The 57,671-nt window shown below is 63.6% G+C and carries 35 protein-coding genes (2 of these 35 only partly in view); 13 read left to right on the top strand and 22 right to left on the bottom strand.

Features of this window, described 5'->3' with window-relative positions:
• The 5 genes from AC56PL_RS01985 to menD all read right to left on the bottom strand — a co-directional run.
• Window positions 1-49 carry the 5' portion of a DEAD/DEAH box helicase gene (locus tag AC56PL_RS01985; protein ID WP_497152867.1) on the bottom strand. 3,290 nt of this gene lie to the left of the window's left edge, so the window shows 49 of its 3,339 coding nt (coding positions 1-49); its start codon is at window positions 47-49; its stop codon lies off the left edge, out of view.
• 155 nt (window positions 50-204) lie between these two features.
• On the bottom strand, window positions 205-894 hold the full coding sequence (locus AC56PL_RS01980) for a demethylmenaquinone methyltransferase (protein ID WP_495514753.1): 690 nt from the start codon (window positions 892-894) through the stop codon (window positions 205-207).
• Window positions 895-991: 97 nt separating this feature from the next.
• A complete protein-coding gene (locus AC56PL_RS01975) occupies window positions 992-2,152 on the bottom strand; it encodes a glycosyltransferase (protein WP_495514752.1) in 1,161 nt (386 codons plus the stop codon).
• Between the two features lie 25 nt (window positions 2,153-2,177).
• Window positions 2,178-2,648, bottom strand: a complete 471-nt coding sequence (locus AC56PL_RS01970; RefSeq protein WP_495514751.1) for a hypothetical protein — start codon at window positions 2,646-2,648, stop codon at window positions 2,178-2,180.
• A 61-nt stretch (window positions 2,649-2,709) separates the two neighbouring features.
• Window positions 2,710-4,347, bottom strand: coding sequence for a 2-succinyl-5-enolpyruvyl-6-hydroxy-3-cyclohexene-1-carboxylic-acid synthase (gene menD, locus AC56PL_RS01965; RefSeq protein ID WP_497152866.1), 1,638 nt, complete (start codon window positions 4,345-4,347; stop codon window positions 2,710-2,712).
• A 141-nt stretch (window positions 4,348-4,488) separates the two neighbouring features.
• On the opposite strand from menD, the gene AC56PL_RS01960 reads away from it, so the two are divergent.
• From AC56PL_RS01960 to AC56PL_RS01950, 3 genes are all read left to right on the top strand, one after another.
• Window positions 4,489-5,235, top strand: coding sequence for an HAD family hydrolase (locus AC56PL_RS01960; RefSeq protein WP_497152865.1), 747 nt, complete (start codon window positions 4,489-4,491; stop codon window positions 5,233-5,235).
• Window positions 5,235-7,586, top strand: coding sequence for a glycoside hydrolase family 65 protein (locus AC56PL_RS01955; RefSeq protein ID WP_497152864.1), 2,352 nt, complete (start codon window positions 5,235-5,237; stop codon window positions 7,584-7,586). Before AC56PL_RS01960 ends, AC56PL_RS01955 begins: the two co-directional genes overlap by 1 nt.
• Window positions 7,587-7,677: 91 nt before the next feature.
• A complete protein-coding gene (locus tag AC56PL_RS01950; protein WP_497152863.1) occupies window positions 7,678-8,928 on the top strand; it encodes a saccharopine dehydrogenase family protein in 1,251 nt (416 codons plus the stop codon).
• A 96-nt stretch (window positions 8,929-9,024) separates the two neighbouring features.
• Here AC56PL_RS01950 and AC56PL_RS01945 read toward each other — a convergent pair whose 3' ends face one another.
• Window positions 9,025-11,133: an Rv1355c family protein gene (locus tag AC56PL_RS01945; RefSeq protein ID WP_497152862.1), complete on the bottom strand. Its 2,109-nt coding sequence runs from the start codon at window positions 11,131-11,133 to the stop codon at window positions 9,025-9,027.
• Between the two features lie 356 nt (window positions 11,134-11,489).
• Between AC56PL_RS01945 and AC56PL_RS01940 the strand changes: the two genes are divergently transcribed.
• Window positions 11,490-12,245, top strand: a complete 756-nt coding sequence (locus AC56PL_RS01940) for a hypothetical protein (protein WP_495514745.1) — start codon at window positions 11,490-11,492, stop codon at window positions 12,243-12,245.
• On the opposite strand, the gene AC56PL_RS01935 is transcribed toward AC56PL_RS01940, so the two are convergent.
• A complete protein-coding gene (locus AC56PL_RS01935) occupies window positions 12,206-13,390 on the bottom strand; it encodes a diguanylate cyclase (protein ID WP_495514744.1) in 1,185 nt (394 codons plus the stop codon). The genes AC56PL_RS01940 and AC56PL_RS01935 overlap by 40 nt on opposite strands.
• A gap of 279 nt (window positions 13,391-13,669) precedes the next feature.
• On the opposite strand from AC56PL_RS01935, the gene AC56PL_RS01930 reads away from it, so the two are divergent.
• On the top strand, window positions 13,670-14,923 hold the full coding sequence (locus AC56PL_RS01930; protein ID WP_495514743.1) for an EAL domain-containing protein: 1,254 nt from the start codon (window positions 13,670-13,672) through the stop codon (window positions 14,921-14,923).
• A 29-nt stretch (window positions 14,924-14,952) separates the two neighbouring features.
• A complete protein-coding gene (locus tag AC56PL_RS01925) occupies window positions 14,953-16,578 on the top strand; it encodes a NosD domain-containing protein (RefSeq protein WP_497152861.1) in 1,626 nt (541 codons plus the stop codon).
• On the opposite strand, the gene AC56PL_RS01920 is transcribed toward AC56PL_RS01925, so the two are convergent.
• Together AC56PL_RS01920 and AC56PL_RS01915 are read right to left on the bottom strand one after the other, a co-directional pair.
• Window positions 16,575-18,023, bottom strand: coding sequence for a tyrosine-protein kinase domain-containing protein (locus AC56PL_RS01920; RefSeq protein WP_497152860.1), 1,449 nt, complete (start codon window positions 18,021-18,023; stop codon window positions 16,575-16,577). The two genes, AC56PL_RS01925 and AC56PL_RS01920, sit on opposite strands and share 4 nt — an antisense overlap.
• Window positions 18,020-19,168, bottom strand: coding sequence for a hypothetical protein (locus tag AC56PL_RS01915; protein ID WP_497152859.1), 1,149 nt, complete (start codon window positions 19,166-19,168; stop codon window positions 18,020-18,022). Before AC56PL_RS01915 ends, AC56PL_RS01920 begins: the two co-directional genes overlap by 4 nt.
• A 234-nt stretch (window positions 19,169-19,402) precedes the next feature.
• Here AC56PL_RS01915 and AC56PL_RS01910 point away from each other — a divergent pair, with 234 nt between their 5' ends.
• From AC56PL_RS01910 to AC56PL_RS01880, 7 genes are read left to right on the top strand one after another with little or no spacing between them, the layout of a single operon-like run.
• Window positions 19,403-20,419, top strand: a complete 1,017-nt coding sequence (locus AC56PL_RS01910) for an NAD-dependent epimerase/dehydratase family protein (protein ID WP_497152858.1) — start codon at window positions 19,403-19,405, stop codon at window positions 20,417-20,419.
• Window positions 20,416-21,600 (top strand): DegT/DnrJ/EryC1/StrS family aminotransferase, encoded by a 1,185-nt coding sequence (locus tag AC56PL_RS01905; RefSeq protein WP_497152857.1) that lies wholly within the window; start codon window positions 20,416-20,418, stop codon window positions 21,598-21,600. The genes AC56PL_RS01910 and AC56PL_RS01905 overlap by 4 nt, the downstream gene beginning before the upstream one ends.
• The gene (gene rfbF / locus AC56PL_RS01900) at window positions 21,597-22,370 is read left to right on the top strand and encodes a glucose-1-phosphate cytidylyltransferase (RefSeq protein ID WP_495514737.1); all 774 of its coding nucleotides are present in this window, start codon (window positions 21,597-21,599) and stop codon (window positions 22,368-22,370) included. The genes AC56PL_RS01905 and rfbF overlap by 4 nt, the downstream gene beginning before the upstream one ends.
• Window positions 22,371-22,389: 19 nt before the next feature.
• On the top strand, window positions 22,390-23,472 hold the full coding sequence (locus AC56PL_RS01895) for a glycosyltransferase (protein ID WP_497152856.1): 1,083 nt from the start codon (window positions 22,390-22,392) through the stop codon (window positions 23,470-23,472).
• 51 nt (window positions 23,473-23,523) lie between these two features.
• Window positions 23,524-24,627 (top strand): glycosyltransferase, encoded by a 1,104-nt coding sequence (locus AC56PL_RS01890; RefSeq protein WP_497152855.1) that lies wholly within the window; start codon window positions 23,524-23,526, stop codon window positions 24,625-24,627.
• Window positions 24,624-25,997 (top strand): sugar transferase, encoded by a 1,374-nt coding sequence (locus AC56PL_RS01885; RefSeq protein ID WP_497152854.1) that lies wholly within the window; start codon window positions 24,624-24,626, stop codon window positions 25,995-25,997. Before AC56PL_RS01890 ends, AC56PL_RS01885 begins: the two co-directional genes overlap by 4 nt.
• Before the next feature lie 8 nt (window positions 25,998-26,005).
• A complete protein-coding gene (locus AC56PL_RS01880) occupies window positions 26,006-27,532 on the top strand; it encodes a hypothetical protein (protein ID WP_497152853.1) in 1,527 nt (508 codons plus the stop codon).
• A 33-nt stretch (window positions 27,533-27,565) separates the two neighbouring features.
• Here the strand turns inward: AC56PL_RS01880 and AC56PL_RS01875 are convergent, their stop codons facing one another.
• The 13 genes from AC56PL_RS01875 to AC56PL_RS01815 form a co-directional block, all read right to left on the bottom strand.
• Window positions 27,566-28,534: a diguanylate cyclase domain-containing protein gene (locus AC56PL_RS01875; RefSeq protein ID WP_495514732.1), complete on the bottom strand. Its 969-nt coding sequence runs from the start codon at window positions 28,532-28,534 to the stop codon at window positions 27,566-27,568.
• A 127-nt stretch (window positions 28,535-28,661) separates the two neighbouring features.
• The gene (locus AC56PL_RS01870) at window positions 28,662-28,817 is read right to left on the bottom strand and encodes a hypothetical protein (RefSeq protein ID WP_495514731.1); all 156 of its coding nucleotides are present in this window, start codon (window positions 28,815-28,817) and stop codon (window positions 28,662-28,664) included.
• A gap of 117 nt (window positions 28,818-28,934) precedes the next feature.
• Window positions 28,935-29,723: an ABC transporter permease gene (locus AC56PL_RS01865; RefSeq protein WP_497152852.1), complete on the bottom strand. Its 789-nt coding sequence runs from the start codon at window positions 29,721-29,723 to the stop codon at window positions 28,935-28,937.
• Window positions 29,724-29,845: 122 nt separating this feature from the next.
• Window positions 29,846-30,781, bottom strand: coding sequence for an ATP-binding cassette domain-containing protein (locus AC56PL_RS01860; protein ID WP_497152851.1), 936 nt, complete (start codon window positions 30,779-30,781; stop codon window positions 29,846-29,848).
• Window positions 30,774-32,561 carry a DUF4012 domain-containing protein gene (locus tag AC56PL_RS01855; RefSeq protein WP_497152850.1) on the bottom strand — a complete coding sequence of 596 codons (1,788 nt, stop codon included), beginning with the start codon at window positions 32,559-32,561 and terminating at the stop codon, window positions 30,774-30,776. Before AC56PL_RS01855 ends, AC56PL_RS01860 begins: the two co-directional genes overlap by 8 nt.
• The gene (locus AC56PL_RS01850; protein ID WP_497153547.1) at window positions 32,558-50,404 is read right to left on the bottom strand and encodes an amino acid adenylation domain-containing protein; all 17,847 of its coding nucleotides are present in this window, start codon (window positions 50,402-50,404) and stop codon (window positions 32,558-32,560) included. The genes AC56PL_RS01855 and AC56PL_RS01850 overlap by 4 nt, the downstream gene beginning before the upstream one ends.
• 38 nt (window positions 50,405-50,442) lie before the next feature.
• Complete coding sequence (locus AC56PL_RS01845) at window positions 50,443-51,936, bottom strand: tyrosine-protein kinase domain-containing protein (RefSeq protein ID WP_497152849.1); 1,494 nt, start codon at window positions 51,934-51,936, stop codon at window positions 50,443-50,445.
• 226 nt (window positions 51,937-52,162) lie between these two features.
• Complete coding sequence (locus AC56PL_RS01840) at window positions 52,163-53,131, bottom strand: GDP-L-fucose synthase family protein (protein ID WP_497152848.1); 969 nt, start codon at window positions 53,129-53,131, stop codon at window positions 52,163-52,165.
• Window positions 53,121-54,170: a GDP-mannose 4,6-dehydratase gene (gmd, locus tag AC56PL_RS01835; protein ID WP_497152847.1), complete on the bottom strand. Its 1,050-nt coding sequence runs from the start codon at window positions 54,168-54,170 to the stop codon at window positions 53,121-53,123. Before gmd ends, AC56PL_RS01840 begins: the two co-directional genes overlap by 11 nt.
• A gap of 93 nt (window positions 54,171-54,263) precedes the next feature.
• Window positions 54,264-55,328: a polysaccharide pyruvyl transferase family protein gene (locus AC56PL_RS01830; protein ID WP_497152846.1), complete on the bottom strand. Its 1,065-nt coding sequence runs from the start codon at window positions 55,326-55,328 to the stop codon at window positions 54,264-54,266.
• Between the two features lie 11 nt (window positions 55,329-55,339).
• A complete protein-coding gene (locus tag AC56PL_RS01825; RefSeq protein ID WP_497152845.1) occupies window positions 55,340-56,575 on the bottom strand; it encodes a lipopolysaccharide biosynthesis protein in 1,236 nt (411 codons plus the stop codon).
• A 208-nt stretch (window positions 56,576-56,783) separates the two neighbouring features.
• Entirely contained in the window at window positions 56,784-57,242 is a 459-nt protein-coding gene (locus tag AC56PL_RS01820) for a DapH/DapD/GlmU-related protein (RefSeq protein WP_497153546.1), read from the bottom strand.
• Between the two features lie 88 nt (window positions 57,243-57,330).
• A protein-coding gene (locus AC56PL_RS01815; protein ID WP_497152844.1) for a glycosyltransferase crosses the window boundary here: on the bottom strand, window positions 57,331-57,671 show its final stretch. It continues 937 nt past the right edge of the window; only the last 341 of its 1,278 coding nucleotides appear in the window; its start codon lies beyond the right edge, outside the window; it ends in the stop codon at window positions 57,331-57,333.

The raw sequence follows: 57,671 nt of genomic DNA, 5'->3' as shown, positions 1-57,671 counted from the left end.
CGCCGGCAAGCGACGCCGGGGTGATCAGGTGCGCCCAGTCGGTAGTCATTGATTGCAGGTTAGCGAGGGATCGAGACAGCACCGGGAACGAATGACACTCACCACACCGTCATCCACAGTCCCAACCTCCGTCCCCACCCGAAAGTGTGCTGTTTTGGCGAACAAAAGCCCAGGTGAGCACCGCCAAAAGGCCACATCATCGGGTTAGGCAGGCTTGACACCCCGATGCAGCGCGGTGATACCGAAGGTGAGGTTGCGCCAGCGGACGTCCTCGAACCCGGCGTCACGCATCTGCTGCGCCAGCTCCGGCTGATTCGGCCATTCGCGGATCGACTCCGCGAGGTAGACGTACGCCTCCGGGTTACTCGACACCTTGGTCGCCACCGCGGGAAGCGCCTTCATCAGGTACTCCATGTAGACCACCCGCATCGGCTCGAAGACCGGGGTGGAGAACTCGCAGATCACAACGCGGCCACCGGGTTTCAGAACCCGGAACAGCTCGGCGAAGGCGACATCGACGTCGTTGACGTTGCGGAGACCGAACGAGATGGTCGCGGCGTCGAAGGTGTTGTCGCCGAACGGCAGATGCAACGCGTCGGCGGCCACCTTCGGCACCGGACGCTTGGCCCCTGCCTTGAGCATGCCCAGAGAAAAGTCGGCCGCGACGCAGAACGCACCGGACCGCGCGAGCTCGACGGTGGACACCGCGGTTCCGGCCGCGAGATCGAGGACAACGTCGCCGGACCCGAGCGCCAGCGCCTTGCGGGTGGCAACGCGCCAGCCACGATCCTGACCGAACGACAGGACGGTGTTGGTGAGGTCGTAGCGTCCCGCGACACCGTCGAACATGGCCGCGACGTCTTTTGGATTCTTGGCCAGCGATGCACGTGACATGACCGCAACCGTACCGGCTGCGTCATCACACATATTGTCGAGCTCCGCCTCCGGCTTCGTCTCAGACATATTGTCGAGCTCCGCCTCCGGCTACGTCTCAGGCCGCTCTTCGTCGCATGGTCCGGTTCCGTCCGAGGACCGCGTCGTAGTGCCCGAGGAGCTGGTCGGTGATCGCCGACCAGGTCCGGCCCTGCACACTCCGGTGCGCTGCGGCGCCGAACTCGGTGCGCACCCGATCGTCCCCGAGTGTGGTGATCGCGTCGCTGAGACGCCCGGAGAAGTCGTCGAGGCCGAGCAGATATCCGGTTCGGCAGTGATTGATGAGGTCCCGCGGCCCGCCGGCGTCGGGTGCGATCGCCGGGACACCGCTGGCCAGGGCTTCCTGAACCGCCTGGCAGAACGTCTCGTGCTCCCCGGCGTGGACGAACACGTCCAGGCTCGCATAGGCCCGTGCGAGTTCGAGGCCACCGAGCTCACCGGTGAAGACCGCATCGGGCATCAACCGTTCGAGCATCGAGCGTTGCGGCCCGTCCCCGACGATCACCAGCTGCACGTCCTCGCGGCCCGACAGGACTGCCAGCCGCTCCACATGCTTTTCCGGTGCCAGGCGACCGACGAACCCGACGATGAGCTTGCCGCCCGGGCTCCAGCGGGCGCGCATCGCGTCGTCGCGGCGCGAGGGATGAAAGCGGGTCTCGTCCACCCCGCGACCCCAGTGGTGGACGCGCGGAACGCCCCGGTCGCGAAGGGCTTTGACCGAGACCGTGGACGGGGCCAGGGTGCGGTCGCAGGCGCTGTGCAGTTTTCGGGTCCACGCCCAGGCGGCCCAGGTGCCGGGTTTCATTCCGTAGCTGGCGGCGAATCCGGCGACGTCGGTCTGGAACACCGCGACGGTCGGGACATCGAGCCGCCGCGCGCAGGCGACACCCGCCGCACCCACGACAAACGGCGACGCGAGGTGGACGATGTCCGGGCGAAAGTCGGCCAGCGCTCGATACATCGACAGCGCGGGTACGCCGACCGGCATCGAGCTGACCTTGGGAACCATCATCGACGGGATGTACTTCACCGGTGCACCGGACACCACGGCCGGGCCCGGCTTCGATCGGCCCGACCGCTTCGCCGACCGAGGGACGCCGGGGGCGATGATCAGGACCTCATGTCCGCGACGTTCAAGGTTCTCGGTCACCCGAAGGACCGAGTTGACGACGCCGTTCATGTTCGGCAGGAAGCTCTCCGCGACAATTGCCACTCGCACACGTCCAGTGTCGGACGTGAAGTTGTCAGGCGGTGTTCGACGCCGTGACGGGGACCGGAACCGTAGATGAACGTCCGCCGGTGCGACGCCGGTTGATCTCGGCGAGGAGCACCATGACGCCGCCGATGACCAGCCACGAGTACACCAGCACCGACAATGCCGGCAGGATCGCCAGGCTCGCGTCACGCCCGGTGACCCGGACGAGTTCGGGATCCGACTTCGAGTAGTCGACGCTGATGCGCTGACCCTTCGCCAGTCCACCGGGATAGAAGACGCCCAGGCGTGGGCTGTGGAACATGCCGTCGGGTGTGGAGAACGAGACCGACGCCTTGGTCGGACCGGCACTGACCACCTCGGCAACCGTGGTGGCCTTGTCGGAATCGATCAACGTGTCGTTCCGGTAGGCCCCGGCGACCATGGTCGCCATCATGATCGTGATGATGATCCCGACACTGAGCAGCCCGATCTGAACACGGCGCAGCACGGTCGGAGACATGCCGCCACCATAGTCAATCGGTCCCGACGACCCAATTCCGTCGCCGCTCCCCATCGACCGTTCAGAGGCGGATTTTGATGGACGCGTGCACGGACCTCAGCGTCGACCGGTCCGTCCGGACCTCGATCACCTCGATGCCTGAACCGGATTCATTGAGCGCCCCTGGCAGCTCGTCGAGTGTCACGAGCCGGTGCGGGGTTCCGAATCCGGCGCAGACCGATGCCAGGTCGGTCTGGTGCGGTGTGCCGAACACCCGCTCGTAGGCGCCGAGGTAGTCGGGCCCCGAGAACCGGGGGTCGCCCTGTTCGAGCAGGCCGAAGATGCCGCCGCCGTCGTCATTGGCCACGACGATCGTCAGCCGGTTCGGTCGGGGTTCGGCCGGACCGATCAGCAGTCCGGTGGCGTCGTGCACAAATGTCAGATCTCCCATCAGCGCGACCGTTCGCCTACCGGTCGCCAGCGCCGCACCGATGGCGGTGGAGACGTTTCCGTCGATCCCCGCGACACCTCGGTTCGACAAAACCCGCACGTCAGGTCCGACCCGCCCGGCCAATGCGACGTCGCGGATGGGGTTGGACGCCCCGACCACCAGTTGTTCACCGGGAGCCATCGCCGCGCTGACGACCTTCGCGACGTGCAGTCCGGTGACGGCCTCGGTGGCATCGAGTTCCAGGTCGACGGCATTGACCGCGCGTTGGTGTGCTGCCGCGCAGGTCTTGAGCCAGTCTTCGTCGGCTTCCCCGACAACCTCGGCGCGCGAACCGGTGGCCAGCACGTTGCCGGAGACGTCGGGCCAGCGCGGCCCGGTGGTCAGCGCGTAGACGCGGACATTCGGATCGGCGAGCAGCGTGGAGACCTCACGGTGCAGGGTCGGACGACCACAGATGATGGCCTGGGTGGGACGCAGCGCCGACAATGCCAGCGGATGCAGCGGGTTCTCGGGGGCCGGGGCGGTCGGCTCGGCCACGGTCGGCAGCGCGGCGAGCTCGGGTCGATGTCCGGCGCCGTGCCCGGAGACCACGACGGTCGGTTCGCTGATGTCGATGTCGACGGGGACGTCCAGCTTCCCGACGGAGGTCACCGTCCAGGGGGCGCCGTCGGGTCGGCCTGCGAAGACACCGAGGTCGTCGCTGGGCGCGGCGCCCGGATCCGGAACCAGCGGTTCGCGCAATGGAATGTCGAACTGCACCGGTCCGGCATTGCCGGTGCGGGCGCCGCGGGCCGCGGCGAGCACGCGCCCGACGGCCGAACGCCACTGACTGTTGGTGTCGAGGTCCTGCTCGGCCAGCCCGAGGCTGATTGCCGCGCGCACCTGGGTGCCGAAGATCCCGAACTGTTCGATGGTCTGATTCGCGCCCGACCCCAGGAGTTCGTAGGGACGGTTGGCGCTGATCACGACCAGCGGCAGCCGTGCGTAGTTGGCCTCGAAGACCGCCGGACTCATGTTCGCCACCGCGGTACCGCTGGTCATCACGATGGGCACCGGCTGCCCGGACGCCGCAGCCAGGCCCAGCGCCAGATAGCCGGCCGTGCGCTCGTCGACCCGCACGTGCAGTCGCAGGAGTCCGGCCGCATCGGCGGCATGCAACGCGAACGCGAAGGGCGCATTGCGTGAGCCGGGGCACAACACGGCTTCGGCCACGCCTCCGCGGATCATCTCGTCGACGATCACGCGCGCCTGCAGGGTCGAAGGATTCATTACTTCAGGCTAGCGGCGCCGCCTGCATGCCCATCGCGTCGACCGGTGTGACGACGCGGACAATCGGCCGCACCGCTCGATCACAAAGCGCGGGGTCCGACTTCGGACGCGAATCGAGTCCCACCGGGTACGGTCGCAAGGGTGATCGGCTTACCGGCATCGGTGACGGCACTGCTCTTTGATCTCGACGGAGTTCTGACCGATACGGCAACGGTTCACCGTCGGGCCTGGAAGCAGGCATTCGACACCTTCCTCGCGTCATACTCCGCGGCTGATCCCGAGCAGCGTCGGCCGTTCACCGACGACGACTATCTCCAGTACGTCGATGGCCGGTCCCGGAATGACGGGATCGTGACATTCCTGGCGTCCCGCAGCATCACGCTTGCGCCGGGTGACACCGGCGATACCGCGGTCGACGCCACGGTCAGCGGTATCGGCGACACCAAGAACGGATTGTTTCTCGACGAACTGAAAACAACTGGCGCGCAACCATATCCCGATGCGGTGGCGTATCTGAAGGCAGCGCGGCATGCGCAGTTGGCGATCGCCGTGGTGACCAGTTCCAAGAACGGCGCACCCATCCTGGAGGCAACAGGTCTGGCGGAGTATGCCTCGGCCCGGGTCGACGGACTCACGATCGCGCAGCGTGGCCTCGCCGGAAAACCCGCTCCGGATGCATTTCTCGCCGGTGCGCAGGCCCTTGGCGTACCACCCGAGCAGGCCGCGGTGTTCGAGGACGCCGTGGCGGGTGTGGCGTCCGGGCACGCCGGTCGTTTCGGCTACGTCGTGGGCGTCGACCGCTCCGGTGGCGGAACACACGGTGACGACCTACGCCGAGCCGGTGCTGACCGCGTGGTCACCGCCCTGACCGAACTGCTGGAGGACTGATGGCCCAGGACCCCGGGATGGAGGTGGCGCCCTGGGACCTGACCTGGCGTGGCACCGATCAGGATTCACTCGGTCGGATCGAATCGATCTTCGCGCTGTCCAACGGCCACATCGGGTTGCGTGCCAACGTCGAGGAAGCCGAGCCGGTCTTCAACCCCGGGACCTATCTCAACGGCTTCTACGAACGTCGTGAGTTGCCGTACGCGGAAGGCGGTTACGGATATCCCGAGGACGGGCAGACGGTTGTCAACGTCACGAACGGCAAGATCATCCGCCTGCTCGTCGAGGACGAACCGATGGACCTGCGCTACGGGACCACCCAGCTTCACGAGTGGAAACTCGACTTTCGTTCGGGAACCCTGCTGCGCACCACCGAGTGGACCTCACCGGTCGGCCGGCGGGTCCGGATCACATCGGAACGGCTGGTGTCGTTCACCGAACGGGCCATCGCCCTCATCCGCTACGAGGTCGAACCGCTCGACGAAGACACCGAGATCGTCCTGCAGTCCGACCTGCTGGCCAATGAAGAGGTGGCCACGCCTCCGGGCAAGGACCCCCGGCTCGCAGCTGCACTCCACCGCCCGCTGGTCGGCGATTTCGCCGAGGCACATGGCCACCGGGCCGTACTCGGCCATCACACCAGAGAATCCGGTCTGCGCATCGCCGCCGGGATGGACCACGAGCTCGAGGCACCCAACTCGGTGTCTTGCGAGATCCTCAGCGAGGACCTCGCACGCTTGACCGTGACCGCCAAAGTCCCTGCCGGACAACGGGTGGCGATCACCAAGTATTTGTCGTACGGATGGTCGAGTCAGCGCTCACCTTCGGCTCTGCAGGCCCAGGTCGACGCCGCACTGGCGTCGGCCCGCGACAACGGCTGGGATGAATTGAAGGCCCGCCAGCGCCGATATCTCGACGACTTCTGGGATACCGCCGACGTCATCCTCGACGGCGACCCGGAGCTGCAGCAGGCCGTCCGTTTCGCACTGTTCCACGTCTTGCAGGCCGGTGCCCGCGGCGAGAATCGCGCGCTGCCTGCCAAGGGCCTCACCGGACCCGGGTATGACGGCCACGCCTTCTGGGATACCGAGACCTTTGTGCTGCCGGTGCTGACGTACACCGTGCCGGATGCGACCGCGAATGCGCTGGGCTGGCGTCACGCCACGCTCGACATGGCCAAGAACCGGGCCAAGGAGTTGAGCCAGACCGGTGCGATGTTCCCGTGGCGCTCGATCAACGGCCAGGAGTGTTCGAGCTACTGGCCTGCGGGCAGTGCAGCAGTCCACATCAACGCCGACATCGCCGCAGCGGTCTCGCAGTACGTCGCCGCAACCGGTGACGAGCAGTTCGAGGTCGACCGCGGGCTCGAGCTCCTGATCGAGACGGCGCGATCGTGGGCCTCGCTGGGTCATCACGACCTGCGCGGAGATTTCCGCATCGACGGCGTGACCGGACCGGACGAGTACTCGTCGATCGCCAACAACAATATTTATACGAATCTCATGGCGCAGCGGAACTTTCGTGATGCCGTCGCGGCGTGCAAGCGACATCCCCCGGTGGCGGCCCGATTCGGTGTCGACGACGAGGAGACCGCGTATTGGCAGGACTGCGCGGCCCGGATGACACTGCCCTACGACCCCGAATTGGGTGTCCATCAACAGGCCGAATCGTTCACCCGCCAGGCCCGATGGGATTTTGCAGGCACACCGCCCGAGAATTATCCGCTGCTCCTGCACTACCCGTATCAGGATCTCTACCGCAAACAGGTGGTCAAACAGGCCGATCTGGTGCTCGCGATGTATCTGCGCGGCGATGCGTTCACCGCGGAACAGAAGCGGCGCAACTTCGACTACTACGAGCCACTGACCGTGCGGGACTCGTCGTTGTCGGCCTGTGGGCAATCGATCGTCGCGGCGGAGGTCGGACACCTCGACCTCTCGTACGACTACTTCGTCGAGACCGCACTGACCGATCTGCACGACCTGCACCACAATTCGTCGGGTGGTCTGCACATCGCCGCGCTCGCAGGCACCTGGTTGTGCTGTGTCGCAGGCTTCGGCGGGATGCGGGATCACGCCGGGGTCGTCACCTTTGCGCCGCGACTTCCCCTCCGGCTGGACCGCATGGTCTTCCGGATGACACTGCGGCGCAGTTACATCGAGGTCGAAGTGCATCACAGCGAGGCGATCTATCGGCTGATCGGCGGCGACCACCAGCAGTTGTCGCACCACGGCGAGCTATTCGTGCTCGGTGATCGACCGGTGACGCTGCAGATCGACGAACTGCGCCCGGATTCGACGCCGGAGCAACCGCCGGGTCGCGAGCCGTATCGACGTGTCACATCGTATTGACGCCGGACCACACGTTCGATTTCGTCCTGCTCACCAGGGCGGCGGGAGCAAACCAAAAGCCGACAACGCGTGTGTTCAGTAGGGTCGGGGCATGACTGATCGCGAGTTCGACATTGTTGTCTTCGGAGCCACCAGTTTTGTCGGCGCACTGACAGCCGAGTACCTGGCCGAACATGCGCCCGCCGGAACCAAGATCGCCCTGGCCGGCCGCAGCGAGCACAAACTCTCGCAGATGCGGTTCGATCTGCCCGAGCCCGCCAACGCCTGGCCTCTGATCATCGCGGACGTCGACTCACCGGCCTCGCTCGACGCGATGACCGCCCGCACCCGGGTGTTGTGCACCACCGTCGGTCCCTACCTGAAGTACGGGGAGGCGGTCCTGGCGTCGACCGTCAACAGCGGCACCGACTACGTCGACCTCACCGGCGAAGTACCTTTTGTCCGGATGTCGATCGACAAGTTCGGCGATCAGGCGAAGTCCAATGGCGCCCGAATCGTCCATTCGTGTGGATTCGATTCTGTCCCTTCTGATCTCGGCGCCTATCTCCTGTATGAGAAGATCAGCGCGGACGGCGAGGGCACGATGGGTGAGACGACCATGGTGCTGCGCAGTTTCCGCGGAGGCATCAGCGGGGGAACGGTTGATTCGATGCGCGTGATCGCCAAAGAAGCCGCCAACGCCGAGACGCGGCGCACCCTGCTCGATCCCCATGCCCTGTCCACCGGGCCAGGCGAATACGCGGGCATCGAACGCAGCGCCGAACCCAGCGATATGGCACTGGTGAGCGCGTCGAAGGTTGATCCGAGCCTCAAAGGCACGCTCGCCCCGTTCTTCATGGCCAGCTACAACACGCGCATCGTGCGCCGGTCGAACGCCCTGCTCGACAACGCCTATGGAGAGAACTTCCGCTACGGCGAGACCATGTACGTAGGCAGTACCCCGATCGTCTCGACCGCAATGTCCGCAGCGGTCGCAGCCGGAACCGCGGCTTTCCTCGGCGCGATGTCGATCGGCCCGATCCGCAAGGTACTGGATCGCGTGCTCCCCAAGCCCGGTGAGGGGCCGAGCAAAAAGGTTAGGGAGGCTGGGCATTTCACCACCGAGACCTACACGACCACCACCACCGGCAAGCGCTATCGGTCCCGCATCGTGGCCAAGGGCGACCCCGGATACAAGGCCACGGCGGTGATGTTGTCGGAGTGTGCGTTGTCGCTGGCGTTGAACCGCGACGAATTGCCGCCACTGTCAGGCATCCTGACCCCGGCCGCCGCCATCGGCGATGTCCTCATCGAACGTCTTCGCGCCGCCGGTTTCAAACTCGAAGCCGAGCAGCTGACCTAGCCTCCACCCACTCCCCGCAGACGATCCGGAAATACGAAGACGAGCCACATATTTGTGGCTCGTCTTCGTACTACCGGATCGTCTGGGGGAAGGCGGTCAGCTCACCGGTCGCCGTCTGCTCACCGACGGAACGAAGGGCGTCCGCGACAACCGGAGTACCGCGGCGACCACCTGATCGATCCCCACATCGAACAGCTCGTTGAACTGCGTTGCCAGGGTGGACAACTCGTCGCTCTTCTTGGGCGAGATCGCATCGAACTCCTGCGACCCATCGGCATAGAGAAAGGCCGGGGTGATCGGATGGACGGCCAGGCCCAGCGCCTGCGCGCGGATCCACAGTTCCTGCATCGCCACCCCACCGCGCACATACGCGTCGGCACTTCGCCCGTCGACCGTCACCACGGCAAGCGCCGACGTGGTCATGATCCGCCCCTGCGCGTCCGCGCCCAACGTGGAACCCGCACCCCAGGCATCGAGGTGCGCCATCACATCGGGACGCCGCAGCAACGCCAGCAACGGAGCCTGCTGCGGCATGAGTGCCATGTCACCGACCTCGATCCCGGTGTCGGAGGCGACCTCTGACGCGGCGACGATCTCTGCCATCATCTCGGACTGCAGGTCCGGATCCAGATACCGCAGACGTTCGGCCGCTCCGGCGATCACTCCGAATGCGGCGAGGGTTTCCTGATCGGTGACCAGCCGGGTCTGCGCCCCTTCGGGCAGTTGCTTCGACAGCGCTTCGACGACGTCGTCGCCGAGTTCGCTGCGATCACCGAATCCCCGGTTGGTCCGGCGATCGAGCATCGCCCGTAGCGGCGCGGTGCCATCGGCATCCACGGCGCCATCGAAATCGAATCGAACCTGCAGTTGCGCACCCGCCCCGGTGATGGCGGTCTTTCCGGCCACCCCCACTGCCGAAGCCGCGACCGTCATGTTGTGCAGCACCGCACCGAGTGCGACCGCCGACGCCCGTCCGCCGACATCCAGCCTGGACGACGAGGGATTCGATCGAACCGTCACCCCCGTGCTGTCCGAATCGAATTTCCAGGGTTGTGCGTTGCCGAGTGAGGGCGCCCGAGAACCGGCGTACACCACCGCATCTCGAGCCTCGAGCGCCGCGAACTCGGCATGCACATCAACGTCGATCCGAGGCGCGGGCGGCGCCGCCAAGGCCGGTTCCGTCAGACCATCGAGGATCGAGTCGAGGTCGACCCGGATGCGACCGGACGGCAGCGGTTCTCCCCGGACGATGCGCCGTACGGCTGCGGCGACGGTCGCACCACCGAGTGCGACATCCCCACCGAGTTGCGGCCACGCAGACAGGGTTCGGCCCATTTCGAATACCGAGGCCGCCATTCGGGATGTCAGTCGGTCACCGTCGAGAATCTGAAGCGCAAACGGCACTTTCTCGGCCGCCGATAACCCCGACAATGAAGCCGCGCTGAAATCGCCGAGCAAACCGTGGAACAACGGCCGATCGGGCTCGAGATCAAATCGTTCGACGTCGAGAACACCGCCGTCACTTGTTTCCATGATCACCGGAATCCCCAGTGCCCGCGCCCTGTCCCGGACCAATACTTTGGCGTCGAACGAATCGCATTCTTCGATGACGATATCGAGGCCTGCCAAGAACTCATCGATGGTTGATTCCTGAACACCTTGTTGATGTACCCGGACATCGAGATAGGGATCGATCTCGGCAATGCGCCGGGCCGCGACCACGGCCTTGTTGAGGCCGATGTCAAAAACCGAACCAGGCACACGGTTCAGATTCGACAATTCGATATCGTCGAAATCCGTGAGCCGCAACTGGCCGCAGAGGCCTTCGAGTGCCAACGTATGTGCGACTGCATGTCCGACACTCAGACCGACGACACCGACCCTCAACACACCGGCCCGGTCCTGCTCATCGACCGTCAACTTGTTCCGGTTCCGGTCCAGCCGTAGTCGTCGATATCCGGCGGGACCGAGCAGTCGAATGGCTTTCTTTCGCCAGGGATAGTAGATCCAGCGCGCCGGCTCATCGAGAATCTGATTCTCCAGCGGTGGGATCAATTCACCTGCCGCCGACAACTGCTGGGCCACCGAATCATGGAAGTCAATTCCTGATGTGGCGCGCAGTTCCTCGAGTCGGCTGCGTCCCTCCGGATTGCCGTCGTCCATAACCTCAACGGTGGCCATGGATTCATTAGCCTGATCGTTCACTACACCATCCTGTTTATATTCTCAACGCGGCGCCGCGATTGAAACCTGTTCCCTCGACGGTATACGGGAGGCTCACATCCCACATCCCATGGGACCAAGCGACATTCGGACATCTGAATTGGACATTCGATCAGAAGACTGTCCAAGCCCGAGCGCAAGACAAACCGGATGGGCCGATTTCGGCGAGGGAGATTGACACACAGTGACATAACGACCACAAACAAGCAACAATGAGCGAGGGGCAACAAAATCTCGAGAAATATTTGCTACCTGCAAGACCATCATGAATCCCACACCAACTATCCACAATGGTGAGATAGCAATAGTGCGCACACGTGTGCAGGCCAGGAGACACAATGACCACCGCATTCGCCTACGATCGCCGGACCGCACAGATCAGCTCCGGAGCCCGTGATTTCACCGCGCAGGTGATCGACGAGCAGACCGGGACGACACTGATCGTCGGCACGCCACAGTCGGTTCCGGACGTGTGGATCGACTATCTCGACGGCGCTCGCGAAAGCTACGCCAAGTACGGCGCCGAAATGGCCCTCGAGTACGACGACGTCGTCCGCGGCAACTGCACAACCCTGTTCTACGCAGCCCTGGATCGCTCGGGAACGGTCATCGGGGGCGTGCGCGCCAAGGGGCCGTACAGCAACGCCCACCAATCCCACGCATTGCTCGAATGGGCTGGCCAGCCGGGCCTGGAGATGGTCATCGACGCGATCGATTCACGACTCGAACATGGCGTTGTGGAGATGAAGACCGCCTGGGCCGCCGAAGGACCCGCCGCGGCGACCGTTGCCGGGATGCTTGCCCGCGTCGCACTTCCCACGATGACCCTGACCGGTGCCCGCTACATCATGGCCACCGCTGCGGACCACGTGCTGCGTCGCTGGGAATCCTCGGGCGGCCGGGTCGCCGAAGACATCCAGGCCTCGCCGTACCCCGATGCCCGCTACCAGACCAGCCTGATGTGGTGGGACCGCGACCGGATCGCGCTCGATGCCAAGCCGAAGGTGCTCGCACACATGGTCCAGGACACCTCGATCCTCGCGGCCGGTTCCCCTCACAACGTCTGGTCGTCGACAAATGGCGTCGCGGCCTGAGAACGGGCGTCAGCGGCCCGCCGCCTGCGGACCAGGTCGAGATTCCCCACGCGGCGCTCGTCCGCGACAAACTCGATCTGAGGCTCGCTCGGAGGGCCGGGTACCCACACGATCGGCGCACATGTGCGCGAGATCACTTTGTTACGCCCGGCGTCTTTTGCTGCATACATGCATCGATCCGCCTGCCTGGTGAGGAAGTCGATCACGTCGTCGATATTGGGGCGACCGGTCGTCGATCGGATCAACGGCGCGTAGATTGCTCCGATACTGATCGTGACGCCGCACTCGGTGTCGATTCGGTGACGGACCTCCTCGGCGAGTTCGACGAGTTCCGCGGGGCTTGCGGACTCGGTCATCACCACGAACTCCTCGCCGCCGAATCGGCTGACCATCGACCGGCTGGGCACGGTCTTCTCGATGACAGCTGCCGCCGCCACGAGCACGGAATCCCCGGCGGCATGGCCATGGCTGTCGTTGACGATCTTGAAGTTGTCGAAGTCCATCATCATGAACCCGATCGACTGACGGGTTCTCACGATGCGCTCGAGGAGATCGCTGTTTCGGCTCAGCAGTCCCCGACGGTTGAGTACCCCGGTCAGCGGGTCGGTATCACCCAGCTTGGCGACCTTGAGGAGCACCGAACCCAGTGACTTCCGGAGTGCGGCGACCATGAACACCGGCACAAAAACCGTGGTGACCGCGGCGCCGGTGGCGACGATGAGTGCCACCCCGGAGGTGGCGTTGATGGATGACAGTGCCACCGCCAGCACCATTGCGAGCACTGTGAACGAGATCGTCACCCGCCGCGAAGAGCCCATGGCCGCGATCGCCGGGATGGCGGCCAACAGTGCCACAATCGCTCGGGCCGCCGCCGGGTCCGTCACCAGATAGGCCGACCAGGCCACACCCAACATTCCGCCGAATCCGAGTATTGCGAATTGCGTGTCGGACAACCGGCCGATATATAGCGTGACGGCGAAAGAGAATGTGCTGAAAAGCCAGACCAGGACGAGGTATTTCATACCGCCGTCGATAATGAATTCCGGCTGTATGAACGCGAACAAAGGCAACGCGAAAGCGCCCGCCGTACTTATCAGTACCGCAGTCGATCGTGCGTCGAAACGCTCCGACAACTTGTTACTCACGCGATCAGCTATCCGAATCCCCAGCACAGTGGCGACGCCTCCGGGCAGGTACGCGAGACCCTGACCGGACCGACGACGATGGTGAAACCTTCGAGGCGTGAAATTTCACTCAACGCCGGTTCCCGATTGGGAACAACCATCGTCAGTCTAGACACGGGTTCGACATCCGGCCATCTTAGGATGAAATCTGCGCGGCGCGGTAGTCTCAACGATTGAACGAGCGCGAGGTGTGCATTTGTTGGGATGTCGCTGCGCTGGACTGATCATCGGGAGTTGTGCATGTCAGCGTCAACCCCGCCACTGGAGCCAACGGTGGCAACCCGCGATGCCATTCGCACCCTCATCTCTGATATCGAATACCCCTCCCTCGGGGTCGTCCTCGTGTCCATGGACCCGACCTGCCTGCTCGCGGCCGCGCTGGGCTGGCGTTTGGCCAGCAAACTCCGACCGGCGGTAGCCACTGAACTGAGCGCGTTGTTCGGTGGTCATCCGGCTGTCTGGGAGGGTCCGTATGACCATCTGATCCTGGTGTTCTTCAATGCCGACGATGTCGATACCGAGACTGTCGAACGTCGACTCGCCGAGCGCATGTCACGTCAGGTGATGGTCGAGGGACAAGCGGTCTTCGTCCCGACCTGCCTGGGAATAGCGATTGCCTCCGAGGTGCCCACCGCGCGCGACGCCCCGGATCTGGTCCAAGCCGCAAGTGCTGCTGTCCACCACGCCATCCGCACCTCGTCGACGTCGATCCGCGCCACGTCGCAGACGGTGGAATTGCTCAAGCACGAAGTGGCGGCGACCACCGAGTTGGCCAAGGCGATCGGCAGCGACTTCACCCTGCACTACCAACCGATCGTCGACCTGGCATCGAGGAATCGTGTCGGGTTCGAGTCCCTGTTGAGATGGCAGGTGGGTGATGAACTCCGACTCCCCGCCGACTTTCTCGACGCGGCTGAGGCCACGTCGTTGATCGTCCCGATCGGCAGGTGGGGCGTAACGGTCGCACTTGGCCAACTGGCGCAGTGGCAGCGGGAGTCAGACGACACGACCCTGTTCATGTCGGTCAACTTCTCGGCTCGCCAGCTCATCGACCGCGGGTTGGTGCAGCATGTCGCCGACACGATTGCGGCCACGGGCGTGCCTGCCGAGTCGGTGTGGGTGGAGGTGACCGAACGTAACCTCATCGAGGTCGGATCCCCGGCTGCGCAAACGCTTCTGGAACTCGACGCGCTCGGATGCACTGTCTGCGTCGATGACCTCGGGACCGGTTTCGCGGCACTGCGATACATGGTGGAACAGCCGGTGAAGGTGGTGAAGATCGACCGATCCCTCGTGTCCAAGGTCGGCATCGTCGAGCCGCTGCGCAGCTTGGTGGGAGCGGTGTGCACATTGTCGGCCTCCCTCGGCATCCTCACCGTTGCCGAAGGTGTTGAGAGCGAAGACGAAGTACGCAAACTCCGCGACCTCGGTTTCACCCACGCGCAGGGGTTCCTGTTCGGCAAACCCGAAGCCGCAGGCGACATCCGCTTGTAATCGCCCGAGCCGTTACGATCGGCGTAGACATGAGCGCCAACGAAACCGGCCCGGTGCCGATCCCCCGCCCGACCGCCCTGACCCGGCGTCGTTTCCTGATCGCAGGTCCCGCCGCGGCCGCGCTGCTGATCTCCGCATGTTCACCGACCGACGCCGGAACACCGACCAGCAGCGACGACGACGACCTCAGCGTTCCATCGACGTATGTGGTCTCGGACGCTGATGCGGACCTGACCGGTTCGGACGATGCGACCGCAGCTCTACAGTCGATACTCGACACCACTCCGGTCGGTTGCGAGATCGTGATCCCCGACGGGGCGGTGCTCCGATGTACCGCCGGCCTCGAACTCCCTGGCGGAAAACACCTTTCCGGCCCGGGCGAGCTGAAGTTCACCGATGGGATCGCGCAGGCATCGGGACTCACCGTGACCGGGTCGGGATCCCGGATCCATCGACTGCGCATGACAAATCCCGACCTGCTCGGGGCTCGATCGCAGACTGGCGAAAACCCGTTTGCCATCACGATCAAGGCCGACAACGTCGAGGTCTCCGAGTGCTTCATCGAGTCGTTCCAGAGCGGGATCGGCGTCGACCCGTACGGCGAGTGGTACTACACCCGAATCCTGAACAACCGCATCAAAGATGTCCTCGGTGCCGGCGACGGCCCGGACGATCTGGAGTCGACGCTGGGCGAGGACCGGGGTGACGGGATCGTCACCTGGGGTGCCGCCGCGACCATCATCGGCAACGAGGTCGACTGCCGGGCCGGATCCGACGCACGGATCGGAATCCACTGCGAGGCATTGAAAGACCGGGAGCAAGAGTCTGGACCGATGCCGAACTCGATTTACACGGTCGCGAACAACACCGTTCGGGGTCAGTTCCGCCGGGGCATCGTCGTCGAGGACATCACACAGGCCACGATCATCAACAACACGGTCTCCGACAGCACCTGGTGGGGTGTGGCGGTGATCCGCAGCAGCGAGGTCACCGTCGCCGACAACACAATTGAGTTCACCCGCGCCGACTCCGACCGGCAAGGCGAGTCCTACGCGCCTCACCGGGCGGCGGTGATGTTGTACGGCTCGACCACGATGACTGCAGTGGAACGCAACTCGATCACCGTGTCCGGTCACGCCGATTCGTATATCGCCATGTTCGGCGTCGACAACATCGACGACCAGCCACGCAATTGTCATGCCACCGACAACACGGGCATCTCGACAACAGAGGGTGTCACCACCGTCGGAGGCAGCGTCACCCATGGGGTGTCATGCCGATTCGAACGCAACACATTGACCGATTTTCAGACCGACGGGATCAGGTTCTGGCATACCACCGGCCCGGCGGCACGCCAGAACACGCTCTCCCGCAACGGAGATCGTTCCCATGCCGGCATCCAGTTCGAGAACAGCAACAACGAGCCTGCCGACACCAGCACCGATCAGAACAGCATCTCGGGGTTTGCCGACGGCATCCTCGACACGAACGGCACTGCCGGACACATCGTGCACCGTGGCAACCGGATCTCCGAATGCACTCACGGGATCAATCTGTTCGACCGTTCCGGATCGACGGGCTCATTGGACGCCAACGAGTTCGTCGACGTCACGACCGAAACCCTCAATGTTCCGGAAGGTGTCTCGATCTCCTAGCCATCAGCGGCTCTGGCCGCCTCAGTCGGCTCGGTCGGCTCGACCACCTCGACCGGCTCGGCGGACGCCGCTGGTGGCGCGAGAGCAGTATGGTCCGGTAACCCACTGTCGCTCTTACGTTTTCGATGTCCGCGCGCGACCGCCGGGATCAGGACAGCGCCGATCACCTTGGCCCGGACCTTGGCGAGCTGGTCCAGTGCATCGGTGAACTCCCCCACCCGGGTCCGACCGCCCGCACAGACGATGAGGGTTCCTTCGACACCGACCGCAAGGACCGACGCGATATCACCTTCCAGGACCGGCGGGCCCTCGATGACCACGTGTTCGAACGACTTCTTGAGGTCATCGAACATCTCGGTGGCACGTGGCGACTTCAACAACTCCGGTCCGGCACCACTGCGCGGGCCGGTGCCGAGCACCAGGGGCCCAGGCACCAACTTACCGAAGATCTTGTCATCGAGCGGATGAGAACCACCCAGCACCGAACTGACCCCCGGCTCGGACACCTCCTCGCCGACATCAGACAGATCGGCTCTGACGAGTACCACCGACCGCCCCGTCTTCGACAGTGCTGCAGCAAGATTCGATGCGACCATCGATCGCTCCGGCGATTTCGTCGGGCTCGTCACAAGAATGCTGGAGATCGGGTTGTCCCCTGTCGCATAGGCGACGTTGGTCGACAAGACGTCGAAGGACTGAGCGGCTGCGGTGCCCCGCACCGGCAGGTACGGGAAATCGTCGACCGACTCCAAGCCCTTCGACGAGATCTCGGCGAGCACCGGCGGCGCACCCGGCACCATCGCCACGTCCACAGCGCTGCGCAGGCGATTGTCGAGTACGGCCCGGGCGATCGCGATCGCCGTTGCCACCACGAGCCCAAAGATCAACGACCAGAGCACATTCGCGATCAGATTGGGCGACACCTGCTCGCCGGACTCGGCCGGGGTGACGATCCGCATCTGCGCCGGTTCGGACTTGCCCTGCTTATCTGCGGTGGACATGAACCCGGCGAGCGACACCGCGACGCCATTGGCGAGCCGTTGGGCCCGGCCGGCGTCGGTGTCGCGCACCGCAACCTCGAGCAGCGTCGTTTCCGGTACGGCCAGCGCGGTGATCTCCTTGATCGCGTCGGCGACCGGCATGACGATCTGGGCATCACGCAAGGCCGCGGTCACGATCTCGGTGGACGTGGCCAGTTCGGAATAGGTGGCAACGAGCCCCTGCAAGCCTTCGGGCGTTTCGCGTTCACCGCTCTGGTTCACCACCGAACTGACGTACAGGGTCGCGGTGGATTCGTACTCGGATTCTTGCGTGAGCGTGTATCCCACCCCTGCCAGTACCACCACAACGGTGATCGCCACGATCGGAATCCAACCGTTGCGCAGAGCGTTGGCACATAGCCTCAGCCAGTTGGCATCTCGTCGATCCGGTGTTCGGGATGTCATGTCTTTAGCTCCATGGTGGATTCTTGGTGTTCGATCGTCGAGTTGTCATGGACCCCGGGCGAGCCTCGTGCAACCAGGCACACCAGCAACACCAACGGCAATATCGGAACCTGATGCCGCAGCGCTGAACCGAAGTCGGGTTCGAATATTGCCTGCACCGTCACGAAGGCAAGCACAAATGCCATCGCCCTTCTCACCAACACGTTGATATCCGTTGAAGCTCCCTGCAATACCCTTCCGGCTCGACTCAGCGACACGAAGAAGTACGTCCAGATGCCGGCGATCAGCACCGCGAGTCCCGCATAGTAGGCACCGCCGAGCAGCACCATCGGAACGGGCAGGAACAGGAACGCGAAACTCGCGATCGCGTTGATGATGCCACCGAGTGGATCGGCGATATCGGTGAATGAGCCGATGGCCGTCATCGAATCGGGCCCCACGCCACGAGTGCTGTTGACCATCTCGCGATAGTGATCGACGGGCAGCCCGAGAAGTACGGCAAACGCCACCGCCAGCGCGACCAGCGACGCGACTCCCACTGCAACACTCGAGATCACGCGTATCCGACGCCAATTCACGATCCGCAACGCCACGTACACCACCGCGATGATGGCCCAGTACTGCCTGAAGACCTGCGCATAGACCAGCATCGCGGCAACGAGAACCCCGTCGAAGACGACGCTGGTCGGCACCAGGAGCACCAGGGCCGTGAACGGTAGAACGGTCAACTCTTTGGAGTAGTACCCGATGTACACCGCTGCCAAGACAATGATCAGTCCGGCCAGAACGGCTTCCGGAAGTCCGCCGGGATATCCCCTGGAGCGCACCAGACACACCAGCACCACGGCCGTTGCCGCCGCGAGCCCCAACAGGGAGGCCGCGGTCGCATGCGAACCCAGCCCCAGGAAGTCGTACACCCGAGCGGTATTCGTGTACGAGGCATCTTCTCTGATGACGATCCGGCCCGTGGCCAACTGCGCGATCACGTCGCCGTCGTAGGAGAACTTGGGCGGGAGGATGACCGTCCGGTGCAGGACAACGAACACGCCGAACACAAAGGCGTAAGCGGTTGCCAATGCCATCAAGACATGGCGGTACCGCTGGTATCTGAAGCCGATACCGGCCAGACCGGTTGTCATAACCATGATTTCGTGGACGGATCCTACTCTTGGCATCTGCGCACCAGGGGGTTGATCTCGCGCTCCCCCCGGGCACGATCGAAACGGGCGCGCGCCGAGTTGCGGCGCTTCTTTTAAGACAATAGCTCAGTTGTGCCCTTCCTGCGCATTGTGATTGTCCTCATTCTTCAATAGATCAATTACGTAGTATGGTCACTCCGGAATCTTCCGGCGGCGATTGAAGTGATAATGAAACTACTGATGACCGGCCATTTGGGATACCTCGGAACCGAGATGTCATCAATGCTCATCCAGCGCGGCCACGAGGTCTTCGGGCTGGACAACAACTACTTCGGAACTGGGAATTTCCTTGGGGCACCGGACATTATGCCCATGGTGGCAAAGGACCTGCGGGACGTTACTCCGGCTGATCTCGAGGGATTCGACGCGGTAATTCATTTAGCGGCGCTATCTAATGACCCATTGTCAGACCTCAATCCAATTCTGACCTACACGATCAATTTAGATTCTTCCGTGCATTTAGCTAAGGCCGCGAAAGCCGCCGGAGTGTCAAGATTTCTTTTCTCTTCTTCCTGCAGCCTCTATGGCAAGGGCGGTGACAGCGAGGTCGATGAGAACGCTGAGTTCAACCCCGTCACGCCCTACGGCGAATCCAAGATCCGGGTTGAGCAGGCGTTGACGGAACTCGCCGACGACAACTTCTCCCCGGTCTATCTGCGCAACGCAACGGCCTACGGTCTCTCCCGACGCCTGCGGTGCGACATCGTCGTCAACAACCTGGTCGCTCACGCAGTGACCAGTGGCAGGGTCGTGATGGAAAGTGACGGCACACCACACCGCCCGCTGGTCCATGTACTCGATATCGCCCTTGCGTTCGCCTGTGTCCTCGACGCACCACGCGAGGCAATCCACAACGAGGCCTTCAACGTCGGCCGCGTCGGCGAAAACTACCAGGTCAGGGATATCGCAAATCTTGTTGCCCGGACGGTCCCCGATTGCGTCGTGAGTCTCGGCGAGGGCGCCGCACCGGATATTCGTGACTACAAGGTCGACTTCTCGAAAATCGAACGTAACCTGCCCGGATACGCCCCACAATGGACGGTGCCGCGCGGCATCGAAGAGTTGTACAACGCCTATTCGGGTGCGATGACAGAAGAACTCTTCAACGGTCCCAAGTACTTCCGGCTTCGGACCATCAAACAATTGCTCGATGCCGGCACCTTGGACATCGACCTGCGCAGCGTTGTGACGATATGAGTACCACCGACCATGGAGTGGGTAAGGCATTGCACGACTTCTCCGAACGTATCCCGGTCGCCGGTCCGTGGGTCACCGAGTTGGAGGCCAAGTTCGTCGCGGACGCGGCACTGCACGACTGGTACGAAAACGCCGGCCAGTCCGTCGGTTTGTTCGAAACGGAGTTCGCGGCCCACCTCGGTGCCCGCCACGCGCTGGCCGTCCCACATGCGACCTCGGCACTGCACCTGGCGATGGCTGCACTCGACCTCGGCCCCGGCGACGAGGTGATCGTTCCCGAGACCACTTTTGTGGCAACCGCGGCCCCGATCACCTACACGGGCGCAACCCCGGTATTTGCCGACATCGACCCCGACACCTGGTGCATGTCAGCCGATTCGTTGCGTCAGCGCCTGAGCCCGCGGACCAAGGCCATCGTCACCGTCGACCTGTACGGGGACGTCCCGGACATGTCGGCGATCCGCGAGCTCGCGGGCGACATACCTGTCATCGAAGACGCCGCACAGGCCATCGGTGCGAAGCATCACGGCACTGCGGCCGGGATGCTCGGCGACCTGGGTGTGTTCAGTTTCCACGGAACCAAGACACTGACCTCGGGCGAGGGCGGCATCGTGGTCACCGACCGCACCGACCTGTTCGAGAAGATGGCCCAGCTCCGCAATCTGGGACGACGGCCGGGTGCGCACGCACAGCTGGTTTCCGATATCCCGGGGTTCAAGTACCAGATGAGCAGCCTGCAAGCAGCTTTCGGCCGAGCCCAGCTGCAGCGCGTCGAAGAACTGGTTGCGAAGAAGCGCCAGATGTTCGGTTGGTATCGCGAAAGACTGGCCGACCTCGACGGCGTGCAACTCAACGCGCAGAGCGCAGGCAGCGTCAACACCTACTGGATGACAAACATCGTTGTGGACAAAGCGTTTGGCACCTCGACCCGGCAGATGATGGCGTACTTCGACGACAACGGTGTCGATACGCGCCCCTTCTTCCCGCCGCTCAGCTCGTTGCAGGCGTTTTCGAACTATTCGGACCAGGTCGCCGCAGCACGCGCCACCAACCCGGTGGCCTACGACATCGCACAACGCTCGATCAACCTGCCCTCGGCTCTGATGCTGGAAGAACAGCACGTCGACCGGGTCGTGGAGTTACTGCGGAGTTTTCTACACACAGAAAAGGACAACCGATGAAGGCTGTCATCTTTGCGGGTGGTCGCGGGACCCGCATCAGCGAGGAATCGCAGACCCGCCCCAAGCCCATGGTCGAGATCGCCGGCCAACCGATCTTGTGGCACATCATGAAAATCTATGGCGCAGCGGATATCACCGAGTTCGTCGTACTCCTCGGCTACAAGGGCTACATGATCAAGGAGTACTTCGCGAACTACTTCTTGCACACCTCTGATGTGACCATCGACCTGGCGACCGACACGATCACCACGCTGCAGTCGAAGGCGGAGCCGTGGAAGGTCACCCTCCTCGACACCGGCCTGGACACCCAGACCGGCGGCAGGTTGCTGCGGGCCAGAGAACACATCGGCGACGAGACCTTCTCTTTCACATACGGCGACGGGGTTGCCGATCTCGATGTCCGCAAGGTCGTCGATTTCCACAAGAACAACAACACGATCGCCACGGTCACCGCCGTGCAGCCTCCCGGCCGCTACGGAACCCTGGAGATCGGAGATTATGGCGCAACCACATTCAGCGAGAAGCCCCTTGGCAGCAGCGGCTGGGTCAACGGTGGGTTCTTCGTGGCCGAACCGGAGATCCTCGACTACATCGAGGACGGAGACCCGACGATCTTCGAACGCAAACCGATGGAACGCCTGTCCGCCGACGGTCAGTTGTCGTCGTACCGGCACGATGGCTTCTGGCTCGGCATGGACACCATGTGGGACAAGATCAACCTCAATCAGATGTGGGATTCGGGCAACGCTCCCTGGAAGATCTGGCCGTGATGAACACCGGGGCACTGTGATGGGTTCGATTCGGGTGCTGCACGTGATCAGCGAGATGGGTGTTGGCGGAGCCGAATCCGTAGTCGCCGAGTTGGTCGGCGGCGGCGATCAGGTGGGATGGGAATCCGCGGTGGCCTCCGGTGGTGGCCAACGTGCCGATCTGCTGGCCGAAACAGGCGTGCCGCAGTTCTTCGTCGAGCCTCCCCGGCGCTCGCTCGGCGGCCTGGCGAAGGCGAGAAGCCATGCCGCCAAGGCAATTTCGGACTATCAACCAGACGCGATCATCGCCCACAACGTGTCGGCCAGCGCACTGACCCGGCTGGCGCAGCGCCGGGTTCCGGTGCTCTCGATCTTTCATGGCGTCGCCGACGACGACTACCACCGTTCGGCCCGGATCCTGGCGGCGACCGCAGACCACATCGTCACCGTGTCCGAAGCGATCGCCACCAGGCTTCAGTCGGTTGCCGGCCGACGAAGGTTGCCGCTCAGCGTGATCCGCAACGCCATCACCGACATGCCCCGTCCCGACCGGGACGTCTGCCGCACAGAACTCGGCATCCCGGCGGGCAGACCGGTCGCGCTGTGCCTGGCGAGGATGGAACCGCAGAAGCGGCACGACGTTCTCCTCGACGCCTGGGCCGAACTGTCCGGCGAAGAGTTGCTGATACTTGCCTCGGATGGGTCACTGCGGCCGGAGCTCGAATCCCAGGCCCAGCGTCTGGGACTGGGCGATCGAGTGCGCTTCTTCGGCAGTGGCGTGCGGTCGGATGTCCCCAAGCTCCTTGCAGCATGCGATATCTCGGTGCTGACCAGCGACTGGGAGGGATTGCCGATCTCCATCCTGGAGTCGCTGTCGGCCGGGCGTCCGGTGGTGGCCACCGACGTCGACGGACTCCGCGAGATCCTGGGTACCGGTGGCGGGCGGCTCGTCTCCGCCCAGGATGTCGACGCGATCGCCGATGCTTTTCGAGAACTGTTGCACAACGAATCGGCCCGCGCGCTCGAAGCCGATCTCGGAATGAAGACCATCCGGAGCAGATACAACCCCGGCCTGATGATGGAGAGCTACGATGCGCTGCTACGCCGTCTTGTCCGCGAGTAGTCCTCCTCCGGCCCACCCCAATCCATCGGCAGGACAACGCCAATGAAGATCATGCATGTTTCACAGCCGGTGGATGCCGGCGTTGCAGCGGTCGTCTCGGCCCTGCTGGCCGACCAGATGTCCCGCGGCTGGTCGCCGATGTTGGCCTGCCCACCTGTCGGCCCGCTCCCCGAGCGCGCCGCCGAGCTGGGGGTGCCCGTTCATCCCTGGCCTGCGACCCGTTCCCCCGGGCCGTCGATTGTCGCCGAGACCCGGCGCCTGCACGGGGTTTTCCGCGCCGTTGAACCCGATGTGGTCCACCTGCACAGTTCCAAGGCAGGACTGGCAGGCAGACTCGCTCTACGAGGTGAATTGCCGACGATCTTCCAGCCACACCTGTGGTCGTTCCAGGCCGTGGACTCTCCCGTCACCCGGCTGGCGCGCAGCTGGGAGCGATTCGGCGCACGGTGGGCACATCGCCTGCTCTGTGTCAGCGACGACGAATACCGCATCGGCATATCGGCGGGAATCGACGGCAACTATACGGTCATCGCCAATGGTGTGGACACCGAGGTGGTTCGGCCGGCTTCGGATGTCGAGTCCCTTCGCGCGACTCTGGAGCTGTCCGGCGGCCCACTGGCGGTCTGCGTAGGTCGTCTGGCCCGGCAGAAGGGTCAGGACATGCTGTTGGAGGCCTGGCAGGATGTGGTCCCGACCCACCCGACCGCCACACTGGTGATGGTCGGCGACGGCCCCCTGGCACAACAACTACGAGAGAGCACCCATGGCAAGCATCCGTCGGTGCGATGGATGGGCAACCGCGACAACCCGACTGCGTACATGTCGGTCGCCGACGTTGTGGTGGTCCCGTCCCGGGTAGAGGGCATGGCGCTGGTTCCCATGGAGGCGATGGCGACCGGCACCGCCGTTGTCGCCTTTGACTGCGGCGGAATGAAACAGTCCGTGGGTGGGGCCGGTACCGTCCTCCCGATCGGTGACATCAACGGCCTCGGGGCCGAGATCCGCAAGCGTTTCGACAATCCCGACCTGTCCAGATCCGAAGGCCTGGCCGGACGGGCACGGATCGAGCGGTCCTTCGACCATCGGCAATCATCACGGGCGGTGGCAGAGCTGGCACAATCACTCGTCTCCGGGCAGAAAGTCGAGGGACGATGAGCACCACCGACATCTCGGCGAGCACCTCCATGGTGCGACTCGGTTCGAGAACCCTTCGGCGTACCGACACCACGCTGGTCATGTTGGACCTTGTTGCGATCACCGCCTTCATGACGCTGTGGTCGAGTTCGTTCGAGATCGCATTCGTCGCCGCACTCATCGTCACTCTCTTCCTCGAGTTCACCGGCGGATACACCCGTGCGATCACGCTCTCTGCGCTCGACAATTTCCCGAGACTGACCGTCACGGTGTCCATCGCGGTCCTGACCGGCCTGGTCATCTTCGATCACGAGTCCACAACGCTATGGGCCTTGCTCACCGCCGGATCGCTGACGGTCGTCTTGTTTTCCATCCGGCTCGTCTACTACTGGATGCGTCGCAGGCATCGGCGCAGTCGAACGAGTGCACGAAGCCGCACCGCCATCGTCGGCGGAGGGATGGTCGCCGCGACACTCGTGGAAAGTACGATCAGTCGGCCACAACTCGGCCTCGAACCGGTGGTGGTCGTCGACGACGACCCCATGTACGACACCGACCGGTTCCAGATCCCGGTCATCTCGGATGTCCCGCTCACGGAGCTGGTCAAACGCGAGCAGATCGGCACGATCATCGTGTCGTTCCGAAATCGGCCCGATTCCTCACTCGTCGCAGACCTTCGGGCATGCGGCGAGATGGACTGCGAGATCTACATCGTTCCAAGGCTTTTCGAGTTCCTGCATCTGACCTCGGGTATGGACCGGATCCACACGATCCCGGTCATCAGGGTACGGCGCAACGCCCAGCGGGCGTTCTACTGGTACTGCAAGCGTGTGCTCGACCTGTGCCTGACGGTGCCCGCACTCATCTTCCTGTCACCGATCCTCGCCGCGACCGCCTGCGGCGTATACCTCTCCGACAGGTCGGCCCCTGTCATCTTCCGCCAGGAACGTGTCGGCAGGCATGGAAAGACGTTCACCCTCTTGAAGTTCCGGTCGATGCGACCGGTCTCGACCCATACCTCGGATACCGACTGGACGCCCTGCCAGCACGAACGCATGGGTAGATTGGGCCGCTTTCTGCGACAGACGTCTCTCGATGAGTTGCCCCAGTTGTGGAATGTGGTCCAGGGGAACATGTCGCTGGTCGGCCCCCGCCCCGAGCGCCCACACTTCGTCGCACAGTTCAGCGATTCGGTGTACTCGTACACCGACAGGCACCGGGTCACCGTCGGACTCACCGGGTGGGCTGCGATCAACGGGCTCCGCGGCGACACCAACATCAACGACCGGGCTCTCTACGACAACTTCTACATCGAGAACTGGTCGGTCTGGCTGGACATCAAGATCATCATCCTGACCGTTCGTTCTGTCTTGAATCGGACGGGTTCGTAGCAGTCAGAATGCAGATCTTCTCGCGCATCAAGAATCTCCGCTCCGTAGGGGTGGGTTTTCTGGCGCAAGGAATGACGTTGGTGTCCGGCGTTCTTCCGGCATTCTTCGGCCTCGACGACGTCTTGGTGTTCATCCTTGTCGTGGTCGCGTTCTCGACGATCACGGCCGGAGTTTCCACACTCGCCATCGGTTACCGCTTGCCCACTGCGAATCTCGGTGAACGTCGATCCCAGAGTCTCGTACGTTCGGCGCTGCTCTGCACCGGGGTGCTCGCCCTCGCAACGCTGCTGACCGGAGTGATCGTCTATTCGGTCAACAATTCCACCGGCACCGTCATTACCTGTGTGGCCATCGTTTTGGTGGCCCAGGCGTCGTATCTCATCGCGCAGGCAGTCCTGGTGGCAGCGGACTGTTACCCCGAGTTCATGGTCATGCGCTTCACCTATGCCTGCATTCTGCTGACCGGGAACGTACTGCTGTGTCTGGCCTCCGGCAACGAGTTCAGTTTCATCGTCTGCATCGCGGTAGCGTACGGGCTGGCGGCCGCAATTGCTCTGCTGCGCCCAAAGATCCGGCGCATGGCGTTCACCCGGATACCCTACGGCCCGGGCTCGATCGGCCATGACATCCGCAGCGGCGGCGCCCTGATCACCGGACAGTTCTTCAACGGACTGTCGATGCAGTCCGGTGCTCTCGCCGCCGGGACACTGGGCAGCTTTGCACCCGCTTGGGCGTTGGCCACCCGCGTCACCAACGGCTTTCAGACGATTGCCGGGCAGATCCTGACGCCGGCCATCGACACCACGGTCGCCAGAGGGATTCGTGAGCAGTCACGGACGACGGTCCGATCCGGGACCCGCAACGGCTTGTTGTTCGGATCCGCACTCGGCCTCGGATGCCTCGTGGCAAGTGTTGTCGCGGTGCTGATCACCGGCATACTTCCCGATTCGGGCACGTCGGGCGATTTGTGGGCCTTCTTCGCCGCGACCGCCGTGTACAACTGCCTCAACATCGTGATCATCCCGATCGACCGCATCCTCCCGTTCCTCGGGCGCACGCGCTTCCGGATGATGTGGGACATCTTCCGCGCGGCGACGATGGTGCCGTCGATCATCTTCCTGCACGGAGACGCGATGCTGATCGCACTGACGGTCATCTCCGGTATCGCACTCACGATCTACGTCGGTGAGACGTGGAGCATGGTGTGGCGCTATCGATCACACAAGATGCCCCGTAGCCCCATGCGGATTCCCGGGACCGGCAAGCAACGCCGCGATGGCAGGCGCGTGGCGAGAGGCAAGACCGTCGACGAGATGGCCGCGGAGGCGATCACGATCGAACTCGACATGTCGGTGGCATCTTTGTTCCACACCCGGCGCCAGTACGGCGATATCGAGATGAGCAGCGGCACAACAACGGAACTCAGGGCACTGCGCGAGCAGAACGCCGACCTCCGACGACGACTGGCCGAAGCAGAACTGCGTGCCGACGGGCTCCGCTACGAATCGGGGTCGTCGATCAGACGCGTTCGGTGATCACGCGCTGTCCCTGATCCGCAGGGGCACTGGTCACTGATCAGCGGGGGTCAGGGCGTCGAAGTCGACTGTGTGACCGCCGCCCTTGGTCCGGGCGTGATACATCGCGGTGTCAGCCGCGCTGATGATGTCCTCGGCGCAGCGCCGATCACCCGGGCGGATACGTGCCATTCCCACACTCGCGCGGAGCCGAACCTGTGTGCCGTCGATCTCTGACGGCTCGGTCAGCAGGACGTGGACGAAGTCCGAGACATCTTCGACGTCTTCTTCGTCGACATCACGCAGGACCGCGATGAACTCGGCCCCGACCACCCGCCCGATCAGATGCGGTTCGGGCAACTCGTCGCGCAAGCGCCCGGCCGTCATCGCAAGAGCTCTGTCGCCGCCGAGATGCCCCAGGGAATCGTTCAGTTGCCGGAGCTTGTCGAAGTTGATCACCATGACCACATCGACCTTCGGACGATCCAGTGAGCGGACGGTCCCCAGCAGTTCGTTGATGTACCGGATCACGTACTTCAGGTTGGGTAGCCCGGTCAGCGCGTCGCGTTCCCCGTCGATCGCCAGACGCTCGCGCATGGTCCGCAATTCCGTGACGTCGTTGAACGAGACGATCACCAGTGACTCCGGATCCTCGGGGTGCAGCAGGGTGGCACTGCAGTCGAGCCAGACGCGCTTGCCGTCGATGCGGTCGAGGCCCAGGGTGATCCCCGAGACGGGCCCCCCGGTGGCGATTGCACGTTGGTTCGGGAACTCACCGGCGACCAGTCGCGCGCCGCAGTCGCCGCGGAATGTCACGGAACCGGACTCGTTGAACTCGAGTTTCGAGCGCCTGTCGGAAAGCTCCAAGATGCGGTCTGCAGCCTCGTTGGCGGCCTCGACCTTGCCCTCGGGGGTCACCACAACCAGGCCACCGACAAGGGAGTCCATCACCGTCGCCAATGACCGGGCATCCCAACCCGACCAGTCCTGCCGCACTCCGGCCCCCGTTTCGATCAACCGCATCCTGCTTCCCCTGACTGTCCCATCCCCGCAAGTATGATCCTTACGATCACACAATTCTCCGATGTTCGCGCAGCAATTGCGGTATGCATGGGGGATTGGCACGAAATTTCCCGTGTTCTGTGGACAATCAGGAGGCTCTTGGCTGCGATTCGCCGTCACCATAGCGGCCACCGGAATCTTCGGCGAGGTCGCGCAGGCGCACTGCGCGACCAACAGCGATCGCTACCACAATCGACACGACAAGCCAGGCGATCACCGCTAGAGTGACCCAGAACACGATCATGGCAACCATTCTGCCAAGCGAAGCTGAGAAAACCCTCTATACGGGTAATTCAGGCATGCCCGGGCCACGTTCGGCGAGTCTGCGACGCCAGTGCGCCGATCGACGCCAGTGCGCCGATCAGAGCCGCTTCAACGCCATCGACGCGAGTGGTACCGCGATCAGGAGAAGCACGCAGATGGAGATCAGCGAGTAGGCCTGCGGGTTCTCCGACGCCCACGTCACGGGGTTGGGTAACAGAGGGTTCACCGTCACCGGATTACCGAAGCATTCACGCAGGCTCTGCGCCACCGAGGTGACCGGGTTCCAGTTGGCGATCTCACGTAGCGGTGCCGGCAGCGTGGACGCGGGAACGAAGGCCGACGAGACGAACGTCAACGGGAACAGAACCGTCAGCAGCAAACTCTGCGCGGCCTCCATCGATCCGGCAACCAAGCCCACGACCGCGCCGACCCACGAGAGCGCAAAGCCGAAGAACAGTGCGATGGCATACCCGGCGAGGGCCTCCCACAGACTGGTGTCGATCCGCCAGCCGATCACCAGACCCGCGACCGACATCACCACCAGCCCCACGATGTTGACCGACACATCAGAGATGGTCCGTCCGACGACAACGGCCAGGCGTGACATCGGCAGCGCCCGGTAACGATCGATCATGCCGGTCTTCAGGTCGGTCGCCAGTCCCAGCGCCGTGAACCCCGCGTTGAAGGCGACGGTCTGCGTCATGATCCCGCCGATCAGGAACTCCCGGTAGCGGTCACCGCCGAGCGCCTCACCGAGCACGTAGGAGAACAGCAGCACGAACATCAACGGCTGCAGCACGACGCCGAGGATCATCTGCCAGTTCCGCAGGATGGTCCGGATGTTCCGGACCGCGACGACCTCACAGTCGATCAGGAAGGTCCCCACGTTCCGTGGTCGTGGACCCACCAGGGATTGGGAGACAGGCTGGGATTGAAAGAAAGGCTGGGACTCGGGCAAGGGCTGGATTCTGGTCACGGGCTTCGTTTCATTCGCGGGCTGCAGTTCGGTCACGAGCGGCCCGCCAGAGATACGAACACATCGTCCAATGTCGGTTCGGAGGTCACGGCGTCGTCGACGTCGATGCCCGCGGTGGCCAACATCGAGATCGCGCGGGCCATCTGGGGTCCGGAGTCGGCCGCCGAGAACGTCAGAGTGGCTCCCTCGACATCGACGCCGGATGCGCCGTCCAGCCGCGAAACGATCTCACGGGCGGACACTGCGTTGTCGGCGGTCGACAGGTGCAGGCGAACCTGCGCGGTACGCAGCGTCGCCTTCAGCTCTGAGGGGGTGCCGCGGGCCACCACTTCTCCCCCGACGATGACGGTCACCGCATCGGCCAGCTGATCGGCCTCTTCCAGATACTGCGTGGTCAGCAGGACACTGGTACCTGAACCGACCAAATCGCGTACCTCCGACCACAATTCGGTCCGGCTGATGGGATCCAGACTCGCCGTGGGCTCATCGAGCAACAGCACCGGCGGCCGGATGATGATGGCACCGGCGAGATCGATCCGTCGACGCATACCGCCGGAATAGGTTCCAACCCGGCGGGCACCGGCTTTGACAATGTTGAATTGCTCCAACAGTTCTCGCGCCCTCACCACGGCCCTGCGCCGGCCGAGGCCGGACAGCCTGCCGATCATCACGAGGTTCTCCAGGCCGGTCAGATTGTCGTCGACCGCCGCGTTCTGTCCGGACAGGCCGATGAGGCTGCGCGCCCGATGAGCGTGCGCCAGGCCGTCGACACCGTTGATGCGTACCGATCCACTGGTAGGCCGCAGCAGGGTTCCGATGATCCGGACCGTGGTGGTCTTGCCTGCACCGTTCGGGCCCAGCAAACCCATCACGGTGCCCGACGGAACCACCAGGTCGATCCCCTTGAGGGCGTCCACACCTCGATAGTGCATTCGCAGATCAGAGACCTCGATTGCGTTCTCACTCACAGGTAGGGACGTCAACGCGCACCTCCGCATCGTTGACGAGCGGCTGCACGGGAACAACGGCCGGACCGGCAGACGTCGGTTCGGTCAGCTGGTAGGAGACGGTCACCGTCTTACCGGCCGGAATCTTGACCTGCGCGGTCGCTATCGGGTGACCGAGCTCGGTGCCGGTGGAGAACATCATCGCTTGTCCGTCAACAGTGACTCCGTCGATGGTGGCTCCGGTGGTGCCATAGAGCGTGACGGCTGAGTAGTTCGTACCGTTCGGTAGTTTCAGCTGCGGATTGCCGAGGCTACCGATCACGTACGGCGGCAGGCTCATGTCGGTCACTGCGTTGGTCAGCTTCACCTCGACTGTGGAGGTGCGCTGGTCGCTGTCGCAACTCCCGGCCCGATAGCTGATCTCCCGCTCGAGGTAGTAGTCGATCTTGTTGCCGGACAGGTTGCCCACCAGGACATTCGCGTAGGGCGCCGCGGTTTCGGCGACCTCGTGGGCCAGCCCGGCCTCGGTCAGCAGTTGCTGCTCACCTTCATCGGCGCTGTAGACCATGATTCGTTGCTCGTGCACTGAACGACCAAGGGCCTCGAGCACTTTCGATGAGTTGCCCCGCAGCGTTGCCACCTTGGAGACCGCCTGCCCCGCGATCTCCTGCAGGTACGCCTTGCGGGCGACGTTGTCATCCGCGAACCGCACATACGATGTCGACAACGTGAGCTCGACGACGTTGTCACCGGTGACCTTCTCTCCGTCGGCCAGGGTGATCGGACCGGACGCATCGAGCAGGTAGCTCAGCGCCACCGGATCGATCGCAACCGCACCATCGAGCTGCGTCCCGGATTCCTGCTCCCACATGGACATCCAGATCTGGGCTGCATACGGGAAATGGGCACTGATGTTGCTGTTCCGGACATCGAAGTACGGCCGGTTGATGCCGTAGTTGTAGTTGTATTCCTCGCCGAGATCGACAGGCTTCTCTGGCACGCCGATCTCCGTGTTTGCGCCCAGATCGTTGACATCGACACGACCGTTTCGCGCACTGACCACGCCGTAACCACCGAGCAGACCGCCCGTCGCCCGCGATTCGGCCGGGGTCTGGAATCCGAAGAAGTAGTTGCGTTGCTCGTCGCTACCCAGCATCGTCGGCAGCAGCCTGGCAGCGGTGTCGGTTCCGCGGATGAACCTGGCCGACTCCGTGAGCTGATCGAGCAACTGCGTGCGCGCATCGGACACCGTGCCCAGCCAGGTGCCGTCGGTGGCTTCCACATCCGCCAGAACCGACTCGGCGCGATCAGCGATGAGGGCCAACTCCGGCTGTGCCTGCGCCAACGCTGCGGTGTTGATCGCGCTGTCCTGGGTCCGGAGGTTGTCCGGGCTGATGACATCGGAGAGCTGCATGGTCGGAGCGAGCACGTCGGTGGCAAGCGCATCCACGGACTCGGTCATCTCCTGTACCGATTTCAGCGGGTCACCCAGCCAGGGGATCGCCGCTGCCGCCGACCAGACCACGTTGTGCGCATCGTCTTTCGCCGCCCCGGCGGCATTCACGGCCGCTTCTGCCGAAGTCGCGGCCTTGTCCGTTTCACCGGCAAGGAAGGCGCGCTGCGCTGTCGTGACGTGTCCACGCGCCGAGTCGATGGAGTCCTTGGCCTTCAACGCCAGGTAACCGAGGTACAGCCCGGCCAGCACCAGGATCACCAGGACCGCAAGCCCGCCACCGATCCACCATCGAAGTCGACTCGACTTCGGCTTGGCGGTGGGCTCTTCCGGTACTACGTCCGTCAACTGGTTCTCCTGCTCACTTCGTCGTTCGGCGATGTCTCGCCGGAGTCTGATTCTCGATCCGTCGGCAGATGGCGGTTCACCAGTTCCGCAATCATTGCCATCGCATCAGGGGCGCCCATCGCGTGGTGTACCACCGGCACCTCTTCGAGGGTCATCGGTCCGGTGACCAGCGACTGCCATTCCGCCGGGTTCGGATTGTCCTGTGCGGCAACAAACACGGTCGTCTCCGCCGTGACCGGCCTGGGCTGGTACGCGATCGCCGCGGCGACCGACTCGGCACAGCGTATCCGGTACTGCTCGAACCGCTCGGGGTCGATGGCACGCAGCGACCGTTCGAGCGACTCATCGATATCGGCGCCCCGCTCGGTGCCGGGATCCAGCCGGGGGTCGAGGAGCACCAGCAACTCGACGGTCTCACCGTCGGCCGTCAGTTGCCGGGTCACCTCGTGGACCAGGACCGCCCCGAGCGACCACCCGAGCAGTCGGTACGGGCCCGCGGCCTGCGAGCGGCGGATGGTTTCGGCGTGGTGCGCGGCCATTGCCTCGATCGAGAGCAGGTGTGGTGCCGTGGGATCATCCAGGCCCGGCATCTGCAAGCCCCGGACCGGGACCGACAGTGCCTGCCCCAGTGGCCGGTAGTCGCCAACCAGTCCGCTGACCGGATGGATGCACCACAGTGGTGTACCCACGCCACCCGGCGAGAGTTCCACGACCGCATCGAGTCCGGCCGTCATGTTCACATACTCGTCGAGGGCAGCGGCCAGCGCCGCCGGCGTCGATTGCGCGAACAGCACCGCAGCCGGTACCGGTCGGGCGAGACGGGTGGTGAGCGCCGCGGCCGCTGCGGCCAACAGCAGCGAGTTACCGCCAACGGCGAAGAAATCGTCGTAGATCCCCAACTCCGGGTTGCCGAGGACCTCCCGGAACACCTCGACCACAGCTGCCTCGGTGTCGGTGCGCGGTGCGCCCCCGGCCACGGACCAGACCGGTTCCGGTAATGCAGCGGTGTCGAGTTTGCCAACGGGCGTGCGCGGGAGTTCGACCATCGGCACGATCGCCGCCGGGACGAGGTGATGCGGCAACGTCGCCACGAGCGAATCCAGGAAGTGCTCGGGTGTCGCCTCGACACCGTCGTGCACGGTCACGTAGGAAACCAGAACCGGGCCGGCGGGTCCGGGGCGCAGCACGGTCAGCGCGGTCCGGGCGCCGGCCGCCACCAGAGCCGCGTCGACCTCGGCCAGCTCGATCCGCTGGCCGCGGATCTTGACCTGACGATCGGCCCGGCCGTGGTATTCGAGGTCACCACTTTGCAACCGACGCACCAGATCTCCGGTGCGGTACATCCGTTGGCCGTCCGCGGCGGCGACAAAGCGCGAAGCCGTCAGCGGTGTGTCCCCGTGGTAGCCGACGGCCAGCCCCGGACCGGTGAAGTACAGCTCCCCGAGCGCACCGTCCGGTGTCGGACGCAGGTGCGCGTCGAGCACATGGGTCCTCATGTCGGGTAGGCCCCGACCGATGATGGTGGAGGTATCCGCCTGCATGGGTCCATGGGAGGTTCCGATAACCGTTGTCTCCGTGGGACCGTACCCGTTGATCATGGTGTGGCCATCGCTCCACCGGGAGACCAGTTCCGGCGGGCAGGCCTCACCACCGACGTAGATCGTGTGGAGCCGCGGCAACGCGGTCTCGTCGAGGGTGGCCAGGACCGAGGGGGTGATGATGGCCTGGTCGACGGTGAGCCACCGGAGTTGCTCGGTGAGACTGCGGCCGCCGGCGTCGTCGGCCCGGACCACCGCGAGTGTCACGCCGGACCCGAACGCCCACACCATTTCCATGATCGATACGTCGAAGCTGGGGCTGCCCATGTGCGCGATCCGGTCCTGCGGTTCCGCTGTGAACACCGTGGGCTCCAGCAGACTCCGCAGTCCGCGGTGAGCTACCACCACACCGTTCGGTACGCCGGTCGTCCCCGAGGTGAACAACAGGTAGGCGGGATGGCCCGGGGTCACCGTCACCCAGTCCACCACCGACTGGGCGGGGGTCTGCGGGTCGGGTACCACGATCATGGCGCGGGCGTATTGCGGTGCGTTGCGGAATGCGATGGCCACCTGGGCGCCGCTCGCCGTCAGCATCCGCGCGATGCGTTCGGCCGGATACTGCGGATCGATGGGGACGTAGACGGCGCCGAGACGCGCGATCGCCCAGAAGGCCGCCACCGATTCGAGGCTGCGCGGCAACATCATTGCCACCGGATCACCGGTTTGCACCCCGGCCGCAGCCAGGTCGGCCGCCAGTGCCGCTGACCACCGGTCGAGTTCGGCGTAAGTCTGAGTTCTGGTCCCGTCGTCCACGGCCACCGCGTTCGGGTCACGGTGCACCGACGCCTGCAGCATCTGCCCGAGGGTCAGTGCGGGCCCACTGGTGCTGCGGTGCAGGCGGCCGGCGCGTTCTTCTTCGGTCCGCAGGTCGGCGGTCTCGAGTGACGGGTTGCCGTCAGAGACCACAAGTTGCAGAGCGACTTTCCAGCGCAGTGCCAGGGTTTCGATGGCCCGTTTGTCGTACAGGGCGCTGGCATGGGTGAACATCGCGGCGTCGCGGCCGACCGTCACCTGGAGGTCGAACTCGGACGTGGGGCTCAGTTCGTCGGGGACCTGCCCGCCGGGTTCGTCGTTCACCGCCAATGTCACCTGGACGATCGGGTGCCGACCCATCTCCCGGATCGGATCCTGTTGCGCGACCACCTCGTCGAACGGGAGCAGGGCGTGATCCAGTGCGGCCAGGTCGGTGTCACGGACGAGGTTGATCAGGTCCGCAGTGGTCATCCCGGTGTGCAGCGTTGTCCGCAGTGCCACCGTCGAGACGAACATACCGATCATGTCTGCGGTCTCCGGATGCCGTCGCAGCGACACCGGGGTGCCGACCGCGACATCGTCGGTGCCGCAGGCGATCGAGAGCGTGAGAGCCAGTGCCGCGTGATAGACGTGGAACTCGCTGACCCCGAGTCGGCGGGCGGTCCGGGAGACCTCGTCGGCGATGTCTTCTTCGACCGGGACAGAGACCGTAGCGGTGGCCAGGGAACGCTGTGGATCACGGGGTGCGCAGTCGGGCATTTCCAGGGTTCCCGGGTAACCGGTCAACGTCTGCTCCCAGAACTTCAGCATCGCCTCACGGCGCGTGCCGGCGACCAAGTTCTGCCATCGCGCGACCTGCCCGTAGTCGACCGGCAACGGCGACAACGTTTCTCCCGCCATCACCGCGTCGAGGTCACGACTCAGGACCGCGGCCGACTGGCCGTCCATCGCGATGTGATGGGCCACGATCACCAGGAATCGATAGCCGGATTGCTCGACCAGAGCCACCCGCACCGGTACCGACGATGTCAGCTCGAACGGCGTCGCGAGCAGGGTCCCGACAACCTCGGTCACCTCACGGTCACCGAGTTCGACAACCTCCGGGGTTTCCTCGAGCGTCACCTGCACCGGCACGCCGTCCACCTCGGGGTAGAACGTGCGCAGAGGTGCGTGCCTCTGCGCCACCGCTCGCCAGGCGCCATGGGCATCCGCACCCGGCGGTACGCCGACCATCACCGGCACCGCATAGAGCGGGCGCTCGGGCAGTATCTGTTGCACCAACCACAGTCGGTTCTGCGCCGGCGAGAGCGGGACCGCACCCACGTTCGGCGGTGCACCCGGACCCGTCAGTGGTGGAAGTTGTTCGGCGTCGGCATCTTCCGCGCCGGCCAGGAGTGCGGCCAGGGCTGCCGGAGACGGCGCAGCGAACACATGCCGCACCGGCACAGCGGTGGCCGTCGCCTCCCCGATGATGGCAACAACTTGTGTGGCCGACAGCGAGCTACCACCGAGGTCGAAGAAGCTCTCGTGCCGCCCGATGGACTCGACGGGGACGTCGAGCACCGTCGCCATTGCCGTGGTGACAATCCATTCGAGCTCCGGGTTCGCATCGACGGGCACAGCCGTACTCGGCGCAGCCGCGATGACCTCCCCTTCGACGACTCCACCACTACCGCCCTCGGTGCTGGTCACAACTGTGTGCAGTATCGGGAACGGTTGATCCGGCGCGATGCTGATCGCGCACAACAGCTCCCGATACTCGGAGATGAGTCCGGTGGCCAGTTCCTCGGGTATCGCCGGGCCGTGTACCAGGGTGATGTCGAGTCCCCCATCGGAACCGGACGCCAGCACCACCTCGATGTCGTACTTCGGTGCGACCAGACCTGCTGTGTCCGACACGATTTCAACATTCACACCGGGCAACGACAGCCCACCGATCGGCAGGCCGCCGAGGGCTTCCTGATGCACCAGGAGAACGGAGATCAGCGGATCCGTGCCCGCTGCATCAGTTCCGGTGGAGACAGCGCGGGCCACCGCGTCATAGGGCACATCGGCGTGCACATGCGCCGTCAGGTCGGTGTTCCGCACTCGGCGCAACGCCTCCCGGACGGGCACGTCGAGGTCGATGGCTGTTCGCAGCGGCAGGGTGTTGACAAACATTCCCACCACCGACTCCCAGGCCGGGTCGTCGCGCCCGAGCACGGGGACTCCGATAACCAGGTCACGATCGCCGGTGCGCTGTGCGAGCAGCGCGGTCAGAGCAGTGTGCGCAACGTGGAACAGCGTGGCCGATTCCGACTGCCCAACGCCGGTGAGGTTCCCGAGCGTCGCCGCATCGATCGAAGCGTGGACCGCTCCCCCGGTTCCTTGCGCCGCGTTGTCAGATATCCGGCCGGGCAGACGAACCGGTCCGGTGACGCCCGAGAGTTCCCGCTGCCAGAACGCGATCTGCGTCGCATACCGACTGGTGGGATCGGACGGCTCACCCAGCCGAGCACTCTGCCACTGGGCGAAGTCGGCATACGTCAATTCCACAGTGGCACCGGCATTTCCCACGTACGAATCGACGAGGTCGGTGACCAGCAGCGGCATCGACCACCCATCGGCGGCGACGTGGTGCAGGGTGATGACCAGCCAGGCCTCTTCCTGCCCGCTGACCAGTATCTCGGCTCGGAAACCTGGTTCGGCGGTGAGATCGAACGGTGCGGTGACCAGATCGATGATCCGCTGCGGAACATCCGCTGCGAGCACCTGGCGCACCGATGGGGCCACCACGCGCGCCGAATCCCCGATGAGCTGCCTTGGCCCCAGCGGAGTTTGCGGATACGTGGTGCGCAGGCTGCCATGTTTGCGCTGGATCGCGGTGACCGCGTCGGCCAGACGCGCGGTGTCGATATCACCTTCGAGTCGCAGCACCAGCGGGATCAGGTAGGCAGTCGAAGTCGGGTCGATCCGGTTGAGCACCCAAAGCCGTTGCTGCGGAAAGGCCAAGCCGAGATCGGCGGGTGCCCGCAGGTGCTGTGGCGCCTCGTCATCCGGCAGCACAACCGGTAAGAGGTCGATGGCGCCGGCGAGGTCGGCGAGAGTTCGTGAGTCGAGCACCTGCCGGACGGTCACATCGCGGCGGGTCTGTTGCCGCAATCTTCCTGCCACCCGACTGGCCGACAGCGAGGTGCCCCCGGCCGCGAAGAATTCGCTCTGCCGTCCGATCGTGGTCGCCGACAGCTCCAGGACCTCGGCCCACACCGCCGCGACGAGCACCTCGGTCGGTGTCTGCGGTGGCGTGAGCGCGTGATCTGCCGGAGCCGGTGTCGGGAGGGCCCGCCGATCGAGCTTGCCACTCGGCGTCATCGGGAAGTGATCGACAACCGTGATGTAGGTGGGTATATGGGTGGCAGGCAGGATCTTCCGCAATCCCTCGCGCACATCCTGGACGTCACAGGGGTGGTCGGGGTCGGCGATCAGCCACGACGCCAGCACCGGCTGCGCGCCAACCGACGAGATCCCGGTTGTGGCGCGTTCGACCCCGGGCAGAGACATCAGGGCCGCATCGATCTCGGTCGGTTCCAGACGAATACCGCGGATCTTGATCTGCTCGTCGCTGCGCCCATGTACGACGATCTCACCGGACGCATTGCGGTGCACCAGGTCGCCGGTTCGGTACATCCGTGAACCGAGGACTCCGAACGGGTTCGCGACGAACCGACCGGCGGTCATCGCGCCCGCCCCCACGTAACCGCGGGCCAGGGCTGCGCCCGCCAGATACAGTTCGCCGACAACACCGCGCGGAACTGGCCGCAATCTACTGTCGAGAACGTAGGCGGTGGCCGCGGCCATCGATCGGCCGATCGGGATCACCGCGTCCGCAACGACGGATGGGTTGACGGTCACCGCGATCGTCGCCTCGGTGGGGCCGTAGAAGTTGACGATCCGGCGCCCGGGCGCCCAGCGCTGTGCAACTGCCGCAGACAGCGATTCTCCGCCGGTGGCAACAACTCTCACGGCGGTGATGTGCTCCGGGTCGATGGTTGCCATCACCGCCGGTGTCGAGAAGAAGGTGCTGATCGACTTATGTTCGAGCAGGTCACCGAGTTCGCTGCCACCGATGATCTCAGGCGGACAGACAACAACGGTCGCCCCGATGGCGAAGGCGGGGATGAGTTCGATCAGATGCGCGTCGAAGCCGGTGGCGTAGTTGTGCAACACCCGACTCGACGGCGTCAGACCGGTGTGTTCGACCACGGCATCGACCAAGGCCGGAAGCCCGGCGTGAGTGACGCTGACGCCCTTCGGTTCTCCGGTCGATCCCGAGGTGAAGATGATGTAGGCCACGTCCGTGGACATGATCGGACGCACCCGCTCACCGGCATCGAATGGCAGCGGCCCGGCCGAACCAGCCGTTGTCGCAACGATCTCCGCCAGATCGAGCCAGTCGATGTCGAGCGATGGTCGCTCCTGCGGTCCGTGCACGCCGAGTGTTGCCCCGGACGCGGCAGCCATGGCAGTTTGGCGGCTCGCCGGGTCGCCGACGCCGAGGGTGACGAAGGCTGCGCCGGTCTTGGCGATCGCCCACGTGGCGATCACCGACCACATCGACCGCGCCGCACAGATCGCCACCACATCACCGGGCCCCATGCCGCGTGCGATCAGCGCCCTTGCCGCCGCAGTGCTGGCCGAGTCCAGATCCCGGTAACTCAGCAGCCAGTCATCGTCCTCACATGCGATGGCGGTTGGGTCGCAAGATACGTTGCGCTGCAACAGTTCCGGCAGGGTGGTGCCGCTCACGTTCGCGGGTACTTGCTCGAACTCATCCACGGTTCCGACCAGGTGGCGGGCCGGCGACAAATCCGGGTCATCGAGTACCGCAAACAGAAGGTCCGCGAGGCGGTCCATGAACAGTTCGGCGTCGGCGGCATCCATGCGCGCGGTCGCGTACGCAAGCCGGATCTGCAGGGTTCCGTCAACCTCGACGATCATCAGATCCAAGCCGAAACGCGACTGTGGCTCCTCGGTTCCACTGCGCAGCACCTCATCGGGTGCCTCACCCAGATCGGCCAGGAACACGTCGACGACCGGACCGGAGCCTCGGACGTGATCGGGATCGGCCAGCGCGGCAACTGCGTCGGCGGGATACGCGGCGTGCGCAAAACTGTCGAGATCGGTGCGGGTGACCTGACGCAGGATCGCCGAGAAGGGCTTCTCGATGTCGATGGCCGTGCGCAACAGAACCGTTCGCGCAAGCATGCCGACCGTGCGGACGAAGTCGGGGACGTCCCGGCCGGCGGCGACGGTACCGATGACCACATCCGGTTCGTCGCCGAGCCTGGAGAGCAGGACCGCCAACGCAGCGTGGATCACCATGAATGGTGAACTGTGGTGTGCCTGCGCCTGCTCGCGCAGTTGCCAGTACCTCGCCTGATCAACGGTGATCTCGGCGGTCGAGCTGGGTCCGGGGTCGCCCGACTCCGGCCGCAGACCCGGCAACTTCGGCCTGGCCACCGGTTCGGCGAACACGCCTTCCCAGTAACGGCGCAAGATCTCACCGTTGTGCGCGAGTACATCATTGGACCAGATCGCGTAGTCGCTGTATCCGAGCGTCTGCGACACCAGTGGAATTCCGGCACCGATGCGGGCTGCCTCGTGCTGCAGGATCCGGATCGATTCACCGTCGACCGCGATGTGATGAACAACCGCGGCGAGTTGCATTCCGTGCATCGGCGACTCGAACAACGCGACCCGCCAAGGTAGTTCCACAGCGAGATCGAATGGCCGGTCCAGCTCGGACAACGCTGCGATCGGATCGGCGACCACCTGCGTGGCAAGGTCCAGCTCGATCGAACCGGACTCCCAGAGCTGTTGCCAGGGACCGTCTTGATCCGCCGGGAAGCTGGTACGCAGCGCCTCGTGCCGGGAGATCATCGAGCGCACCAGGGCCTCGACCCGGTCGGCGGGAATATCCTCGACCGAGATCAATCCGCCGAGGTTGTAGTCGGTGCGATCCGGGGCGACCTGCCAGTGCAACCAGAGGGCCTGCTGCTGAGGTGTCAGCGGCAGCCGTTCTGGTCTTGGCCGGGCCACGGGGTGCACCATCGGGAGCTCGGAAGCGTGAGCACCGGCATCGTCGACAGCTGTTGCCAGAAGGGCGATCGTCGGACGTTCGAAGATCGCGCGAACGGGGAGGTCAGAACCGGTCACGGCGCTGATCGCTGCCGAAAGCCTCGCCGCCGACAGCGAATTGCCGCCCAATTCAAAAAAGTTGGAATCCGGGCCGATGACGGTCACCGGGATGTCGAGCACCTGCGCGACAGCAGCCGCGACACCGACCTCGGCGCCCCGCAGAGGCAACCTGACCTCGGTCGTGGTGAGCGCGGGCAGGCGGGCGACGTCCAGTTTGCCGGTCGACGTTGTCGGCCAATCGTCGACGATCTGCACCTGCGCCGGAACGAGGTGGGCCGGCAGGACCGCGGCGCAGGCCGCCCGGAGCCCGGCCCGGGAGACGTCGTCGGAGTCGACCATGACGTAGCCGATCAACACCTCGTCGCCGGCGCGATCGCGGTTGTGTAGGACCACCTTTGCGTCGGAGACACCCGGCTGGGCCCGTAGGACCGCGGTGATCTCGCCGGGCTCGAAGCGGTGACCACGAATCTTGAGCTGCGCATCGCTGCGGCCGAGGTATTCGAGGTTGGTCTCATCTACCCAGCGCGCAAGGTCGCCGGTCCGGTACATCCGGGTCCCGGGCGGCCCCCATGGCGCTGCGACAAAACGGGTGGCGCTCAGCCCCGGCATGTTTGCGTACCCTGCGGTGACCTGGGGACCGGTGACGTACAGCTCTCCGGTGGCACCCACCGGTTGTGGCCGGAAATACCGGTCGAGAACCAGCAGTCCCAGGCCGGGCAGCGCGGACCCGATCAGGCTGCGCGCATCCGTCACATCGACGTCTGTCACCGACGCGTGCACCGTCGTCTCGGTGATTCCGTACATGTTCACCAAACGCACATCCGGATGTCCGGAGTGCCAGTCTGCCAGGGCCTTCGGATCGAGCGCTTCGCCGCCGAAGAGCACCAGTCGGACGGACTCGGGCAGTGGCGCATCCGGCAGTTGCAGCAGGCGCGAGAACGCGGTCGGGGTCTGGTTCAGGATCGTCACGCCATGGCGGCGCAGCAGGTCGACCAGGACCGCGGGTTCCCGCGCGGTGTCGTGATCGACCACCACAACCTGTCCGCCTGATGTCAGTGGCCCGAAGATTTCCCATACCGAGAAGTCGAATGCAGCCGAATGGAACCAGGTCCACACATCGCCCCGGGCAGCATCGATCGTCGACAGCGCCGACTGCAGCAGGTTCGTCATGTTGGATCGGGTCACCATGACGCCCTTTGGTTTACCCGTGGACCCAGAGGTGTAGATGACGTACGCCGGATCGTGTGGCAGCGGTGCCGAATCCCGATCCTGGAGCTCGCGCATCGCGTCCTCGGACGGCGCGACTGCAGTGATGTCGATGATGCCGCTGAGCTCGGAAGTGATCGATGCGTGCCGGGCCTGCCCGATGACGGCCACCGGATCCGAGTCGCCCAGGATTGTCGAGATCCGCTCCGCCGGGTAGTTGGGATCGACCGGCACATAACCGGCACCCACCAGTAAGACACCGACCATCGCCACGATGGTGTCGCGGTTGCGGTCCGCCATCACCGCGACGAGGTCTCCGCGACCCACACCCCGGGAGCCGAGCTCGCCCGCAACAGCGCAGGCCTGCTCGATCAGCTCGGCATAGGTTGTGCTGCCATGAGCGTCGACGATCGCGACCGCATCGGGCGTCACATCGGTTTGCAACACAATGCTTTCGGCGACATCCACGAAGTCGCCGGCCACCGGCATCTCGGTCGATACCTGGGCATCGGCCAATTCGGTGGTTCGCGGTGCGGTCAGTTGGTGCATTGTCACCGCGGCCGGATCGGCTGCTCCTGCCATCGCTTCGACCGTCCGGATGAAGGCGCCTGCCAACCGCTGCGCCATCGCCGGAGCCACGTGCCACAGACCGTAGCTGAGCGTGACCTCCATGGGCGCATCGTCACCGTGGTCGGTGATCGTGAACTCGAGCGGAACGCGGGCCTGGCCGATTCTGATCGGTGTGACCGCCAAGTCTCGCCCGGCCGGGATTTCGGGCGCGAGCTGATACGCGACCAGCACGTCCAGGTAGGCGTCCGAACCGAGCGACTGCGGCGGCGCCAGTTGTTCTTTGACCTCTTCGAAGGCGACGTCGGCGTGGTCCACCGCGTCGGCGACCACCTGATGGCTGGCATTGATGGCAGCACGCAGAGAAGCCGCAGGACGCGCATCGGTGCGCAGCAGCACGGTCTGGACGAACATTCCGACCGCCGACAGCATTTCGGTGGTGCGGCCGGCGGTGGGTGTCCCGATGATGATGTCGTCGGTACCGGTGAACTGGCCGATCGTGGCCGCCAGCGCAGCGTGCATTACATGGAAGACGCTTGCACCTTCACCGACAGCCAAGTGCTGCAGCGCCATTCGCGTCTGGATCGGCACGACAACGTCGAGATAGTCTGCAGGCTCGGGTCCCAGTGGGACCTGACCCTGATGCACCTGGAACGGCAAAGGCAGATGGATAGGGGCACCGTCGAGCACCTTTGACCAGTGCTCCAGCACCTGGTCACGGCGCGCGGTCGACCGCTCCTGCGTCCCCATCAATCGCATCGTTCGCCATGCGTGGTCGCGGTACTGTGCGGCCGGCGCCGACCAGAGTGGTGCGGTGCCCGCGATCCGAGCTTCCAAGGCCCGGCCGAAATCCTGCGCCAGGACCGTCATCGACCAGCCGTCGACCGCGACGTGATGGGCGACGAGCAGTAGCCGAAGCCCGGATTCGGGACTGGTCGGCTCGAACAGATCGCCACGCCAAGGGAGGTCTGCGGTCAGATCGAACGGCCTACGTGCCTCCGACGTCAGGTTCGCCTCGGCGTGCGATTCGGGCAGCGGACGCGGTGTCAGCATGCCGGCCAGACGATTTCGGATCTCGTCGAGCGGCAACAGCTGCGGCTGCGGGAGTCCGCCGTGATCGTTCAAAACCGTGCGCAACACTTCGTGGCGCGCGACCACATCCATCAATGCGTCGACTGCCGCGCGCGGTGTTGCCTCTGCCGGGAGTTCGATCACCGCGGGCAGATGGTAGACGGCACTGCTCGCGTCGATCCGACTGAGCACCCACAGTGCCCGTTGCTGAGGTGTCGGTGGCGGCGGCGCTGTGTTGCCGCCGGGTACTGAGCCGCCCGTGTTCAGCGGGGCCGCGTCCACGGCGGCCTGCAGATCGGAGATGTTCGCCGCACCGGCCACCATGCGAACGCTGACATCGCGTCCGGTGCGCTCGGTGAGCAGCAAGGCGATGTGCATGGCGGACAAGGAGTTTGCGCCGAGGTCGAACAAGCCGACGTTCGGGTTGATCGTGTCGGCGTCGACGGCCAGCACTTCGGCCACAACGGCGCGGACCGGTGAGTCGATATCGCCGGCGCCGGCAACCACTGCGGCACCGCGGATCGTCGGCTCCGGCAGCGCCGAGATATCGCGTTTGCCAGAGGCGTTCAACGGCCATTGCGGAACCACAACGATGCGCGCGGGCACGAGGTATGCCGGCAGCAGCCGCTGGGCCATCGTCCGCAGATGCTCTTCGCCCGGACGTTGGTCGGCCGGCAGGTCGTCGTGGAGACGGACGTAGCCGACGATGTCTCCACCGCCCGCCGACTCGGTGTTGCGGATGACCACCTCGGACTCGGCCACCTCCGCAATCGTCTGCAGCGCGGCAGCGATGTCGCCGGGTTCCACCCGGTGTCCCCGGACCTGAACCTGTCGGTCAGAGCGCCCACGGTATTCGAGATGCCCTTCGACGGTCCGCCGGACCACGTCACCGCTCCGGTACATCCGCCCACCACCGATGCCGGACGGGCAGGCGACAAATCGTTGCGCGGTCAGTCCTGGCCTGCCGACGTATCCGCGGGTGACCTGCGGCCCGCACGCGTAAAGCTCACCCCACACACCGGCCGGCGCGGGTTGCAGATGACGATCCAGGACCAGCAGCGAGGAGCCCGCCAGTGGTACACCGATCAGCGAGCGCGGATCCGTCGGGGTGACCGCACCCACGGTCAGATGCACGGTGGTCTCGGTGATCCCGTACATGTTCGACAACAGCACGCGGTCACCAAAGATGTTGCGCCAGTCCATCAATCGGTCCGGACGCAGCGCCTCGCCGGCGAAGATCACGGCCCGTAACCGCCCGGGATCTCCGTCACGGACGGCCACCGCCGCCAATGGATAGAACGCCGACGGTGTCTGCGACAAGATCGTGACACCGTGACGACGGAGTAGTGGCCAGAGCGCCTGCGGATCGCGGACTTCCAGATGGCCGATCAAGACCACCTGTGCGCCCGATGTCCAGGCCGCGAAGATCTCGAAGACGGAGACGTCGAATGCGGTGGAGTGGGTGCAGCTGAACACGTCACCGGCCGTGAACCGGTAACTCTGCTCGCACGCGTCCAGCAGCGCGAGTGCGTTGCCATGCGTGACGGCAACGCCTTTGGGCCGACCGGTGGAACCGGAGGTGAAGATGACGTAGGCCCCGTCGGCGGCGGTGAGACCGTCGAGATCAGGTGACTTGGCCCCGGCATGGTCCCGAGCGTCGACATCGATGATCCGCAGTTCTTCCGGAATACGGTGACGTGTAGTCGAATCCGCCAACACAGCGCTCGGTTGCGCATCCTCGAGGATGGCCAGGATGCGCTGCTCTGGGTAGTCGGGATCGACCGGCACGTATGCCGCGCCCGCCCACATCACCGCGAATTGGGCGACAAGCGCCCTGGCATTGCGCGGCAAGGCGACGGCCACGAGGTCACCGCGGCGGACACCGGCATGCACCAGGTCGGCCGCCAGCGTCCGCGCGTCGTCGACGAGCCTGCGATACGTGTATGTCTCGTCCCCGAAGACCAGTGCCGGCGCATCAGGGGTCGCCTCGGACACACCCAGGATCCGGTGCACCAGTGTTCCGGCCGGCGTGGCCACGGCAGGAAGGGGCGCCTGCTGCCCTGGAACAAGTTGCGCAGGAGCGGCACTCGGCTCCACCACCGACTGGGCGATGGCGGTCACATACGCGTGGCAGAGAGCTGCGGCCATGGGTGCACTGAACCGGTCGCTGCGGTACGTCAACTCGATACGCAGTCCATCGGCGGTCTCGTCGACGATCCATTGCAACGCGACCCGGGCGTGCGTGGCCTCGCGAGGATGGACCTCGATCTGGAGACCATCGATATTCCATTGCCCGAGTGGATGATTCTGGTAGGTCAGAAGGATGTCGGACAACGGCGTTGTGGTGATGTTGCGCCGCGGTTCCACCGCCGACGCAACCGCACCGAGCGGGACGTCCGCAGAATTCAGTGCAAAACCGATCGCATCGGCAGACTGGGCGAGGACGTCCTCGAACGTTCCCGCAAAGGCGTTGCGCGACCGGACTGCCACCGGATTGACGTACATCCCGACGGCGTTGTCGAGATGTGATCCCGAGCGCCCGGCCTGTGGGACCACGATCACGAAGTCGTCGGCACCGGTGTAGCGCGCAATGGTCACGGCGAGGCAGGCGTGCAGCCATGCGAAAGTGCTGACACCTCGTTCGGCGGCAGCCGCGGCCAGGAGAGAGGACATCGATGCGCCAAGGGTGCGCCGCACCACGGCGGCCGGAGCGACATCCCTGATGTCCGCGGTGGCCAAGTCGGCGGGTAGTTCCGGGCGGGGTGCCAGATCCGCCAGGTGCTGCTTCCACAGCGCGAGCTGCGCGGCAACGACTTCCGGGCCGACACCACTGTCGAGGGTCGCGTCGATGTACTGGGTCGTCGGCGCCCACGTCGGCGCCGTTCCCTCGAGGCGGGCACGGTACGCGGTTGCGAGATCAGCCGTCAGGACACCAAGCGACCAACCGTCCACCGCGGCATGGTGGGTACGAACCGACAACCGGTGCATCTCCGGTGCCAGTGTCGTCAACTGCACGATCAGCGGTGGGCGGACAGTCGGGTCGATCAGATCGTCCGAGTGGTCCGCGGAGCCATCGTTCGAGTCGAAACCGATCGGAGCCAGAGCATCTCGGGGATCGACCACGTCTTGCCAGGCGGTACCGTCGCTCTCCATCCGAATGATGGTGCGCAACGCTTCGTGCCGATCGACCACATCGGTGACCGCGGCGGTGAAGGCGCTGCGGTCCAGTGGTCCTCGCAGATCTACGTCGGCGCCAAGGTGGTTGGCGGTGGATCCAGGCTGCAATCGATCCGCGAGGATGAGCGACACCTGACCTGCGGTGGCCGCCGGGCGGGCGGGCCTCGCCGTCGAACTGCGGATCTGAGCTGTCTCCATGGCGTTGCGGTCGATGATCTCGGCCAGTTCGGCGAGGTCTGCGGCTTGGAGAACGTCCCGGAGGCCGAGGGACCGACCGGTGAGTTCTCTGATCCGTGCTGCGATGCGGGTGGCGTCGAGTGATGAGCCACCCAGCGCCAGCACATCGTCGTACATGGATGGGTCCGAGATGTTCAGCACATCGGAGATCGCTTGTGCAAGTGCCTTTTCGGTCTGCGTCTCGGCCGGGCGATGCGGACTGATCTGCGCGAAGTCGGGGTGCGGAAGGGCATTCCGATCCAACTTCCCGGTGGTGGTGACCGGAAGAGCATCGAGGACCACAATGTGTGCCGGCCACATCGACGTCGGAAGCCGGGAGGCGATGTGGTTGCGGACACGCTTGGGCAACCGCCGATCATCGGTGGTGGTGGTGACGATGTAGAGAACCAGTTGAGCCCCGCGGCCGGTGTCGACGACCACCGCGGCTGCTTGCTTGACATCGGGATGGGTCAGGGCGGCCATGGAGATCTCGCCCGGTTCCACGCGCACTCCACGAACCTGGACCTGATCGTCACTACGCCCGAGATAGTGAAGCTGCGAGAACGTCTCGTCCCAGCGAACACGGTCGCCGGTCCGATACATCCGCGCAGTTGGTGTCCACGGGTTTGCCACGAATGCCGTTGCTGTGAGCGACGACTGGTGCGCATAGCCGCGGGCCAGTGCGGGCCCAGCCAAATAGAGGTCGCCCACCACGCCGGCCGGCACCGGACGCAGCCGGTGATCGAGGACAAAGCACGTCATCCCAGCGATCGGCGTACCGATCGCGGGCCGATGGTCGCCGGATGCCAGAGGGGCCGTTGCCGTCGCCATGATCGTGGATTCGGCTGGGCCGTAGAGGTTGAACACATCGCGGCCACTCCCCCAACGACGGACGACGTCGGGCGGACAGGCCTCACCGGCCAGCATCAGCGTGCTGCACACGGCCGCGGGCAGTTGTTTGGGATCCATCGTGCCCAACACACTGGGGGTGATCACTGTGTGCGTGATCGAGACGGACACAAGGAAGTTGGCGAGTTCGGTGCCTGCGACCACATCTGCCGGCGCCGGGCACAGTGCCCCACCGCCGGACGCCGCCAGCAGGATCTCGAAGACCGAGGCGTCAAAGGCCGGGGATGCCAGTCCTGAAACCCGCGACCACTCATCGACCCCCAGTAGGCGTTGCTGCTCCATCAGGGCGGCCAGGCCACGGTGGGTGACCTGCACGCCTTTGGGGGTTCCGGTCGAGCCGGAGGTGTAGACGACGTAGGCGACGTCGTCGACGGACAACGGCCGCTCCAGATCGACCGGTGCGTCCGGCGTACCGGCGAGTTCGATACAGGACAGATCCAACCAGTGTTCGCCGGGTTCCGGCTCAACGCCCCCGATGGTCGTGAGGACCACGACCGGATCAGACTGCGCAAGTATGGTTTTGATTCGTTCACGCGGGTGCGCAGGGTCGATCTGCATGATCGTCGCACCGGTCTGTGCCACGGCCCAGAATGCGAGCAGTTGATCGAGTCCGCGCCCCGTGGCGATGGCCACGGTGGTGCCCGGTACTGCGCCGCGCGCCTTGAGGTGGTTGGCCAACTGCCGTGATCGCGACGCCAGTTCCGCGTAGGTCCAGTGTGCCGATCCGGCGTGGACTGCGGACTGGTCTGCGTAGCGGCCGGCGGCGGTGTCGAGAAGTTCGCGAAGTGTTGCGGGGGCCGGGACCGGCTGCGCCGTGATCGGCACGCGTCGGAGTTCGTCCGGCGCCATCAGCGCAAGATCGTCGAAAGTTTGAGTCGACTCGCGCAGCGCGGCGTCAGCGACTGTCGCCACGAAGTTCAGGAGTCGCGTGTGGTGACCGCGAATCTCTTCATCGCTGTACCGGTTCGGGTTCGCTTCGAGGTCAAACCTGAATTCGTCAGGCTCGCTCGGGTTTCCGGTGCGGTACAGGTTGATGGCGAGGTCGTCGACCGCGCTCGTCGACAGGAGGTGCAGTGACCCGGCGGCGTCACCGAATTGCAGCGCGTCCACGGTGAGCATCAAGTTCAGCAGTGGTCCGGCGAACTCTCGACCGGCCAGTGGCGGGTTGTCGCCAGGCATCAGGTCGAGCATGTCTTCGAACCGGAAGCGCTGGTGCCGAAGGGCACCCATCATCGCGCCCTGCGTCGAACCGACCGCAGCCGCGACGGTGGTACCGGCGCCGATCCCGGTCGGCAGTGGCACAACATTGGAGACCGTGCTGAAACTCTTGCGAAGCAACGCGGTGGTGCGTGCGGCCACCGGCAAGCTCAGCGCGACCTCGTCCCGCCCGGTTATGCGCGCAAGATATCCAGCGGCTGCTGCGGCAACAATCACCGGCAACGTTGTCCGGAGCGACGTCTCGGCGCGCTTCAACGCGGTCACCGTTTCACGGGGAACAATCCCGGAGACACGCAGCGGCCCGGCTTCCGGCGGGCCGGCGCGGTGCGACAACGTGACCGGAGGCGCGAGCTGGGCCACCTGTTGACGCCAGTACTCGCGGTCCTTCTGGTACCGCGGTGAAGATTCGTAGTCGAGGTCTGTCTGAGCCAGTCCAGCCAGATCCCTCGACGGAACAGGTTCACCCATGCCCTCGGCAAAGCGCCGCCCGTAGGTGCCGGCGACTATCTCCAACATCGAAAACGCGCTGGACCCATCGAAGACCAGGTGGTGTCCACGTTGGTAGAACAACCACGTGTCATCGGCGACTTGAAGAATCGCCGATGCCATCAGGCGATCAACGAACAAATCGACCGGCCGGGTGTAGTCAGCCCGCATCCACTGCTGCGCGACCGCCATCGGGTTCGGCTCACCACGAAGGTCTTTCACGGTGATGTGATCACTCAGGTCGCGGTCGATGACCTGCTCGACACCGTTGTCGGTGTGCTCAAAACGGGTAAAAGCGACCCCGGTCTGCCGGCCGACCTCCTGGGCGACCGTACGGAGAAGTTCAACATCGACGAACCCGGTCAGTTCGATGTATTCGGCAATGTTGATCGGGCACAGTGGCATCGCCTGCTGAACCGCCCACAGCGCTTGCTGTGCACGGGTCAACGGCTGACGAACCACCATGCCCACGACCCACTCCTCACCTGAGTTGAGGCGCGGTGTCACCTATGTTTTCCGGGCGACACCGGCTCGAGAGCAACTTCGATGTCCTGGTGCTTCTGCTGCTTCTTTCCGAAACGGCCGAGAAAACTAGGCTTCTTCACGACGTCAGATGACGTGTAGTAGTAGCCGTATTTGTACGCACCACCACGTGTCGGGACGTCAGTCAGTACGACGCCAACCAACTCTGCGTTCACTGCCTCGAGCTGGTTGATAGCAGCAGCGACGTCAGGCACGCGCGACTGATTCGCCCTAGCCACCAACAACACGCCATCAGCCCATTGCGCCAGCACTGCGGCGTCGGTCACCGGAAGTAACGGCGGCGAATCGATGATCACGTAGTCGAACATCGCCGACAACTCCTGGATACCCTGGCCGGCCTTCTTGGAACCAAGTAGTTCAGCCGGATTCGGCGGTTGAGGACCCGATGCCAGAATCTGCAAGCCGTCGACCCCGCTCGGCTGCAGCACATCTGCGATTGACACGTCACCCTTCAGGAAGTTGGTGAAGCCAATATCTCCCATACCACCCGTGCGGTGGTAAACCTGCGGGCGGCGGAGGTCAGCATCAACCAGAACGACGCTTTTGCCTGTTTCTGCCAAAGCCGCTGCGAGGTTCATCGCCGTCGTTGTCTTACCTTCGGCAGCCAACGCACTTGTCACCACGAGGCGGCGTGACGGGTTATCAACGCTCGTAAACGAGAGGTTGGTCCGCAGCTTTCGATACGCTTCTGCGGCAAGCGTCGCACCCACACTGAAGTCAATCAGTCCCTGCTTCTTAAGAAGATCGTCCGATGGGACAGCGGCCAGGACAGGCGCAGCAGTAATCTCGCCGATCGCTTCCTCACCCTCGACTCTATTGTTGAGGCGGTCACGGCCGAAAACTGTGGCGACCCCCAGAAGTAAGCCCACCATCAATGCCAGAGCAGTATTCCGTTTCGTCCGAGGAGAAATTGGGGTATCACTAATCCCCGCAGGAGTGACGACAGTCAGCTTCGCAAGGGGTGCCCGCCCGCCAGCAGGAGTCTCCAGACGCTCCACGTAGGTGGTCATCGACTCCGCGACCGCATTGGCTAGATTCGCGGCGGTCTCTTTGTTGGTGTTCTCCGCGGATATATTCAGGAGCACGGTGTCGGGTGTGGTCGTCGCGGATATTGCTGCTTTGGCATCTCCCAACGACATCGGCACCCCGCCTGGGCCGACCACAGCCCCGACAACACCATCCGAATCCGCCAGCTTCACGTACGACATCACCCGCTGCTGAGAAGCCAGTGAACCTTGGTACGCAGTCTGAGCATCGGCTTCATTACCTGATGTGACATAAAGCGTCGCCGTCGATTTATAGACGGGATTCTGCAAAACGCTGTAGATCAGGCCCGCAGCGCCACATACCAACGTCACGACCAGTATCAAGATCCACCCGCGTCGGACGACACCCACAGCAGAACGCAGCGAGTCCCTTCCGCGCTCTTGCAGGCCTTGCGATGGTTCGTTCATCAAGCAGATCTCCTGGTTCCACGCACACTGTTAGTGTTTCTGTGCCGTCTAGTTCAAACACCGACGAAAATTGCTGGTTATGTGGCAACGCGCTGCACCACCCGATATTCTCACGGCGTCAAGGTTCTGCCATCGAAGGAGCCTCACCCACCAGCATGCCCCGTTTTCTCGATTATGCACTACCCGTTCGGCGTCCGCTGATCGAGGCATTGCAATATTTGATGACCTAAGTTCGTAGTACTTCGAGATTGTTGCGATACCAACTGACGGTGTCTGCAAGTCCCTCCACCAGCGATATCCGAGGGTTCCACCCACTCCCGAGCAACGTGCTGATATCGATCAACTTGCGCGGGGTCCCGTCAGGCTTAGTTGTATCCCAGCGGGTTTCACCAGCAAAGCCGACTACATCGGCAACTGTCGCCGCGATTTCCTTGATCGTCTGATCCACCCCGGTACCGACGTTCACCTGCTGTGGACCGTCAAAGTGCTCGAGCAGATGCAAGCAGGCGGAAGCCATATCATCCACATGCAGGAACTCTCTTTTCGGGGTACCTGAACCCCAATTGGTAACGACATCGTCGCCGCGCTGCTTGGCTTCGTCGTATCTACGAATCATCGCAGGAAGGACGTGTGAGCCGGTAGTCGAGAAGTTGTCACCCGGTCCATAAAGGTTGGTGGGCATCGCCGAAATCCAAGGCAGACCATATTGACGTCGCACGGCCTGTACCTGAAGGATGCCCGCAATCTTTGCAATTGCGTAGGCATCATTAGTTGGCTCAAGGACGCCGGTCAGAAGCGCGTCCTCTCGAATCGGCTGGGGTGCAAACTTCGGATAAATACAAGTCGAACCGAGGAACAGGAGTCGATCGACCCGCTGCATCAGTGCCGCATCTAAGACGTTGACCTGTATCTGCAGGTTCTCGGAAAGGAAATCGACCGGGTACGTACTGTTTGCATAGATACCCCCGACCTTCGCCGCAGCCAAAATTACAACTTCCGGCCGCTCTCGCTCGAAGAATTCGAAGACCGCGCCGCGATTCTTGAGATCGAGCTCGCTGCTGGTCTTTCCCACTAGGTTCCCGAAACCCTCGTCGGTGAACTTCCGCCATAGCGCAGATCCGACGAGTCCGCGATGACCTGCGATGAAAACCTTTGCCTCCCGGTCCAGCGGGGAGGGCGCGAAATCATCGCTCATTCTCAATCTCCTTCCAAGAGGCGACAGCCGGAGTGTCAATCCACGGCTTGCCCTCACACTCAAGTGCCCTGATGTCCGCGTCAACCATGATCCGGGCCAATTCAGGTGTGTGCACAGTCGCCTTCCACCCCAATTTCGATTCAGCCTTGCTGGCGTCACCGACCAGAGCATCTACCTCCGTGGGGCGTAGATAGCGTTCGTCAAAGCGCACGTGGTCTTGCCAATCAAGACCCACATGTTCAAATGCGGTCTGCAGGAAATCTCTAACTGTGTAGTTGCCACCGGTTGCCAATACATAGTCGTCCGGCTCGTCGGACTGGAGCATCCGCCACATGCCTTCGACGTACTCAGGCGCATAACCCCAGTCGCGGACAGCATCCAGGTTTCCCATATAGACGTGCTGCTCCATACCCGCCTTGATTCGCGCTACCGCACGGGTGATCTTTCGCGTCACGAAAGTCTCTCCGCGACGTGGCGATTCGTGGTTGAACAAGATGCCATTGACTGCGAACAGGCCATAAGCCTCGCGATAGTTGCGTGTCACCCAGTACGAGTAGACCTTCGCCGCACCGTATGGCGAGCGCGGGTAGAACAAGGTGTCCTCGTTCTGCGGGGGCGGGGACGCTCCGAACATTTCAGAGCTGGACGCCTGATAATACCGGCATTTCACACCGGCGACACGGACAGCCTCGAGCAGTCGTATCGACCCAATTCCCGTCGTATCTCCGGTGTGCTCGGGCTCGTCAAAGCTCACACGAACATGGGATTGTGCTGCCAGATTGTAAACCTCATCTGGATCAATTTTAGAGAGAAGCGTCACCAACCGTGCACCATCGCTGAGGTCTCCATAGTGGAGAAACAGCCTTGCATCGGGCTCATGTGGATCGACGTACAGATGGTCGATTCGAGCGGTGTTGAAGGACGACGAACGCCGGACCAGGCCGTGTACGACGTACCCCTTCGCGAGGAGTAGCTCAGCAAGGTAGGACCCATCCTGCCCCGTGATACCAGTAATCAATGCGATCTTGCCGTTTGTCATGATGTCGCCGTTCTGTCTATATGGAACAATTCTATGAGCGCGCTTTTCGAACCGATTTGTCGCGCAGTATCAAGTGCAAATAAGTGAGTACGTCTACGGAGAAGCCCCCAACAGGATATTTGAAAGCTTCGATTCCAAGTCATCCATCCGCAAACTGGCATGTAAATATCCGGCGCGTATCCTCTCCGATTCCTCGCTGTCAATGACCAGGCCGGTTGTTCTATTGCTCGAGTCGATGCGCTGGGGCGCCAGCAAATGGTCCAACGCATCGGGGATCTTTGTGACTCCATCCCGGTGGAAGATCACAGGGATGGCACCAAAGCGCGCAGCCAGTATCAGTACGTGCAGACGATCACTGACCACCACCGCTGCACGTGAGTAGGTTTCCTTGACGAGAATTTCTTGCTGGCAATGTGGCAACTCGTTTGACCACTCAATGCAAGGGACGCCATTGAGAGCAGCGAGGCGCTGGTTTTGAACGGAATCCTCTCGGACCTGCACAGCGAAGACCTGGTTTAGACCCGCGGCGCGAGCAGACTCGAGCAGACCATCGAGAACACTCTGGTCTTCCGGGCAGATCCGGTCATGACGAAGCGACAGAACCATCAGATCTCTATCTCGAGGGTCAGCGCCGGTTCTAGCGTCCAACTTCTTAGCGTCACCAGCACGGAAGGCGTAGTCAGGAAAGAGAAGCGCTCGCTCTCCCACGATCCGCGCGGTTCGCGTATCGCGTGCTACATACAGGTTAGAGACAGTCGCAAGCGCACGTTCAACGGGCAATCCGTAGGCCTTCACGACATCCACCGAACGACCGAGCGTAAGCACCGTCCCACCAGAAGCCCGCACCGCCCCTAGCAATAGAACCAAAAGCACGTGCTTGAGCGTCGTAAGAACAGAGGCGCCTACCCCTATTGGCCCTGGCGCCATCACGACCACCGGCCGACGACGCCTCACAGCATCCGACAATAACGAACGTACGAATGCGACCGGCGAGGCCGTCAGAGTATCTGCACTCTCGAATCCGAAGGCCTCTACAAAACCGTTACTCATCGACCCTCTAAACAGCACTGGTTGGAGGCCCAACTCACGCAACTGGTCAAGAACCGCGCGCCTAATAAATATGTCCCCGATATTTCCTTCCGCAGCGGAAATACTCATGAAGAAACGTCTCATTTTGTCCCGCCTCTAATTGTTTGCCGTGCCGCCAGCACAAGTATTAGAAATTGGATCACATAGCTGATGGTCAGGCCCCAACCTGCCCCAGCTGCCCCAGCGTATGGAACCAACAGAGCCACCAAAGCTAGACACAGTGCGGTCGATGTCAGAGACACGTTGGAAACAAACCTCGCGCGGCCTACCGCCTGCAGTACTGCATTGAGCTGAGATGAGACCGCCGCGAAGACGAGCCCCACACACACAATCTGAATCACAGGGATGGCGCCGTCGTAGCTGCCGCCGAGGACTACTGGCAGCAACAACGGCACTACCAGTGCAACCGCGAGAAAACCCAATGCACTTAGCGCGCTAATCAACACAGTAGCCCGGAGGACGCCCCGATACATTCCGTCCTTCGCCGATCGCACAGCCGCTGGCATCAAGACCGAAGCGAATGACGTCGGCACAATCCGAAGCGGACTCGTAAGTCTACTAGCGGCAGCGTAATATCCTGTAGCGGAACTCGCACCAGCCCCGGTTGCAACAAGCGAGACCACAAAGACGTCCAGATTTCTGGCCTGGGTTGCCATCGAGTTTATCCAGAAGTAGTTAACTTCGGCAGCCAACTCCCTCAGCCTCATCTTCGACCTCTCGCCGGACACTCGAGACCTGCTGCTTCTCATAACCAACAACAATGCCAAGAATGATCCCACTGCCAACCCCACCGAATAGCAGAGCGATGCGTTTCCGTTTAGAGCCAGCCCCGCGATAAGCACAACCGCAGATACTGAACGCCGATAGACGAGCGACATCGCGTTTTCCCAGGCCCTGCCGTCCGCCAACGGCAGTGCGAGATATACCTCGACAAGGTTATCGGCAATCACCCACAGAACCAGCGGTAAGAGATACCATTCACATTGTAATAACACCGCTGTTGCACAGATGACCACCGAGGCTGCGGATCCGAAGTAGAAACTGGCCGATCGGCTCATCGCCAGCACCCGCAAGATATCTGGATCCCGATCGCCCTGAGCTCTCACGCGCACCAACCAAGGAGTCAAACCGAAGTTCAGGACCGCCTGCATGACCACAGCGAGCCCATACCAGACAGCAAAGATGCCAAACTCTGACGGACCGACGTTTCGAGCCAGCAGCGCTAAGCTGACCGCTTGCAGGAGGGCACCAACGAGTCTGCCGCCGGCAATGTAGCCCGCTTGACCCGCGATGCCGCGAGTTTCCAAGTTCGCCATCAACTTCCTCAGTCATAATCCATTGAGGTGCTCGGAGAAGCCACCGCGGGTCGTACCATTGAATTGTCGTCGCTGCGACCGTCACATCTCCCGAGCACCACAATTGGCGACCGTGCCGAAGAATAGTTCTTTCGTGGTCGGACACCGGATAGCGATCGAGACCTCAGAACTCCGACCACACAAGGCGATAACGCAGAGACGGCGAACATTAGCTTTCCCTACCGTCCCGCGTGACAGGAAATCTCACCAGATTTGACGCTGCCACATTGCCGACCACCAAGGCACATGCGCCAACAACGGCATTCCTACCAACGGTCACTCCACGAAGGACAGTAGCCCGCGCAGCGATCCACGCGCCGTCTTCAATTACGATAGGCGCGTTGTCGAACTCGAAGCTTGATGAACGGCGATCATGGCTACCGGTGCAAAGGAGAACGTCCTGAGAAATACAACAGTTTGACCCGATGCGAACGGGTTCCAGATTCAAAATCCATACACCTTCGCCGATCCATGAATTGTCGCCAATCGTGAGCTTCCAGGGCCAATGAATCCTCACATCGTGCCTGATCAACACGCCGCTACCGATGTCTGCACCGAACTTTCGGAGAATCCAAACGCGCGCGATCCCGGGGACCCACCAACAACGAAAAATGCTACGCACAAACATCCAAGCAATTTGAATCGAGCGTCCTCGGCCTTTCTCGTATCCACGACCGGTGAACTTGTTGAGTGAAATATCCGGTGTAGTCATTCTTTTATGCGCTTTCCAGATAGAATTGGTTCAGCGATTCGGAAGCCAGCTCCTGACATAGAGTCGCGAACTGTCCGATAGCGGCGTCCTCGGTCAGGAAACTCTTCACGTAGTTCAGGCCATTCTTCGCGTACTCTTCCGAAAGTCCGTCCACACTTCTCAGTGTTGCAATCGCAGCCAAGATCTGATCCGGACAGGCGGGGTCAACGCGCAATCCCGCACCAGCTTGAGCCAGTTCTTGCGCTGTTCCACTCACCGGATGGGTTGCCGCTATGACCGGTCTCCCAGACGCAAAGTACGAAGTCAACTTACTCGGCACTGCCATTCCAACGACCGTGGCCGCCT

The sequence above is a fragment of the Williamsia sp. Y721 genome, assembly GCF_059683565.1.
Note: the sequence above shows the minus strand (reverse complement) of the source record. Positions and strands in the feature narration are given on the sequence as shown.

Coding starts and splice junctions, on each gene's coding strand:
- AC56PL_RS01925 (WP_497152861.1), top strand. CDS start 14,953: ATGAGCGCCAACGAAACCGGCCCGGTGCCGATCCCCCGCCCGACCGCC.
- AC56PL_RS01950 (WP_497152863.1), top strand. CDS start 7,678: ATGACTGATCGCGAGTTCGACATTGTTGTCTTCGGAGCCACCAGTTTT.
- AC56PL_RS01875 (WP_495514732.1), bottom strand. CDS start 28,534: ATGCGGTTGATCGAAACGGGGGCCGGAGTGCGGCAGGACTGGTCGGGT.
- AC56PL_RS01840 (WP_497152848.1), bottom strand. CDS start 53,131: ATGAGCGATGATTTCGCGCCCTCCCCGCTGGACCGGGAGGCAAAGGTT.
- AC56PL_RS01830 (WP_497152846.1), bottom strand. CDS start 55,328: ATGAGTATTTCCGCTGCGGAAGGAAATATCGGGGACATATTTATTAGG.
- gmd (WP_497152847.1), bottom strand. CDS start 54,170: ATGACAAACGGCAAGATCGCATTGATTACTGGTATCACGGGGCAGGAT.
- AC56PL_RS01880 (WP_497152853.1), top strand. CDS start 26,006: ATGCAGATCTTCTCGCGCATCAAGAATCTCCGCTCCGTAGGGGTGGGT.
- AC56PL_RS01980 (WP_495514753.1), bottom strand. CDS start 894: ATGTCACGTGCATCGCTGGCCAAGAATCCAAAAGACGTCGCGGCCATG.
- AC56PL_RS01905 (WP_497152857.1), top strand. CDS start 20,416: ATGAGTACCACCGACCATGGAGTGGGTAAGGCATTGCACGACTTCTCC.
- AC56PL_RS01870 (WP_495514731.1), bottom strand. CDS start 28,817: ATGATCGTGTTCTGGGTCACTCTAGCGGTGATCGCCTGGCTTGTCGTG.
- AC56PL_RS01825 (WP_497152845.1), bottom strand. CDS start 56,575: ATGGCGAACTTGGAAACTCGCGGCATCGCGGGTCAAGCGGGCTACATT.
- AC56PL_RS01920 (WP_497152860.1), bottom strand. CDS start 18,023: ATGACATCCCGAACACCGGATCGACGAGATGCCAACTGGCTGAGGCTA.
- AC56PL_RS01940 (WP_495514745.1), top strand. CDS start 11,490: ATGACCACCGCATTCGCCTACGATCGCCGGACCGCACAGATCAGCTCC.
- AC56PL_RS01890 (WP_497152855.1), top strand. CDS start 23,524: ATGCATGTTTCACAGCCGGTGGATGCCGGCGTTGCAGCGGTCGTCTCG.
- AC56PL_RS01915 (WP_497152859.1), bottom strand. CDS start 19,168: ATGGTTATGACAACCGGTCTGGCCGGTATCGGCTTCAGATACCAGCGG.
- AC56PL_RS01845 (WP_497152849.1), bottom strand. CDS start 51,936: ATGAACGAACCATCGCAAGGCCTGCAAGAGCGCGGAAGGGACTCGCTG.
- AC56PL_RS01970 (WP_495514751.1), bottom strand. CDS start 2,648: ATGTCTCCGACCGTGCTGCGCCGTGTTCAGATCGGGCTGCTCAGTGTC.
- menD (WP_497152866.1), bottom strand. CDS start 4,347: ATGAATCCTTCGACCCTGCAGGCGCGCGTGATCGTCGACGAGATGATC.
- AC56PL_RS01910 (WP_497152858.1), top strand. CDS start 19,403: ATGACCGGCCATTTGGGATACCTCGGAACCGAGATGTCATCAATGCTC.
- AC56PL_RS01955 (WP_497152864.1), top strand. CDS start 5,235: ATGGCCCAGGACCCCGGGATGGAGGTGGCGCCCTGGGACCTGACCTGG.
- AC56PL_RS01885 (WP_497152854.1), top strand. CDS start 24,624: ATGAGCACCACCGACATCTCGGCGAGCACCTCCATGGTGCGACTCGGT.
- AC56PL_RS01895 (WP_497152856.1), top strand. CDS start 22,390: ATGGGTTCGATTCGGGTGCTGCACGTGATCAGCGAGATGGGTGTTGGC.
- rfbF (WP_495514737.1), top strand. CDS start 21,597: ATGAAGGCTGTCATCTTTGCGGGTGGTCGCGGGACCCGCATCAGCGAG.
- AC56PL_RS01820 (WP_497153546.1), bottom strand. CDS start 57,242: ATGTTTGTGCGTAGCATTTTTCGTTGTTGGTGGGTCCCCGGGATCGCG.
- AC56PL_RS01850 (WP_497153547.1), bottom strand. CDS start 50,404: ATGGTGGTTCGTCAGCCGTTGACCCGTGCACAGCAAGCGCTGTGGGCG.
- AC56PL_RS01930 (WP_495514743.1), top strand. CDS start 13,670: ATGTCAGCGTCAACCCCGCCACTGGAGCCAACGGTGGCAACCCGCGAT.